Raw genomic sequence first — 57,671 nt, forward strand, 5'->3', positions numbered from 1 at the left:
ATCATCGAGCAACTCACCGGCATGAGCACGGCCGATGCGATGAATGCTCGCCTGTTCGCGCCGCTCGGCCTGAGCAATACGTTGCTCCCGCCACAGGCGAACACGGCGCTGCCGGCGCCCGCGCCGCACGGCTATCAATGGGGCACCAATGCGGAGACGACCGACAGCGACGCGCTGTCGCCCGAACGCCAGGCGGAAGCGAAGAACGGCACGTTGCAGCCAACCGACGTGACCGGTGTCAACACGTCGTGGGCGTGGACGGCCGGTTCCGGCATTTCGACGGTGACCGAACTGGCCGCCTACGTGCAGCGGATGGTCGGCGGCGGCTACCTGAGCGCCGACCTGCAGGCGCAGCGGCTCGCCAGCTGTACGCCGATCGATGCGTCCGACCCGATGTCGGCTAGCTACTGCATGGGTTTGGCGAAGTTCGGCACGTTCTACGGCCACACGGGCGAAATACCGGGCTTCAATACCTTCATGGGCTACGACCCGGCGACGAAAACGACGATCGTCACGTGGGCGACCACCGCTGCCGCACCCGACGGCCGGGCACCGGCCAACGTGATCGCGCAGATCGTCATGGGCGAGCTCAGCAAGACGGCGGAAGTGCCGAGCGAGGGGCGGCCGTGAGGCGGTGACGGCGGCGCGTTTCCCTGCCTGCGCCTGTGGCGTGAAGCGGCACGTCGGATCGCGCGTCGAACGAACGCGAAGCACTCGTCAGCGCGATGAACGATCTCGCCCATGATGGCCGCCGGCTTGATCCGGCGGCGGGCATTCGATCCCTTTCCATCGCTTCAGACCGCGCACGCGTCATGCCGGCAACGGCCTTCGGGTTAGCAGTAGGGGGCAGCCGGAAAGGCGGTGGACTACGGCTTGTTCCATGGCCGACCATGGGTCCAGGATGCATTGACGCCGCTATGGTCAACCTGTCTCGCGGCGCCGCCTGGGGAGGGAGCCTCCATGAAGCCTGTTGCCGTGCCGGCCGACGGATGGGTCAGGCCGGCACGCAAGTTCGTGATCGATGCAGGCGAAACCGTCGCGCCCCGCCGCTCACTGCGAGATGCCGACGAAGGTCGGCAGCAGCACGCGGTAGACGTGAATCATCGCCGGCCCGAGCAGCACCATCATCAGCGCGGGAAAGATGCAGAAGATCAACGGAAACAGCAGCTTCAACGCAATCTTCGCCGCGCGCTCCTCCGCGCGCATCCGGCGCCGCGTGCGCAGCATGTCCGACAGCACGCGCAGCGACTCGCTGATGCTCGTGCCGAAGCGATCGGCCTGGATCAGCATCGCGCAGAACGATTCGATGTCCTCCACGCCGGTGCGCAGCGCGAGATTGCGCAGCGCCGCTTCCTTCGTGAAGCCGGAGCGCATCTCGAGCAGCAGCAGGTCGAGTTCGCCCGCCACCACGTCGCTGCTGAAGCGTAACTCCTCGCTCACCTTCATCAGCGCCGCGTCGAGACCCAGCCCCGCTTCGACGCATACTGTCAGCAGGTCGAGCGCGTCGGGGAAATCCTCGAAGATCTTCTGCTGGCGCACCTTGACCCGCTGCGACAGGACGATGTTCGGAATGTAGTAGCCGATGCACGCGAGCAGCACGAGGATGATCGACAGCACCTCGCGCTGGTCGCCGAGCCGGGTGGTAATCAGCACCATCAGTGCCGCGCACGGCAGTGCGAGCGCGAGCATCGTCTTCGCGGCGAAATACAGCGCGCCCGCGCTGGGGTCGCGCCAGCCGGCATTCATGAGCCGGATGCGCAGCGGTGAATTCTCCCAGCCCTCTTTCGGCACCGACAGCCTCGAGATCGGCGTGGACAGTTCGACCAGCTTCGCGACCCAGCGCGACGCCATGTCGTCGTCGTCGCCCCCGGCGGCACCCACACTGCCCGCGCCGCCCGCCTGCTGAAGCCGGCGCTGGATGCTGCGCGGCGCGAACAGCAGCATGGCGGCAAGCACACCGCCCGCCACGAAGATAAACAAGCCGCCCAGCATCACGGCATGGACCACGCTCAGGTTTTGCATGACTGCCTCGCAATGGTTCGTTGGACGATTCGCGCGTCAGACGCGAATCCGGACAATTCGGCGGATCCAGAGCAGACCGAAGGCCATCGACACCAGCATCGTGCCGACCATCCGGATTCCGGCCGGATCCTCCCAGAGTACGGACAGGAACTCGCGGTTCAGCAGCGCCATCACGCCGGCGGTGCCGAACGGCAGCAGCCCGAGAATCCACGCGGACAGCCGCCCTTCCGCCGACAGCACGCGCACCTTGTCGAACAGCTTGAAACGCTCGCGAATCAGCCCGGAAATGCTGTCGAGCAGTTCGGCCAGGTTGCCGCCCGTGTCGCGCTGGATCAGCACCGCGATCACGAAGTAGCGCAGGTCCTGCACCGGCACGCGCGTCGCCAGGTTCATCAGCGCATCGTGCAGCGACACGCCGTAGTTGACTTCGTCGAACGTGACGCGGAACTCGCCGCCCATCGGCTCGGGAAACTCGTCGCCGACCATCCCGAGCGTGCTCGTGAACGAATGACCGGAGCGCAGTGCGCGCGCGATCATGTCGCAGATGTCCGGCAGTTGGCGCTCGAGCTTGAGCATCCGGCGCGCGCGGGCCCGCAGCACGTACATCATCGGCACGCAGCCGGCGAACAGCGCGAGCGGCAGCGTGGCGAGCTGCGGCAGCCTCGCGAAGCTCAGCGCGAGCCACGCGAGGGCCAGGAACGTCACGCTGAGCATGATCAGTTTCGGCAGCGTCCACGCGAGGCCCGATTGCTGGATCACGAGGTCGAGCGCCTGCACGCGCGGCACGCGCAACAGCATCCGGTCGAACGGCTTCGATTCATCGAGCATCCGCTTCTTCAGGATCGACAGCCGCTCCTCCTGCACATTGCCGCCGGCCGACATCGCGCGGATGCGCGACTCGATCCGGCGCGCGGCGCTGCCATGCCGCGCGTTCCACCATTGATAGGCACCCTCGATCGTCAGCACGACCGCGACGAAGGTGAGAATCACAAAAGCATAAAAGACCGTGTTCATGAAACCTCCCCTGCTGCAAACGGCGCCATGGCGTCACTTCGTCTCGTACCGCTGGGACGGGTCGTACAGCGAATCCGGCAGGTTGATACCGAACGCCTGCAGCCGCTCGGCGAACTTTGGCCGCACGCCGGTCGCGCAGAAGTGGCCGCGCACCGTGCCGTCGCGATCCATGCCCGTACGCTTGAACGTGAAGATCTCCTGCATGTTGATGATGTCGCCTTCCATCCCGGTCAACTCCTGGATGCTGACGATCTTGCGCTTGCCGTCGGTCAGCCGCGCGGCCTGCACGACCACCGAGATCGCCGACGCGATCTGCTGGCGCATCGTCTTCGGCGGCAGCGACAGGCCGGAGATGCTGATCATGTTCTCGAGCCGCGTCAACGCGTCGCGCGGCGTGTTCGCGTGGATCGTCGCGAGCGAGCCTTCGTGGCCGGTGTTCATCGCGTTGAGCATGTCGAGCGCTTCGGCACCGCGCACTTCGCCGAGGATGATCCGGTCGGGACGCATCCGCAGCGCGTTGCGCACCAGCGTGCGCTGCGTGATCTCGCCCTTGCCCTCGATGTTCGGCGGGCGCGTCTCGAGCCGCAGCACGTGCGGCTGCTGGAGCTGCAGCTCGGCCGCGTCCTCGATCGTCACGATCCGCTCGTTGCGCGGAATGTAGCCGGACAGGATGTTGAGCAGCGTCGTCTTGCCGCTGCCGGTGCCGCCCGACACCAGCACGTTCACCTTCGCGCGCGACAACGCGTCGAGCAGCTCGGCCATCGGCGGCGTCAGGCTGTGGTAGCGCACGAGGTCGTCCATCTTGAGCGGGTTGACCGCGAAACGCCGGATCGACATCAGCGGCCCATCGATCGCGGACGGCGGGATGATCGCGTTCACGCGCGAACCATCCGGCAACCGCGCGTCGACCATCGGGCTCGATTCATCGATGCGGCGCCCGACGCGCGACACGATCTTCTCGATCACCTTCATCAGGTGCGCGTCGTCGTAGAACGTCACTTCGGTCAGTTCGAGCTGGCCGCAGCGCTCGACATAGACCTGCCGGTACGTGTTCACGAGGATGTCGGAGATCCCGGGGTCGCGCAGCAGCGCTTCGAGCGGGCCGAAGCCGAACATCTCGTCGTACACGTCGACCGCGAGCTGGCGCCGCTCGATGTCGTTCGCGGGCAGCCGCTCCTCGTCGAGAATGCGCGCGATCAGCGCGCCGATCTCCATGCGCACCGTATCCTGCGGTAGCCGCGACAGGCGTTCGAGCTCGACGCGTTCGAGCACGGCCAGGTGAATGTCGCGGCGCAGCTTCTGGTACGCGTCGCGCACCGACGAATGGGCCGAGCCGGCCGGTTCGCAGCCTGTCGCCAGCGGCTGGGCCCGTTGCAAGGACATCTGTTCGCGCAATGACATGATGGTTCCCCGAAAGAATTACATGGACTTTAGCTTCGGCGTGGCCTTGCGGCCGAACAGCCGTGACATCAGCGGTTCGCTGAGCGCTGCGCCGTGCCCCGCGCGCACTTCGCCGTCGACGAGTTGTTTCGCACACCCCTGCAACGCCCGCGCGACCGCCGTGCTGCGCGCGAGCCGCGACACCGGATGGCCCTGGTTGATCGCTTCGAGCACGGTCTCGGCGTCGTCGGGAATCGTGCAGGCGGCCTGCAGGCCCAGCACTTCCTCGAGCGCGGTGCGGGTGCGGTCGCTCGCGCGCGTCGCGCGGTTCACGATCAGCCGCATCTGGTCGGTCGAGTAACCGAGCGACACGAGGATTTCCAGCAGCCGACGGCCGGCGCGCACGTGCGGCATCGCGGGCTGCAGCACGATCTGGATCTGGTCGCTGCGATCCAGCGCGACCATCGTCAGCGGGTTGATGCCGACGCCCACGTCGAAGATCACGAAGTCGTAGCGCGGCGCGGCGACGCCGAGAATCCACTCGAGCGCGTCGTCGCGCATCTCGGCGGCCTTGACCGGGTCCCCGGCGCCCGCGAGCACGTGGAAGTTCTCGGTCACGTGCGCGACACTCGCGTCGAGAAACGCGCTGTCGAGCCGCTCGATCTGCGTGCACAGCTGCGGCAGCGTCGACGGTGGGGTTTCGTCGCTGACGAGGAACGCCGCGTCGGCGAACTGCTGGTTCAGGTCGATCAGCAGCACGCGGCGCTTGAAGCCCTCAGCGATCTCGAACGCGATGTTGCTGGCCGCGAAGCTTGTACCTGTGCCGCCCTTGCACGACATGAACGACACGATCCGCGTATCGTCGGTGTCGCGTCGCGTGCTTTGCGCGGCGGCCCGTTCAAGCGCGCGACCGAGGGCCTGCGGATCGAGCGGCCACTGCAGGACGTCGCGCGCGCCTGCGCGCATCGCTTCCAGCAGCACGTGCGGCGACGCATCCGCGGCCACGAGAATGCAGGTCAGGCCCGCGTGAGCGCGGCAGATTCGCTCGATCGCCGACAGCTCCGACGGGTCGAGCGATGTGCCGTCGACCAGCAGGATGTCGAACGCGTCGAGCCCGTCGGTGCGATGCTCGATCTGCGACGGGCGGCCCGTCGCGCGCGTCGCGCGATACCGTCCGCTGTCGGCCACGAGCCGCGCGATCTGCGTGAGCCGCGCGGTATCGTCGGAAGCTACGAGGATGTTGATCATGTCGTGTGCCTCGTCTGTTCGATTAGTTGCAGGCGCTGCCGCCGGTCGCGGAAGTCAGACTTTCGCGCGGCAGCGTGGTCGTGAACGGCGGCATCGTCAGCGTGACGTTCACGAACGGGATCATCGTCCTGACGGTCACGTTGGTGACGCTCACCGTCACGAACGAGCAGCTGTTCACATCGCAGTTCGCCGGCGAGTAGTTCACCGACACGTTCGCGTTCGACAGCAGCGGCAGCAGCGCCGTCACGCGCTTCGCGACGCCGGCGGCGTTCACGTCGCACACCACCGCCGTGCGTGCGCCGAGCCGCACGGCCTCGCTCGCGGTGTTCCAGTAGAACAGCACGCGGCCGAATTCGAAGATGCCGACCAGCAGCATCACCAGGACCATCGCGATGAGCCCGAACTCGACCATCGCCGCGCCACGTTGGGCGCGCCGGCGCGACAGCGGAAAATGGCGTGCGTTCATGACACTTGCCTCATCACGGTGATGATGTTGCTGAAGGTGATCGACGGCAGCGCCGGGTACGCCGGAATCGGCTGGTACCGGTAACCCTTGATCTTCACCTCGACGATGTTGATCGCACCCGATGCCGTGCCGCTCGCCGAGTTGTTGTTCGCGTCGTAAGTCGGCAGGTTCGCGAACTGCGACGGGTCGGACGCATCGCTGCAGCCGGTCGTGTGCTGCGCGTCGCAGATGGTCACCATCGACGTCTTGAGCCCCGGCACCAGCTCGGTGCCGGACGCGCCGCAGGTCGTGCTGCCGTAGACGACGAGACACTGGGCCTGCGACACCGGGTACGCGCTGTCGGTCGGCAGCCAGACCGACAGGTAGCGCGCCGCGTCGCGCGTCGCCTTGGTCAGCGTCTCGTACTGGTAGATCGCACGGCCGAACTCGGCCACGCCGGTCGCGAGCAGGATCATCGGCATCAGCACGAGCGCGAACTCGACGGCGACGGCGCCGCGCGTGCGCGAACGGCGAATCGGTAGCTTTTTCATGATCGCCTCTCCGCTATTGAACGAGCATCGGCACCTGGGTCCCCGACGCGCTGCCGCTGCCGGGCAAGCCGTGCGTCGCGCACGGGTTGTTGCCGGACACCGACGAGCCGAGGTACTCGAGATGCGCGACGATGTTGCCGCTGCCCGGGCTGAACGGCAGCGGATCGAGCATCAGCACGCAATCCCATTGCGTGACGTGCACCTTGCCGCTGTTGCCCTGAAGCGCCGAACAGTCGCCTTCCGGCGCGAGCGCGACGCGGCGGTCGCCGCCGTAAGTCTGGTAGTTGCTCGCGGTCACCGTGCCGTTGGTGGCGATCCCGCTGCCCGAGGGCGGCGTGCCGTCGCCCTGGTACGGCTTGAAGGTCGTGCGGTCGGTCACGAACTGCGTGTATGCGTCGCCCGTGATGCCGGCCGTTCCGGGCGGCCCGTAGTTCGGGCCGACATACGCATAGCCGGTGAAGTCGGGCTGCCCGCTCGAGCCGTTCGCGCCGTTCGTGTAGATGCCGAAGCGCGTATTCCAGGCACGCAGCGACGCCGACTTCAGGCCCGTCGTGCTCAGGTCGGGCGGGCTCGTGATGTTGCAGGTGTTGCCCGACAGCTCGCTCGCGAGCGTCGACTCGCTCGTCGAGCCGTCGAGCGCAGCCCAGCCGAAGTTGCCGGGCCCGTAGGTCGTCGACGAGCCGGACGGCGATGCAATCCAGTCACCGACCTTGTAGGAAGGCGAACCCGTCGTGCGGCACACGAACACCGGAATCGCGCAGGTCGTCTGCCCGCCGCCGACCGTCGCGATCGCGCTCGCCGACACGGACGCCGCATTCGCGACCTGCGTGCCCGGCATCACGTTCAGCACCTCGAGGAACCAGTGCGCGATGTTGCTCAACGACGCGGTGCACTGCACGTACTTGATGTTCGCCGGGGTGGTGACCGAATTCTTCGTCAGGAACGGATTGGACAGCGAATCGCTGAACGTGACGTTCGCATTCGTCAGCATCTGCACCGACTTGTTCTGGAAAAACACGTAATTCAGATGGCCGGCGGCGATGCCGTCTGCCTCGGCCACCGACAGGCTGATGGCCGAGGTCAGGTCACGCGCAGCTGACAGCGCGCACGCATCGGCGCTGTTCTGCAATTCGCTGCGCGTGACGTACAGCTTGCCGAGATCCAGCGCGAGGCCGACGAACCCGATCATCACCGCCAGTGCGAGACCGACGATGATCGCGACGGCACCGCGCTGGCGATGCAGGCCGCGACGCGTGACTTTCGGATGGCGAGCTGCGCGGTTCATGGCGTTCTCCCTGAGCGTGCCGTCGTTACTGGGTCGACTTGCCGATGCCGATCACGAATGCATTCGCGGGCGGCTGGGTCTGCTTGAACGACTTATCGTAGTTGTCGAGCGCGGACGTCGCGGCGGCGCCGTCGACCCCCGATGCCACGGCCGGGTGTTCGCCGGCGTGCGGATCGATGATCTGGGCTTGCGTCACGGCGCGGACCGACTCGCCGAAGCGGGTATCCCATACCGGCGTCGACGACATGCAGCCGGCAAGCGCGAACGCGAGCGGGACGGCGAGCGCCGCGCGGCGCACGAATACGAGGTAGGCGGTTTTCATGAGTGTCCCCTTGACTGGTTTCAACGATCGGTGGACTCGGGGGCCGCGCTCACGCGCGCAACCTGCGCCCGCGCCGCTGCCGGGATCCGGTGCTTGAGTCGCGCCGCCGGCTGGGCCGGCGTGTCGGGGCCGGCCGCCGCGAGACGCGCGGCGGCGGCCTCGATGTGCGCGATGCGGGCCGCATTCGACGCGTCGGACAGCGGTGCGGTGGCGACCACCGGCGCGGGCACCTTCTGCGGCTCGGCCAGCACCGGCGGCTGCGCGTCGGCGCCTTGCAGTGGGCGCGGCGCGGGCAGCGCGGCGGCGGGGCCGACGGGCGCTTCCGATTGCGGCGCCGGTGCGGGGGCCGGAGCCTGCGATGCGGGCGCTGCGCCGTTCGCCGGTTGCGCGCCTGCCTTGCGTACCCCGCCGCGGCCTTCCATGTTGCCGGTCGCGAACACGTCGGCTTCGTTCGGCTTCGAGAAGCTGTCGGTCGGCATTGGCACGTCGGCGGTCTGCAGCGGCCTCACCAGGTGCGGCGTGATCAGGAAGATCAGCTCGGTGCGGTCCTGCTGGAACGACGTGCTGCGGAACAGCGCACCCAGAACCGGCACTTCGCCGACGCCCGGGATCGCCTTCAGCGCGCCGCTCGCGTTGTCCTTGATCAGCCCGCCGATCGCGAACGATTCGCCGTCGCCCATCTGCACCGTCGTCGATGCGCGCCGCGTCGTGATTAGCGGCAGGATCGACGTGCCGCCGATGTTGGACGCGCTCAGCGTGACGCCCGTCTGCGACAGCTCCGACACTTCCGGTGCGACCTTCAGGCTGATCCGGCCGTTCGCCAGCACGGTCGGGGTGAACTTCAGCGCGACGCCGAACTCCTCTTCCTGCAGCGTGATCGACGAGATGCCGTTGCCGCTGCTTTGCGGAATCGGGATGAAGATCTTGCCGCCCGCGAGGAACGTCGCCTCCTGCCCGCTGATCGTCACGAGATTCGGCTCCGCGAGGATCTTGACGAGGTTGTCGGTGTTCTGCGCGTCGGCCGCGATGCTGAACGGCTTGTTGTTCGCCTTGTTGAAGACGGCCCCGCTGGCGACGCCCGCGAGCAGGTTGCTGACCAGCGCGCCGCTCCACGAACCGAACCCGCCCTGGATGTTGAACGCGCTGCCCATCTGGTTGATCAGCGTCTTCGACACCTCGGCGACCTTCACCTCGAGCATCACCTGCTGCGGCGACGTGACGGTCAGCATGTTCAGCACGCCACCGCCCTTGCCGCCCGCGGCGGGATCGCCGGCGCTGTCGCCGTAGGCGCGCGCGATCTGCACGGCCTGCTGCGCGGCCTGCGAGCTCGACACCGAGCCGGCCAGCACGATCGTGCCGGCGGCCGTCGACACGTGGATGTCGCGCTCGCCGGGCATCAGTTGCATCAGCGACGCCTGCAGGCCGCCGGCATCCGCGCCGACCGCGACATCGATCACGCGGCAGGCGCCGCTCCTGCCTTGCACGATCATGTTGGTCGTGCCGACCGACAGCCCGAGGATGTACAGCGTCTGCGGCGACACCATCGTCGCCTGCGCGACGGCCGGATTGCCGATCGTCCGATTGCGGACCGGCTCCGGCATCGGCACCAGCAGCGACTTGCCGAGCGGCACGCTGACGCTGGTCGACTCGCGCACGGCGCCGATGCAGTTCGGCCCGCGCAGCGGCCCTGCCGACGCGGCGGGCGCGGCAGCCGGTGCCGGCGACATGCTGATCGTCATCTGCATCGGCCCCTTGCCGACGGCGGCCGGCGCGCTGGCGCCGCCCTTCGTCAGCGCGGCCGCCTCGATACCTTCCTGGGCGAGTGCGCCGTAGACGGTCAGCCATCCGGAACAGAGGATCGCGGCCATCATCGAGCCCCGTGCGACGCGTGTCCGCAGTGGGCCGGTACCTGTACGTTGCGGTTTGATCTTCATTTCGTCTGATCCCCCGAGAGACCGGCGCCGTGCCGGTTATCGACTTCCAAGGCCGCCGCGCGTTGCCGGCGGCCGGTTTGTTTGTCTGGCTGTATTGATCTGCTTCAGAAACATTCGACGCTGCCCTTCACACCGGTCAGCACACCGACACAGTCGTGACGGGCTTCCGGTGCCGCATGCGACGCGACGTGCACACGCACCGTCCGCACGCGGACCGGCGCCGGTGCCGCTTCGGGCACGGGTTCCTTGCCGAGCAGCGTCAGCTTGGTGGCGCCGTCGGTGGTCAGCGTCTTCTGGTCGACCTGGTTGCGCAGCACGAGCGACAGCGTGCCGACGCTACGTGCGAGATCGAGCCGTTCGGCCTGGTCGGGCGTGACTTCCAGCGTCACCGCGTTGACGACCTTCGGTGCGGTGTCATCGCGGCTGACCTGCTGTGCGACGGCCAGCACGAGGATGTGCTCGAGCACGATCTTGGAGATGCTCTGCCCGTCAGTCTTGCCTTGCTGTTCCTGCGTGTTGACGATCACGTCGACGTAGTTGCCCGGCAGCGCGAAGCCCGCGACGCCGACCACGTCGTTCACGCGCACCGTGATCGCGCGGCTGCCGTCGGCGATCACCGCGGACAGCCCGCCTTTCGTGCCGACCGGCGCGAGCTTCGACTCGATCACCGGCTCGCCGCGCGACAGACTGGTGCGCACGACGCGACCTTCAAGGGCCTTCGTATCGGTGAATGCGCCGGTCGGCACGCTGCCCGCCGGCCAGCTGACCATGTGGATCTGGTTCGGCCCGAGCGGTTCGCCCAGGTTCAGGTCGGTGGAGGCGACCGCGACCGGCGTGACCGAGCTCGTGGATGTCTGTACCAGCCAGTGGGACGCGAACACGACCGCGGCAAGACCCGCGATCATCGCGACGACCAGCATCATGAGCGCTCGACTGTTTTTCATGGCAATGCTCCTCGACGAATCGTGAAAGAAACGGCTCAACCGGTGATGAACGTGCGGCCACCGCGTTCGACAGGCGGCGGATGGCCGCCGTCACGTTCGGGCGCCGAACCGAAATAGCTCGCCCATGCGTCGTACAGCGCGTCGTGCGTCACTTCGGGCGGATCGCCGCGATACCGCGCACCGGCGGCCACCAGGCGCAGCAGATCCGCGGGGAAACAGGCAAGAAACGCCTTGCCGGTCGGGAAATGCAGCCGATGCAGCAGGAAGTCGAAGGCGTCGGCCGCCGACACGAGCCCGAGCGATGCGCAAGCCGCGTCGTACACGGCACGGTAGTCGTCGATCGACATCGCGCCGACGTGCAGCTTCGAGCCGAGGCGGCGCAGGAACGCGTCGTCGCAGAACTGCTCCGGCGCGAGGTTGCTCGAGAACACCGGCCACACGTCGAACGGCAGGACGAAGCGGTTGCCGGATTCCAGCGTCAGGTAGTCGACGCCGCGATCGAGCGGGCGCAGCCAGCGATTGAGCAGGTCGCGCGGCTCGACGCGCTGACGGCCGAGGTCGTCGATGATGTACATGCCCATGTTCGCCTTCATGTGCGGCGGCGCCTGGTAGAAGCCGGCGGCTTCGTCGCGGCGGAGATCGAGCTCGCCGAGTGTCAGTTCGCCGCCGGACATCACGACCGGCCGTTCGCACAGGCGCCAGCGGCGGTCGACCGACTGGCCGCTGGCCCGTTCCCCGGCTTCGACATGCACGAGCGGGTCGTAGATCTGGATCACTTCGCCGGCCGCGCAGATCGCGTACGGGATCGGCACGCGGCCGCGCATCAGCGTGCCGAGCCGTTCGGCGAGGAAGGTCTTGCCGCTGCCGGCCGGGCCGTAGATCAGCAGCGGACGGCCCGCGTTCAACGCGGCAGCGGCCGAGTCGAGGATCGACGTGTCGATCACGATCCCTTCGAACGCGGCCCACACGTCGCTCTGACGGATGAGCAGCTTGCGCACCGAATGCGTGTTCAAGCTTTCGAGGTACGCATCGAGCGTGACCGGCGCGGGCCCGCTGTAACCGCTGCGTTCGCGCTCCTCGAACGCAAGCACGCGGCCCGCGTCGGTCAAGCGGAACGTGACGTCGAGGTCGGTGGCGCCGCGATGCGTGAGCTCGACGAGATGCTCGCGCACCAGGAACGCGAAGACGTCGTCGAGCACCGCGAGCGGCAGGCAATGCCGCTCGACCAGGTCGCCGTACGACGGGCGGCCGAGCATCAGCGTCGACTTCAGCACGAGCCCGGCGACGAACGTCGTGCTCAAGCCGGTTTCCGCGAGCGTACGCGGTGCCGCCGGCAATTGCGCGCCCGGCTTCGTATGGGCCTCACGCGACGGCAGCGGATCGGGCAGGTGCGCCACCTGCGCGTCGCGTCTCGGTTCGGTGTGTTTCGTGTACATGGTCGCTCCGTCCTCGTTGCGGATGCATCGCGCTATGCGCACGACGCGAACAGCATGCCCAGCGTGCCGGCCGCAATCGCCACGCCGTACGGCAGCGTGCCGACCGACGCGAATGCCGCGGGGCCGCCGGCGGCCTCTGCGTGCGCGTCCCGCGAACGGCGCGCGAGCAGCGCGCGGACGTTCGCCCACATTTGCCGCATGCGCCCGCGCAACAGCACGACCGCGACGGCACCGATCCCGCCGACCACGAAGGTGGCCAGCACGATGTAGAAGGCCATGTGCGCGCCGACCCATGCGCCGATCGCGAGCATCAGCTTCACGTCGCCGGCTGCCATCCCGCGCAGCAGGTAGAACGGCAGCAGCAGGCCCAATCCCGTCGCCGCGCCCCCGAGCCAGCCGAGTGCGCCGGCCAGGACGCCGTGCAACATGCACTGGACCACCAGCGCGCCGGCGAGCCCGACCGCGACGAGGCGGTTCGGAATGCGGCGGCTCGCGATGTCCGTGCTGGCTGCTGCGACGACCAGCAGCGTCACGCACAGCGGAACCGGGTAAGGCGGCGCAACGGGTAACATGGCGTACCTCGCGGGTCGAATGAGTGGATCAGGAAACCATTGCCAGCGCGGTCGCCACGGCGGCCGTCACGGCCGTCGCGATCACGACGTGCGGATTGGCAAGCAAGCCTTTCAGCGTGGCGATGCCGCCCAGCACCGCAACGGCGAACATCGCCGCGAACGATGCGGATTCGATCGACGTCCTCCCCTGCTCGCCGCCGATCCGGCGACAGACGACGCACGCGTTGGCTTGCATGATGGTCTCCGGCTCCAGGTTGCCCAGGGGATCGGAGGAAGGCTCGATCACTGCACCGGCCGAGCCACCCTCGCGGTCCGTTTGCAGCATCAGACGACCGAGTTCAGATCGTCGGCGATCGTGTTGAACACGGTGGCCAGATCCTTGCCGATGGTCGACAGCGCGGTGATGATGCCGACGGCGATCAGTGCGGCGATGAGGCCGTATTCGATGGCGGTCACGCCGTCTTCGTCGCGAACGAAACGGGCGGCTTGTTGAATGAGCTTGGACATGGTGATCTCCTTTCGTGGTGACTTTCAAAACCCTCGCGTACCGGCTGGATCGATCGATCTGGCATCGAGACGTCGAGGAGAATGGTTAATGCCCGGTGGTGTCGACGATCGATCCGGATGCACCGTTCGCCGTACCGTCCATCACATGCTTGCTACTGCTGAATCCAGATCCGCGGCGACCATGCTGTACACAGACTGCAGATCCGTACCCATCGTCGTCAACGCAACGACGATGGCGACCGCGATCAGTGCAGCGATCAGGCCGTATTCGATGGCCGTCACGCCGCGCTGATCCTGAATGAACCACGCGATCTTTTCGATGACTCTGAACATGAGCACTCTCCTTTCGGACTGCTATGAATTACCCTTCGTCCGTCAGGACGTTGGGGACGGGCACCACCGGCACTACGCGAAAATTCGAAGCGCGACGTTCAGCTGCGGGAACGGGGATGCATATCCCTGTCCGTGCGAACGGGTATCAGTGAAACGGAGCGCGAGAGACGCGTGTACGGCGCGGCCAGCCGGATGAACCGGGCCTGCCGACCGACCTGAACGGCACGACGGCCGTTCGACGCATGGAATCCTGTTGAACGGGAGACGAACTCCCGACAAAGCCGCAATGTGTCTTTAACGCGGTTTGCGATCCGCGATGTGCAGTGGTCTTTCATTTTTATTCCCCATGTACTGCCATGCCGAATTCTTATTGCCCTGAAGATTCCGGGTCTGATTGGTCAATCGACGAGGCTTGCGCGGTTCGTCGACCTGGCGCTGCGTGTTCCCCGTCGCGCTCCGGTCATTTTTTCCGCTGGCTCCGAAGCCAGTTCCAAGTGTCTGTCTTCGGAACCGGCCGGTCCTTACATCGTCGACTGCCGTGCCAACGCTTACGCAAAGAGCAGGCCATCCCGGGTGAAATCGCGGCGTATCAAGGGTTCCGGCGATTCCCCCCTTCCCCGGACAACGGTGCGATGCCCGAAATGTTTCAAATCTGAACGGCCCGCGGCGGCCGGCGCCACCGGTCAGAACGCCCGCCGCCGCGCTGCACAAAGGGCGGAAAAAATTTCGTCGGGACTTTCCCGGACGCGGCACGCCGGTCTCGCGCCGTGCGTTCGGCGGGATGCAACGCCGGTGAAAATCGCGAAATGTTTCAAGCCAGAAACACGAAACCCGATCGCACGGATTTCTCATACCTGAAAACGGGGATTTCAAGCCAGTTACTCGGCAATCTCAATACCGGCTTTCAGTGCCTGGTTTGCATCACGCGATTTTTTCTTCAACAATGAATTCACCGGACAACGCAGATTCAGCGCGATTCGATCCGCAGGCACGACAACATCAAACGGCTGTGACAGACCACGCAGCCACTACGACAAACGGGGCATCATGTACACAGCCAATCGTGGTGAAACGCGCATTCGCGCCATCCGATGTGCTCAATGGCTGACAGCCGACCGCATCATTCCGTACAGCTGCATCATGCTGATGCTCTGTGTCGCACTACTGATCACCTGGGGCGTCGTGACGCACGGCTTCACGTCGAAAGCCACCGCCCGACCGGGTACCGATTTCGCGGTCTTCTGGACCGCAGCACACCTGGTGTTGCAAGGCCATGCCGCAACGGCCTACGACCCCGCGGCATTCATGCAGGCCGAACTCGCGCAGTTCGGCGCGTATCTGCAGCACCAGTCGCTTCCCTGGCTCTATCCGCCGACGATGTTGCTGTTCATCGCGCCGGCTGCCCTCGTGCCTTTCCTGCCCGCTTACCTCCTTTTTTCCGCGGGCAGTCTTTTATGCTACGCGTTCGCCGTCTCGCGATTGTCGGGATTGCGCGCGCATCTTCCGCACCCACGCGCGGCGCTGCTCGTCATGGTCGCGTATTCGGCGGTGTTCCTGAGCGCTCTGTTCGGTCAGAACAGCATCCTGACCGCCGGCGTCGCCGCACTCGCGCTGCACCTGCTCGGCAAGCGTCCGATCGTGGCCGGCATGCTGATCGGGCTGCTCGCGATCAAGCCGCAACTCGCCGTGGTGTTCCCGTTCGTGCTGATCGCGGCACGGGCGTGGCGCGCGTTCGCGGCGGCCGCCGTCAGCGCGACGCTGTTCGCCGCGGCCGGGGTCGCGCTGACCGGCCCCGCCGTGCTGAGCGGGCTGGCGCACACCATGTCGACCGTACGCGACCAGCATTTCATGCTGCCGTCGTACTGGCTCGCGTCGCCGACACCGTTCGCCGCGTTGCGTCTCGCGGGCATGCCGGTCCCGGTCGCGCTGGCCGCGCAAGCGGCCATCGCCTTGCTCGCCATCGTCGCGGCCGTCGACGTCTGGCGCCGCACGCGCGACATGCGGCTGCGCGGTGCGGCACTGGCCGTCGCCACGCTGCTGACGACACCATATCTGTGGGGCTACGAGCTGACGTGGCTCGGCGTCGCGATCTTCTGCCTGATCGCCTACTGTCTCGATGAAGGCTGGCTGCCCGGCGAACAGGGCACCATCGTGCTCGCGTGGCTGCTGCCGCTCTTCGAGATGTTCAATCGGCTGATGCGGTTTCCGCAGGTCGGGCCGATCGTGCTGCTCGCGGTGCTGTTCATCGTCGTACACCGCGCGACGCTCGCGTCCCGGAGCACACGATGAAATCGCCGCTGTTCGCCCGTCACGCGCATCCGGCTGTCGACATGCATCCGGAACTCCCGATCGCGGGCCCGCGCCGCTACCCACACTGGCTCAATCGCCATCGCGTACGCGTCTACGCGGGCGCCGTGCTGGTGGCCGAACTGCTGTTCGTCGTCATCTACCTGACCCGCATGTTCCTGTCGCGCCACGGTGCGCTGGGCCCGCTGTCGCAAGACTTCTCGCCGATCTGGAGCGCCGCGTGGCTCGCCGCGCACGGGCATGCGGCCGACGCGTGGCATTTCCCCGCGCTGTTCGCGGTCGAGAAGATCGCGATCCCGACGATGAATCTCGCGGACGGCACGCTGCCGTGGCTCTATCCGCCGACGATGCTGCTGCTGGTGCTGCCGCTCGGCTGGCTGCCCTACACGCTCGCGCTGGTGCTGTGGCTCGGGCTCACGTATGCACTGTTCGCCGCGACGATCCGCGCGACCGTGCAGCGCGATGCCGCCTGGCTGTGCGCGCTCGCGTTCCCCGGCGCATTCCTTACAGTGATCGTCGGGCAAACGAGCCTCTTCACCGCGATGCTCGCCGGCGTCGGCCTGCTCGCGCTGAACCGCCGCCCCGTCGTCGCGGGCATCTGCTTCGGCTTGCTGACGACAAAACCGCAGCTCGCGGTGCTGTTTCCGCTCGCGCTGCTGTGCGCAGGCCAGTGGCGCGCGCTGGCCGCGTGGGCCGCGACGATCGCCGGCAGCGCCGCGCTCGCCGCGCTCGCGTTCGGCATCGGTTCGTGGGTCTCATTCGTGCACGTGATCGGCAGCGTCTACACCGTGATCGGCACCGGTCAGGCCAAGCTCTCGCGCATGCCGTCCGTATTCGCGCTGGCCACGATGGCCGGCTGGCCCGTGCTCGTCGCGCGCGGCCTGCAACTCCTGTCGGCAGCAGCAGCCGCGATCGCCGTCGTCTACGCATGGCGCGGCGCATGTTCCTACGCACTGCGCGCCGCGACCCTCGTATGCGCATGCCTGCTCGTCAGTCCTTACCTGTACGACTACGACCTGACCTGGTACGGCCTCGTGATCGCGTGGTACGCCCGCTATGCGTGGACCCACGGCTGGCGCCGCTTCGATCGCGAATGGCTGATGCTGCTGTGGCTGATGCCGCTCGCCGGCCTCGCGGTCATGCCGCATCTGCCGTTCCAGTTCATGCCGCTCGTCACGCTGGCGTCGCTCGCGCTGCTCGTCGGCCGGGTCGCCCAGGAAAGACACGACGTGCCGTCGATGCCCGACGCGCGCGACCACTCGACCGAGACCGGGTTTGCTCATCCGCTCCGGCCGCACCACCGCCCGGCGTACGGAATGCGCCGCACCGGCCGCCCGACCATCGGCGCCGACCGGTGACGCGACATTACAAGGGGAGTCATCATGCGGGAACCACTCTATTCACCGCTCGTTTCGCTGGTCGTGCCGTTCTATAACGAAGGCGAGGCCGTCGAGCGCTTCTTCGACGTCGTGATTCCGTTGCTGACAGCCATCGACGCGATCCGCTTCGAGATCGTCTGCGTGAACGACGGCAGCCGCGACGACACGCTCGAGCGCCTGGTGCGGATCAGCGCCACCGAGCGGCGCGTGCGCGTGATCGACCTCACCCGCAACTTCGGCAAGGAAGCGGCGTTGACGGCCGGCCTCGACGAAGCCAGCGGCGACGCGGTGATTCCGCTCGACGCCGACCTGCAGGATCCGCCGAGCCTGATCCCCGTGATGATCGAGCACTGGCGCGACGGCGCGGAAGTCGTGGCCGCGAAACGCAGCAACCGCGCGTGCGATTCGTTCGCGAAGCGTACCGCCGCAGCGATCTACTACCGCGTGCACAACATGTTGTCGGACGTGAAGCTGCCGGAGAACGTCGGCGATTTCCGGTTGATGGACCGCAAGGTTGTGAATGCACTGCGCAGCCTGCCCGAGCGGCACCGCTTCATGAAGGGGCTGTTCGCGTGGGTCGGCTACAAGACCGTGATCGTCGAATACCAGCGTGACCCGCGCAGCGCCGGGCATTCGAAGTTCTCCGGCTGGAAGCTGTGGAATTTCGCGCTGGAAGGCATCACCAGCTTCAGCACCGTGCCGCTGCGCAGCTGGACCTACATCGGCGTCGGCATCGCCGCGCTCGCGTTCCTGTACGGCAGCTTCATCATCTTCCGCACGGTGCTGTTCGGCAATCCGGTGCTCGGCTACGCATCGCTGATCTCGGTCACGCTGTTCATCGGCGGCATCGAGTTGATCGGGATCGGTGTCGTCGGCGAATACGTCGGGCGGATCTACGACGAGTCGAAGCAACGGCCCGTCTACCTGATCCGCCGCCGCTACCAGGCGCACGGCAAGGTGATCGAGCTCCCGGTCGCGCGCGATGCGCGCCGCCTGGCCGCCCGCCGTCGCATGCAGCCGACCCGCGCACGGATCGGCACCCGCTGACGCAAGCGAGCCGCCATGATCGACCTGCTTTACGCCGAACGCACGCGGCTCGTGCGCTTCGGCGTGTCCGGACTCTGCTCGACCGCGATCCACACGCTGGTCGCCGCTGCCATGTTCGCGCTGTTCGATGCAACGCTGGTGACCGCGAACGCGGTCGCCTTCCTCTGCGCCACGGCGTTCTCGTATCTCGCGAATACGCTGTGGAGCTTCTCGTCGACGGTGCGCACGCGCAATATGGTGCGCTTTCTCGCGGTCACGCTGGCCGGCTTCGTCGAGACCATGCTGCTCGCGCGCGGCGCCGAAGCGCTCGACCTGTCGCGCGGGATGAGCATCGTCGCGATCGCGCTGCTGATCCCGCCGACGACGTTCGTGCTGCACCGGCTGTGGACGTACCGGTAAGCGGCGTCCCCGCCTTTTCTCCTCCCGCAGATAATCGACCAATCGATTAACAGATTCAATGTCGCGTTATTTATGTGGTGTATCGAATCGATTGATTCCGATTTTAAAATTACCGCTTTAAATATTATTTACGACCTGTTTACCTTTACAGCTTCCATAATTAATCGAACGGGATAATCTGCATTCGCCGTCGCTTCGACACCTGCCGCTTTCGGCCAAGAGCCTTGCGGCACAAGGCGATGGCGGCCGCACGAAGCAATTCGCGCAACGATAAGTCCCATTACTTCAAACGGGAGCTTCCATGTCACGCGTTACCGATGTGCTCGTTTCGTTCGATACCGAAACCATTCTCAAAAAATATCCGAATCCCAGCAAAAACCCGGCCGCGCCGACGCTGATCGACTGGCGCTATGTTTATATGGTGACCAACCAGGACAACGTCATCTCCGGGCAGGCGGGCGGCGAGCTCGATCTGAAAGCGCAGGTCGGGGACCTGATCCGCTGGCGCGAAACGAGCCTGTCGCTGGGCTTCGAGAACCAGGTGGTGTTCTACAAGTTCATCGGCAACGTCGGCAACGACCTGATCTCGACGCCCACGCCGCGGGTCGCGGAAGCGTCGATCCCGGTGCCGAACACCAGCAAGCCGGAAGTGCCGACGTGCCAGAAGGTCGCGAACTACTACTGGTCGTCGGAATGCCTGAAGGTCGGCCGCGTGACCTACCACTTCCAGTTCCAGATCATCGATCGCAACTGCCAGAGCCAGGGCTGCTTCTCGTGGGATCCGTTCATCTCGATCCATAACTGATCGCGGCCGGCGGGCGGCCGTGCGACGGCCGCCCGTGCCGCTCCCTTGTTGCGGAGGAGATGCTCATGTCTGGTCTTCGTTGCGATGTGCTCGCAGTCGTCGACGCCGTCACGCTGCTGTCGACCTACCCCGATGCCAGCCGGAACGCCGACGCGCCGACCGTGATCGACGGCCGGCACATCTATGTGCTGAGCCCCGGCGACGCCGGGCAGGTCGGCCACAACGACAACCGGCTGTTTGCCGGCCTGTCTCCGGGCGTCCAGCTTCATCTGCGCGAAACCGCGCTGGCGCTGCGCGCCGAGGTGAGCGTGCTGTTCGTCCGGTTCGCATTGAAAGACGCCGGCATCGTCGCGCCGATCGAAGCGGAAATCCGCGATGCCGCCACGCCGGTGCCCGATGGCGACGACCTGCTTCAACCGTCGTGCCGGCCGATGAAAGACCATTTCTGGCGCAGCGAGGTGCTGGCCGCCGGCACCACCACCTGCACGGCCGATTTCGCGGTGCTCGACCGCGATGGCGCCGTGTCGGGCTACTTTCGCTGGGAAACGGCGATCGAGATCGCCGGCGGCCAGCCGGACACGAAACAGCCTGGCTTCAAGCCGTCGTCCGACCGCAACGGCAACTTCACGCTGCCGCCGAATACCGATTTCAAGGCGACCTTCTACGCGAATGCCGCCGACCGGCAGGACCTGAAGCTGTTCATCGACGACGCGTCGGAACCGGCCGCGTCGTTCACCGGCAACGGCAACGACGGCGTCAGGCAGTTCACGCTGAACTCGCGGGGCGGCAAGATCCGGATCGACGCGTCGGCCAACGGCAGGCACTCCGCGACCGATGCACGGCTCGCGCCGCTGTCCGCCGGCGATACGGTCTGGCTCGGCTGGCTCGGTGCGGAAGACGGCGCCGATCGCGACTACAACGACGGCATCGTGATCCTGCAGTGGCCAATCACGTGAGCGGCGCCGCGCGCGGCGCTCAGGTGCGCGGCAGCCCCGGCGGATTGGTCTGCGACTGGTCGATCGCTTCGGCATCGAGGCTCCAGCGTCCGAGCACCTTCCGGTAGCTGCCGTTCGCGATCAGCGCATTGATCGCGAGCGTCAGCGGCTCGGCGAGGCCGCTGCCCTTGCGCGTCGTGATCGCGATGTCCGCGCTGCGCGGCCAGCCGCCGCTCACCGTGCCGATCAGCTTCGCATCGCCGCGCAGCGACGCCTGGTACGCGAGCATCGAATTCACGCTGAAGATCGTGTCGACGCGACCCGACTGCAGCGCGACCCAGCGCTCCGCCGCATCCGGGTAGTACTGGATTTCGACCGGCGCGAGACCGCGTGCGACGTTCTGCCGGTTCCATTCGAGCAGGATCTTTTCCTGGTTCGTGCCCGAATCGGTCACGACGCGCAGCCCGGCGACATCCTTCGGCTCGCGGATCGCGGCAAGCTTGCTGCCGTTCTTCACGTAGAAGCCGACCTGATCCTTCCGGTAGGTCGAGAAGTCGAACTTCTCCTTGCGCTGCTCGGTGACCGTGACGTTCGAGATCACCGCATCGACCTTGCCGGACTGCAGCGCGAGCGGCCAGTCAGCCCACGCGAGCGGTACGATCTTCAGCTTGCGGCCGACGCTGTCGGCGATCAGCTGTGCGAGATCGGGATCGAAGCCGACGACGGTCCGTGCATCCGTCGCATACGTGCTGAGCGGCGGCAGGTTCGGCGCGATGCCGATCGTCAGCGTGTTCGCTTCGGCAAACTTGAAGCCGCCCGGCACCGCCTGTTCGACCGCCGGATTCACGGTGCCGCGCTGCCGGCCCGGTTGCTCGGGGCTCAGGTCGAACGTCGCGGCCTGCGCGGCGACGCTGCCGCTGATCACAATTGCAGCCAGCGCGCGAGCGATGCGCGCAACGGGGAAAGTCGTTCTTCTCATGTCTTGTGCAATCCTTTGTTATTCGATGATGCGTCGGGCAACCGCGAGTGGGGCCGTCGATGTGTCGCGCACGTCGCCGCCCCGCCCGGTCTCTCACGCGGGCGTTGCCTCGAGTTCGGCCGCGGCCGCGCGCTGCGGCGCCGGTTGCGCGACGCGCGACGGCTGCCTCGCCTGCGCCGACTCGCCCGCGTACAGCGCCTTCGGATCGAACACGCGCGCCTGCAGCGGCGTGAACGAACGGAAATTCCACAGGCTGCGCGCGACGAACACGCGCTGCACCCAGCGGAACGCGCGATCGTTCTCGTCGTATTGCGGATCGAAGCGGTCGCGCGAATGCAGCGTGAAGTGGTTGTTGATCAGCACCAGCTTGCCCGGCGACACCTGGACGCCGAACGACACCTCGCGCACCGCGCGGTACAGGTTGGCCAGCGCCTCCTGGGCGCGCGTGTTGACGGCCAGCACCATGTCCGGATAGAACGCGACCGTCACGCGCGGCGCGTCGAGCGGCCCCGACAGCACGGCGCTCAGGTCGGTGTTGTCGCGCGGCGTCGGCGCGGCGCCGCGCCACCGGTACGGCACGCGGATGATGTAGTGCTCGCCGTACAACTGCGCGATGTCGTCCGGCGACAGCCGCTCCAGCGCGCGGCGCGCATCGGCGAGCCGCGTGTACGGTCCGCCGCCGGCTTCGCTGCGCACGCCGAGCAGCAGCAACGCGAACGGCGATGTATCGCCCTCCGGCATGTGCGCCTGCGCGGCGTTCTCGATATGGAAATCGAGTTCGACCTCGGAGCCGAGGCCCGTGTACTCGCGCGCGGTCGTCTTGTGCGGCGTCAGGTTGTTCACGAGTTCGCGGCCTTCGTGCGCGATCGAATACGGCTCGCCGGCCAGCGTGCTCAGCGCGACCAGCACGTTCTCGCTCAGCACGCCGGCCTTGAACGAGCGGCCGGTTTCCTCGAACCGCGGGCTGCCCTTCACGTCGTCGTCGATCGGCAGGTTGTCGATCTCGATCGAACCGTGCGCGTCCGCGGTCGGCGCCTTCGCGCGGTCGAACGCGTCGACGATGCGGTCGGGAAACGCGTTGTACGCGAGCTTGCGCACCGCACTGATGTAGCCGGCGCCGCCGGCCGGATCGTAGGCCAGCGCGCCGAGCGTCTTGCGGATATGAGCGGACTCCACTGCCGTCAATGCGATGCGTTCATCTGCGAGATAGGTCATAGGTCTCTCGTATAAAGATTCTGGGTCGAAGAGCGGTAGGGCATCACCGCCGCGCTCGGCCGTCCTCGGTGCGAAGCGCTCGACAAGACTAGGAGACCGTCATTGCATTGCGAAATGATATTAATTCGATTGCAAACAAAAATTATCGATATAAGTTCAGCAACGCGGCCGCGGCCGCGGCCGGCCGCATCGATCGCACCGACCTTTAACACGAATACTTGTTAAAAAATCGCTGGTTATTATTTGTATTCGTTAGCGAGTCGATGCTAGTTTGCTGACGGATCCGACGATGCGGCCGGCGCCCGACGCGCAACCGCCTCCCTTCATCCGCCATACGGGAACCCGCCAGATGAATCGATGCCGCCTGCCGCGCTGCTGCTTCTTCGAGGACGCCGGAAACGACGTGCCGTTGCCGGTGTGCCGCCCCGCCAGTCATCCTGCCCGGGAGCCGCAATGAGCGACCGTGCTCCGGCGCTCGACAGCGCACTGGCCGCCGCCGCGCCGGCACCCCGCACGTCGCTGCGCGCAATCTTCCCGACCGTCGCGGCTGCAAGCCTCGGCTTCGCGATCGTCCAGCTCGACGTAACCGTCGTGAATGTCGCGATTCCGAGCCTCGGCCATTCCTTCGGATCGAGCGTTCACGGGCTGCAGTGGATCGTCGATGCGTACACGCTGTCGTTCGCCGCGCTGCTGCTGACGTCCGGCACGCTGGCCGACCGCTTCGGCAGCCGCCGGCTGTTCGCGTACGGCCTCGTGCTGTTCTTGCTCGCGTCGCTCGGCTGCGCACTCGCGCCTTCGCTCGCCGCGCTGATCGCCGCACGGGTTGCACAGGGCATCGGCGCCGCGATGATCCTGCCCACCTCTCTCGCGCTCATCACGCATGCGTGTGCGAACGACTCCGCCGCGCGCGTGAAAGCCGTCGCGTGGTGGAGCGCGACCGGCGGCGCAATCAGCGCGGCCGGGCCGACGCTCGGCGGCCTGCTGATCGATTCGCTCGGCTGGCGCGCGATCTTTTTCATCAACCTGCCGATCTGCGCGATCGGGCTGTGGCTCACGCTGCGCCACGTGCGCGATTCGGCCGCCGCGCGCACGCGGCTGTTCGATCCGGCCGGCCAGATCGTCGCGGTGCTGGTACTCGGCCTCCTGACGGGCGGGATCATCCGGGCCGGCGCGCAGGGTATCGGCGATCCGTATGCTGCCGGCGCGCTGATCGCATCGGCCGTGCTCGGCGTAGTGTTCGTCGCGATCGAACGGCGCGTGGCCGCACCGATGCTGCAGCTGGCGTTCTTCCGGATTCCGCGTGTGCCGGGTGTGCTGGCGATCGGCGCGATTACGAACGCCGCGTTCTACGGGCTGATCTTCTCGCTCAGCCTCTACTTCCAGAACGCGCGCGGCTTCACGGCGACCGAATCGGGGCTCGCGCTCGCGCCGCTCACGATCATCATGCTCGCCAACATCGCGAGTGCGCGGCTCGCCGTCAGGTACGGGTTCCGCGCGACCGTCATCATCGGCCTCGCCGTGTCGCTCGCGGGCTACGCGTGGCTATGGCACACGCTCGCCGCGCACACGCCGTATGTGCTGCTGGCGCCGGGGCTCGCGGCGATGGCGATCGGCGGCGGCATCGCAATTCCCGCGCTGACTTCGACGATGCTCGGCAGCGTCGAGGCCGGCCGCTCGGCGACGGCTTCCGCGATCCTCAATACCGCGCGCCAGGTAGGCGCCGCGATCGGCGTCGCAGCACTCGGCGCGCTGGTCGCGGGCCAGGGCGCGGCGATCGTGGCCGGCGCGTCGCACGCGTTCGCCGTCGCGGCCGTGCTCGTCGCCGTCTGCATCGTGGTGGCCGTGCGCTGGCCCCGCGACGCACCCGATACCGGCGCGCGGGCCTGAGCCGCTTCCGGCCGACACCCTTCAACCGATCCCACAGCCGAGCGAGGAATCCATGCAGCATCGCTTTATCGATACCGTCCTGATCGTCGACGGCGCGTCGACAGCCGCCTACCTGGCGCCCGCGTTTCGCGCGTATGGCATCCGGTGCGCACACGTCATCAGCGATCCCGATCTGCCGGAAATCTACCGAAACCAGTTCGTGCCGTCCGACTACATCCGCCAGGTCCAGCATCGCGGCGACATCGACGCGACGCTCGCGCAATTGGGCGACCTGCGGATCGGCGCGGTGTTGCACGGCCTCGACGCGGCGCTGGAGCTGGCCGACACGCTGGCCGAGCGGCTCGACGTGCCTTATCGCAACCCGCTCGCAACCTCAGCCGCGCGGCGCGACAAGTTCGCGATGAACGAGCGCATCCGCCAGGCCGGCCTGCGCGCACCGGTGCACTTCCACAGCACGTCGGTCGATGAAGCGCTCGAATGGGCACGCGCGCAAGGCACCCTGCCGCTCGTCGTGAAGCCGGCGCGCAGCGCGGGTGTCGCCGGCGTGAAGATCTGCCGGACGCTCGCGCAGGTCGAGGACGCCGCGCACGACGTGCTGGCCACCCGTTCGCTGTACAACCAGCCGAACGACGACATCGTGATCCAGAGCTATTCCGAAGGACAGGAATACATCGTCGACTCGGTGTCGTTCGAGGGCCGCCACCGCGTGGTCAGCCTGTGGGAAGTGCATCGCGACCGCACGCACGCGCCGCGGCTCGACAAGATGCTGGTGCTGAATCACGCGGACCCGCGCTACGCACCGCTGCTCGACTACGCGGCCGACGTGCTCGACGCGCTCGACGTGCGCTTCGGGCCAACTCATCTCGAACTGTTCGATACGGCCGACGGCCCGACCATCGTCGAGCTGAACGCACGGCTGCACGGCAGTCTCGACCCGCGGCTGACGAGCGCGGTCAGCGGCGAGAATCACGTGTCGGCCGCCGTCGAAGCCGTGCTGCATCCGGAGCGGCTGTTCGGCGAAACCATCGCACCGACGGATTTCCGCGGCTACTGCGGGCATGTGCTGCTGCTGTCGTCGCGTAACGGCGTGTTGCGGCAGGACTTCACGTGGCAGGCGATCCAGGCGCTGCCGTCGTTCGTCGGCCTCAAGCAATGGATCAAGGTGGGCGACACGCTGCGCGTGACCACCGACCTGCAGACGGCACTCGGCACGGTCGGCCTCTACAGCCCGACGTTCGAGCGGCTGCTCGAGGATTGCCGACGCATCCGTGAGATCGAGGCCGATTTCTTCGCGGACGAACGCGCGGTCGCGCCGGCCTAGCGCGCGAGCAGCGCGCCCGCCTGCCGGCCGAGCACGGCGCGCAACGCATCGAGTTCGGGCAGCGCGGGCGCTTCATCGGGCGTGACGAGGTAGGTCGTCACGCTGTCGAGATCGTCGAATGCATGCGCGCGCAACTCCTTGCGCGCGACGTGCTCGGTCGTGATCCGCTTCGGCAGGATCGCGACACCCATTCCGGCCGCCACGCAGCCGAGGATCGCGCCGAACGTGCCGAACGACGACACCGATTCGATCGCGACGCCGCGTGCCTTCAGCCAGTGCTCCGCGACCGCGCGGTACGGGCAGCCGTCGTGAAACGCGAGCAGCCGCACCGTGTTGTCGGCCAGCAGTTGCCGGCGCGTGACCGTGGCCGCGCTGACCAGCACCATGTCCTCGGCGAACGCGGGCTCGTAACGCAACCCGGGCCGCACCACCGCGCGCGCGGTAAGCGCGGCATCGATCCGGCCGCGCAGCAGCGCGTCGGCCAGGTCCGGCTCGCTGCCGATCTGCACGGCGAGACCGAGCGCCGGCTCGCGCTCCTTCAACGCGGCGGCCAGCGCCGGCAGCCGCGTGGCCGCCGTGCTTTCCATCGAACCGAGCCGGAAGCTGCGCGCGACCGGCGTCTCGCGCACCACCTGCGTCGCTTCGTCGACGAGGCGCAGGATGCGGTCGCAATACGGAATCAGCCGGCGCCCCGCATCGTTCAGCACCAGCCGCTTGCCGTGCCGGTCGAACAGCGGCGCGTCGAGCGACTCTTCGAGCTGGCGCAGCCGCGCGGTGACGTTCGATTGCGTGCAGCCGAGCCGATCGGCCGCGCGCAACGCGCTGCCTTCCTGCACGACGGCACGAAAGGTTTCGAGCAGAGGAATGTTCATATCACTTTCTCTTGTTACCGATCCAGTTTATATCATTTTACTTCGCTCACCATCCGGATTAGCCTAGCGGATATTCGGTGCTGGCCGCCCCCTTCCCAGGAATCCGCATGCCATCCGCTGTCTGCTCCGGCTTCACCTCCGTTCGCCGCCGGCCCGAGGTTCGCCCGTGCGCGCGCTGATCGCCGCGACCGTTCGGCGTGGGCCGACCGTGCTCGCGTGCGGCGTCGTCCTCGGGCTGCTGGTGCCGCCGCTCGCGGACCTCGCGCGGCCGCTGATGCCCGTCACCGTGTTCCTGTTCGTGCTCGGTACGCTGTTGCGCGTCGAACCCAGCGCCGTGCGCGCGGTCGCGCGCCGGCCGGCCGTGTCATTGCTGCTGCCCGCCGTGACGATGATCGCGTGCCCGGTCGCGCTCGGCATCGCCGCGCGGCTCGCCGGCATGCCGTACGACTGGGTCGTCGCACTGGTGATCGCGTACTGCGCGCCGCCGTCGAGCGGCACGTCGACGATCGCGCGAATGCTGTCGCTCGACGCCAGTGTCGCGCTCGTCGCAACGCTCGCCTCGATGGTGTTCGTGCCGCTTACCGCACCGCTGCTGACGGCCTGGTTCAGCCACGATGCCGCCGTGTCGATCTCGCCGTTGAGTCTCGCGTTGCGGCTGGCGCTGCTGATCGGCAGCGCGGAAGGCGTCGCACTGCTCGTTCGGCGGTTTGCCGGTTCGCGGCTCGACCGCTATGCGACGCCGATCGACGCGATCGTCGTCGTCGCGCTGCTGGTGTTCGCGCTCGGCACGATGGCCGGCATGCAGCAATCGATCATCGACGCGCCGCACCGTGCATTGACCGCGATCGCGCTCGCGTTCGCCGTGAACGCCGGCTTCCAGATCCTCGCTTACGGACTGACGCCCGGCGACGTCCGTACGCGGCTCAATGTGGCGCTGATCGTCGCCAATCGCAACGTCGGCCTGATGTGGGCCGCGCTCGGGCTGGCCGCGACGCCGACCATGGCGCTCGTGTTCACGTGCGCGCAGTTGCCGATCTATACGCTGCCGCGCGTCATCCAGCACCTGCTGCCGCGCCTCGAAGCGCAACACCTGCGCCGGCGCACGCGCTAACCCCCTCCTCCGTTCCCGATCAAGGATCCGACATGAAGCGACTCATCGTGATCGGCGCGCGCGCCACCGGCAGCAGCGTCGCGCTGGTTCGCGCCGCGCTGACACGCCAGTTGGCCGTGACCGTCATCACCGCGCCCGGCCATCGTCTCGACGGCGTGTTTCCCGACGCCGTCGAGACGGTGAACCTCGAGCCCGACGCCGGCCAGCTCGCCGGCTGGCTGCGCACGCGTTTTGCGAATGAACTCGACACACTGCGCGTGACGACCGCGCACGACACTTATGCGCGCACCGCCGCGTGGGTCGCCGACGCGCTCGGCCTGCCCGGCCCCGATGCGCGGCACGTCGCGCACGCCGTGTCGAAATCGAACCAGAAAGCGCTGCTCGCCGCGCACGGCATCCCGGCCGCGCAGTTCGTCACGGGCACGCTGGCCGCGCCGACGGCGCTCGCGGCCGCGGCTGCCCCGCTGCGCTTTCCGGTCGTCGTCAAGCCGTCGGAAGGATCGGCGAGCGACGGCGTGCGGCGCTGCGAGGACATCGCCGGCGTGCGCGCGCAGCTCGATGCGCTCGCCGCCGCGCAAACCGATGCGCAGTCGCTCGCGACCGAACGTATCGTCATCGAGGAATTCCTGAGCGGAAGCGAATACTGCGTCGAGTATTTCGACGGCCGCTATGTCGGCGCGCTGCGCAAGCTGAAGCGGCATGGCGCCGGTTTTCTCGAACGCGGCTATACGTCCGAACTCGATCTCGATGCCGACACGCTGCGCGCGCTGATCGAGGTCGGCGCGCGCGCGACCGCGGCAGCCGGGCTCACGTGGGGGCCCGTGCACCTCGACTGCATCGTGCACGACGGCGTGCCGCACGTCATCGAACTGAATCCGCGCATCGCGGGCAGCTTCATCTGCGATATCGTGCGCGACGGGTATGGCTTCAACGTCGTCGATGCGTTGCTCGACAAGCTCGACGGGCGTGCGGTGGCGATCCCCGAGCTGTTCGAGCCGCACGCGTATGCCCGCGCCGAATTCCTGCTCGACAGCGATCCGCGCGCGTGGCGCTTCGCGCAGGCCGGCGAGATCGACGATGGCGCGGTCACGCTCAGTTACGGGCCGCAAGTGCTGCCCGATCGCGAACGGCGCGCGTTTCTGTATGTGCGGGTCGCGTTGCCGGCGGGGCGAGGGTCGGCGGAACACGCGGGATTGTCGGCCGGACACAGCGGTGTCGTGCGGTCGACGCTAGGTGCGGCACCTTCTCCTTTTCCGGAGCCTTCAACCGGAAAGGTGTCCTGACACATTCGCCGGGTTTTCCGGAGTGGTTGCTGCGTTGCCTGGGCGCATCCGTGAGGTACTTCACGCGAAATCACGCGCCTCGTTCGTCGATGTGGGCGCGGATACGGCGGGCGCCCTCGTCCGGGCTGCATGTCGATGTGTCGATGCGCATCGAGTACGACCGTGAATAGGCAGGATGTCCGAACTGGGATCTGGCCATTCCCTCGCTCCGATCCGGCCTCGCACGTTCGCGCTGCTCAAGTATGGCCAACGGACACGAAACGCCAACGACGACTGTTTGGCGAGGTGACAGTGCAGCAATGCACGCGTCCAGTGCCGGAGTATCACGAAGGACGAGGTCGACAACGATGTCGAAATGACTGCCCGCAACGCAGCGGAGCGGAGCGTCGACTGCAGGTTCAGATGATGAAGTCTGATCGCCTGGTTGAGTTCGTCGTCCGACCGCATGTCACGCCTGCGCGACATTTCGACAAACGCGTCCAGTGAAATGTGAAACATGGGCACGTCCGAGCTGTCCTGGAGTGCCCTCGCCAAGCTGCTCTTGCCCGCACTGGTCGGGCCGTGCAACACGATCGCGATTGGTTTCATTTCGAATGGCGGTGAGTGTGGCTGGGGTGTTTCAGTGTTAGCACGAAGAATCTATGGCAGGACCTATGCGCGCGCTGTTCACGATCGATAGATCTCGCCCCATATCGGCCCGGTCAGCCCTTCGCAAACCGATCGGCCCGCTCTGAAGTAAAACAGTCACTCTGGAAGGGCATCGTCGCTGACCGTTCGCTGGTCTGTGAGGAATTCGGAATGGGGACGAAGAAACGACGGCTATCAAATTCTGACTGGCCGTTCAATGGAGGCCTGATTGAGCTGCGGCTATTCTCGCTAACGAATGCGTATTGTATGCCTGCATACTTATAGGTTATGGCACGAAACCACAACGCGCGCATATCTGTCTGAAGGCGCGGCGGGTGGAAACTAAATTGGCAAGACCAAGCCGTTTCTTGTGGCACCGGAAAAACCGGAATCTGTCACTACCCGGACGGCGAACCGGATGGCGTCGTAGACGGCTGTTGTCGTTTTATCTCGCAGCGGCGACGTTCAAGGCCACAAAGAAGGTTTCCGGAAACACTGATCGTTCCCGCTGTCCGTCCGCGGACAGCGGGAACGATCGCGACAAATGAACCGAATGCCTTTTGAAAGCCTGACTTCTGGGCTGGGCTCCCCCGAGTCCCAGAAAGGTTGCGCGTTATCTTGAGCGATCTGTTGGCATCGACGACGGATCGTCATTTGAGAGCCCTGGAACAAAGATTTCGACTCCCGATGATGCTTGAGTGGCTGGAGAACTCTCCACCCATAGCCAGTCCACAAGCGCTGGCGGCATTCCAACGAAGACGTTCGTATTCCAATATTTCTCCCAATGGTTAAATCGTTCGTTGAAAGGTCTCGCTAAGCTTTTTTTCGGATCCGTGCATTTGTTCCTAGCTGCGAGTTGTGTCGAAATGCATTCCTTTAATTCCCTGATACCCGGAGCTGTGGGTTCAACGATGCGACTCATGATTTGCGAGGGGACCAAATAAGCTAGTCTATCGTGCAAATTGGACCTGAATTTCAGTGACTCATTTCTATCAACTTCTACAATAGGCAAGTAAGCAACTAACTGAAGTGGATTAGCTAGTGCCTGTGGTCTCGGTTTGCCTTCATGCATAAATAGCGGATCAACGTCGGCGATAACCATTGCCTGCTCACTATTGCCAAGAGCGTCGGATCGGCCATTGTAATAAATACCCTTTGACCACCCAGCATAAGGAGTTATGTTTGTGTCGCTGTGGACGTTGTACTCACCCCCATTCCAACTATTTCGCCCGATGAAGCAACTTCCTCCGACCGAATGGCTATCGACGGCATTGCAAAAGACGGTCGTCGCCCCGCCGGCGAGCAAGGCGGCTTGGCCGAAGATCCAATAGTCAGCCGATCTAGTTGTCATCGCTGGCACAAGAAGAATTGAACGTCTCTTCATCGCCCCTGTTTTATCAGAGATACCCAGAAATTTCGCAACGCCCTCTATGTCGGCTTGTACTTGCTTCATCGCGAGCTCTTCGTCAATTCTTGACCCGAATCGACGAGCTAATTTGTGCAGCTCTACAGCGAGTGTTTGATGGTTGGCAAGGCTCATTGGTAAAAATAGCTCTGAGCATACAAACTCTGCGAAACATTCCAAATGTCTCAGTTTTTCGACGTAATGGAGTATTTCGGCGGCCGACACCACCTCTGAGGTGACAGAACGAAGCCCGCCTTTCGAACGACGCTCCAGCTCGTGCAACAGCCCTGAACTGGAAAAGAGTGGGGCCAATGGTTCCAGCGGAGGGTTAAAGACTTCAGAAGCGGCGAGAGATGGATACTTCTTCCTCCGCGAGAAGGTACAGACGATTCGCTCACCACTTTTCAACTCCAAGGGCGATAGCATGGTTAGCACTGCACTATGTTCACCAGAAATGTAATCTCCGCTGCTTCCCTTCGTAACGACAGACGACGACTCAAACGTCTTCTGATATTCTGGTAAACCGAGAATCTCCCGATATACTTTTTCGAAGTTCAAATCTGTCGATTTGCCGTGCAACTTGTACGTGCCGGCCAATATTGAGGGGGCCCCTGTCCTTAGCTGCAGCTGATTTTTCAGCCAACCGACCGTATCAGGTCTGACTGAGTACTCCGGGAGTACCAGAAGATCCACCTTGAAGCTTTCGCACGCGGCCAGGGCTTCAGTGAGGAACTGTCGGCGACGGTATTCAATTTCACTCGCTTCAAACGGTAAAAGGGGATTAGATATTCCCGCGACAGGTTCTCTTCTTGGCGGCCATTTCTTGTCCCATTTGTCCGCATCAATTGCAGGATGATGATAAGTCTCATGGAGTTCCCACTGCATCAGGGCGATGCGTACGTGTCCAAGAGACTTCGCCTGCCTCAACTGCCAAGTGTTCTGCTGCAGTGCTCGCCAATTTGCCCGCTCCCCCAATGACGATGAACCGGAAGGAGTGGAGGTTTCCTTGGATCTCCACAACGCATCATTGGTCTCGCGTAGCTCATTGATCGACGAATGCGATTCTTGCGTTTCGCCAGATTGGTTACCTATTTCAGACGTCTTGTCGGTCGTATGAATACCAGTCTCGAATACGCTACGGCCAGCCGTTTCGGAAACGTTATCTAGCATGTTCGACGAAACATCACCCTGTGAGTCGTGATGAGCGAAAGTCTCTTCGTTTACCAATCTGCCAAGCCGCGCATCGCGCGCGGCGACGAGTAAAAGGTTTCCTTCAGCGTCTCGTGTTTCATCCCAGACGCTGAGAATTCGCCTGCCTATCGTAACCCGCTCTGGCTTTGATCCTCCGCCTAAGAGAATCTGCCAAGGTGCGACGCTCCACTTACCTCCGAATGAATCAGTGAAGCTACGATCCGTAGGATCAAGTCTCCACGGCCCGACTATCCGAGAAGTATGGTTGAGGCCGATATTCGCCTCGAACTCGCCGACTATGAGTGCGCTCGAGGCAAACGAAGGTGTCGCCCATTGTGTAAGCACAGCTGCGCGGTCACATTCAAACGGCCAGTCGGGATGGACACCGTCTCCATCTTCAACAGTCGAAGACCCAATCGCCGCAAGGCTTTTTGCCAAGGCTTTTGTGCGATCAACTTGACTAGTGCTCCATTCGCCTATCAACGGTCTTCTTATTAATCCGTTTATCAGGCCAATTCTTCCCGCCAATAAAACCAGCCAACCGAGCGGGCTAATTCCTGAGAATGCCCGCTCCGAAGTTCCTTCGGCAATTTTTTTTTGGAAGAACTCTGTAAGAGCGCTAACGGATCCATCAGGCCGATCAAAAAGAAAACCTCTCTCTTCAATTTGCCAGATTTCGGCGACTTCACCATCGAGGGGTAGCGGCCACTCTTCCTTTCCTGGAAGGGCCTCCACTGAAAACGTCAACTCACGTAACCACGCGGATATAGCGGCAAGCCGCAATCCTGAGACCAGTACTGTGAAGCTTCGATCTTGCTCTTCGATACGCTCAGTGGCCAAACGTAACGACGACAACCTATTGGCTAAAGTCCAGTATGTCCGCGGAAGTGTGCGATCCGTCGACAGTGTGTTTACAGTATCCGGCTCAGAGGGTTGACTCAGCCAGCCCAGTTGTATCCGGCTGACGACGCGCATGGCAACTTGCTCGAAAAAAGCTCCCGTGATGCCAGGATAGTCGAGCGGTACATCAGTCGCGAGGCGTGAGCGCATTCCCGCCGTCTCGGCTTCGCTAGAAAGCACGTAGGCCATCGCGCTGTGGTATTCCCCGTCAACTGGGAATTTTCGCAACAGGTCAAGTGATCGGGCAACGGATGCCGGAATGTAATCTCGTCCTGGCGGGGACTGGAGTACGCGTCCGTTTACGTATGCTCCCCGCAACTTACGAAGTACGTTACGAAGAAGATGCGCGGCTGGTTCGAGGCTGTCAGCAGCGTCGTGACGACCAAGAGCAAGCGGATTCAATGAAGCGTACTGATCGAGATCACTTCGAAACCCAAATAAATCGGACAGAAGAACTCCAGCTCGCCAATGCCGACCATATAGTTCGGGCACATCGTACGTCTGCAAGCCCCGTGCGCCGCTGCGCACGAATGCTAGGCCATCAAGCGACGATCGCGGGTACCGTGGCGAGAGTAGTGTTAGCTCCAGTGAAGCTTCGTCGGGACTCTCGGGACGCACGTTGACGACCAAATATGGCCAAGCCGGCGCAAATTCGGCACCGTCGATCCGCATATCCTGCTCGACAATATTATTTAGCTTTGCGATCGACTCGTAAGCATCCGCGATCCACGCCAAACTACGGGTAGTTATTGACAACGCGGGAGGTTGCAACAGCGCGTAAGCAGGCGAGTTGCCTCCAGTCCATGGGGCGCTAAACATTTGAAGGCCATCCACCCCTTGGACTTGCTGCCAATCGAGCGCGATTTCTTCAACTGTTCCGCTCGCGGACGCAAGGCGGAAGCTCGGAAGCAACACTTCCTCATCTTCTCGTTGGGGCGTAACCCACCATAGGGTCGAGATTTTTACCCAATTACCATCTCTCTCAGCATGCGAAATGAGCAGTAGCCCTCTCGCAGGCACGCCCGGCAAAGGTGGAAGAGGGAGCTTTTCTCCGCCTCCCTGTAGTAAATGCCCTCGTCTTGATAGCAACTTTGCCAGATGCTGCCTTGGCGCAATAGCAGCAAGCGTCTGGAGAGAAAGAAACGTAGTCTCTCCGTCGTGCTTTTGCTGCGTGCTGAATGGATCATCGTCATTCGGCAATAGACCACGTAGCAACGGCAGAAACCTATCATGCTCTACCGAAAAATGCGCTGCTTTGTCGTCCCTCAGCCATCGCTCCATCCTTTCGAGGTCGCTTTCAAACCCTGATAGCGGATCCACATCTGAAAAATCAGTTTCCGATGCTAGCGCCGCGATTGCACGATGGATCCATTGAAAGCCGTCGCTCAACACATTGAGCTCCAATTGACCGCTAGAGGTTACTGCGACCCCCGTTGTACCAGTCCTCCAAGTTTCCGCATCGGTAATAAGTGATCGCCGCAGCGAAGCACGAAGCGGGTCACCAAGATGACGGAGCAAAATCTGGACTGTTTCGTCGCGAGAATCAGCCATGGGGGCATCATCGGTCAAACACGCGGCCTTCCAACGCATGCAGATGACGCGCTGGAAAAACATTCGACGCAAGCGCGCTGTCCCATGTCCCCATCCTGAGGGCGCATCTTCGCGATCGGTTTGTTCAAACACGCGTACGAATTCCAGAGAGCGCGCTACGCACGCCAGTCCGGCAATACATCTTGTCCGTTCAATTGATTCTTCTGGCGTCAAACCAAATTCGACACGGTTTGCCCTTTCAAACAGATTTTCCAAGCCCTCGATCGCATGAAATGCCGGATCATCCCAAGGGATTCGTACATCTAGTGTGAAAGGTGCGTCGGAAGTTACGGCGCCCCAAAATTTCCAGTAGCGCGCGATGACATCTTTCGCATTATATTGTGCGTCCTTGAAGGAAAGCGCAGCTTGATACCACAACCAGCGCGAAGCTTTCCCGAGTTCCGCCGGTCGTAAATCATCAGCCCTCAGTGCCGTGTAAACTTGATCTAGAACCGTGTCGGCCGGCATCGCGTACAGTCGAGAATCCCGAAGAAGCTCCAACGACGTTTGCCGGCGCGGACCTTCCGTCAGCCACATACCCCAGCCGGCGTCGCCATCACCAGATTCAAGAAGCAGCGCCTCTTCTCGCGGACCATAGGCCGGTAGCGCACGGCCCGCGGTTAAATTCTGTGAAAATTCCGCAGATGACATTGGCGCGAAATTTTCTTTCGAGACCAATTCTAGTTGCAGAGTGCGAGTGACATCCTCCGCGGCTGCTCTCAGAACGTCGAGTATTCCTTGATTTTCGGCCAAAATTACTACGTCATCGACATATCTCGCGTAGCCGGCCCGAACTACTTGATCGGCATTTAGCTCTTGTAGCTTTGCACGCATTACGGCGTCAAGCTTGAAGAGAATAATATTCCCGATCCACGCAGACAGCACTGGCCCCTGTGGTATGCCTTTCTCCCAATCAGACGCTATCGGGTGCCCCGTATTCGGATGGTAGTAGTGAAATCCGAAGCTTTGATCCAGAAGAAAATCGATAGCGGCGTGTTGGCGCTCGGTTTGTAGTGCCTTAGGACTGAGGAGCGGTGCGAAAGCCCCTTGACTATCTCCCAGGCTTTTGTACGCCGATTCAATGCTGCTACTTAAAATGTCTTTAGCGACGATACGCGTTATACGATCGTAGTACCTCTTCAAATCTAGACGGACCATATGAACATGGTTCATCGCTCGCCCCTGCTTCAGCAGCGAAGAGATGAAACCACGCCAGCACTCAAAATATGGACGAAACATTCCGCCCTCGCTAGGAGGAGAGCGGCCTTCTAGCGCATCCATGTCGACTTGGTACGCAAAACTCAACGTCTCGCTATGTTCAGTTCTTCCTGATTCGCCCGTTGTCCGCACGTGATCAATTGAGCGATAGTAACGAACTGCCGGAATATGATTGCTAAATTTTGAATCGGAACCGTCATCTAGACGCTCCGTGAGGATTTCGTTCATTAAATACTGCTGTACGATCAAATCCTCAATACATGGCATTGCCTTAAGGCGCTCTTCATTCTTACCAAATCCTCTCGACACGAAAACGGCGTCGAAAGGCTCGATTGGTTGAAACTGAACCTGCTGGAGGCGCGTTATGAGACCTTCGTTAAACGCGGTGGCGGCAAGTGATACGCGCCTCCATGCCGCAATATCTGAAAGCACCTCGCCTTTGTTTGCACCCGCCTGAGCGAGCTCACGCGCGATATTCAGTTTCAGTGCGATTTCTTCCGCGGACTGAATCGGTAGTTCAACACGTGCAGGAGCCGGATTCTGAATAAATCGCCAGACATCTTGATGCCACTTTCCATATGAATCAGAATGTGCCGCTCCCGTTGTCAGGACGCGATCGACAAGGCCACCTGCCAAGCTCTCAAACAGTACCGCTAGGCGATACTTCGCTCCAAGGGGAATAGTCTCCCAGCGGTTATCTTCCAGGATGTCTATCGGGGGAACCCTGAGCCGCTCAGCCAGAAGTGCTACCGCGACCGGATGAGTGGAACGGTCAAGATACGCAATTGCTGGCTCTGGCGCATCGAACATTCTGAGTAAATCGTCCGGATCTTTAATTGAAAGCGATTGCGCATGGGTCGATTGACTGTCCAGTGGCCAAACGAACCCTAGCTCGAGGCGCACGTCTTTATCAAATTTGAGAACAGTTTGTATGGATGCTGCAGCCCCTTTCAACCCCGCCCCGTCTTGGTCCAGGAAGAATCGGACCTGCAAGGGAGCCATGTCGGGCAACGTACCAGCGAAGTCGATTAAAATTCGAGCTTGAGCGTCTGACATACGCGCGCCGAGAACTGCGACGGCGGACAAGCCAATGCTCTCGAGCCTCAAAGCATCAACCAGCCCTTCGCAAACGTACACGACCGGTTTGACGCCATCGGCTAAGTCGGCTTTGATTTTGGCAAGCGCGAAATTTGCTCGGTACAGCACCTGCGATTTAGGTAGGTTCGGTGAATAGAGATACTTCGGCGCTGGCGACTCATTCAGACTTCTCCCCGCAAAACCTAACATTCTCCCTGAAGCGTCTCTTATTGGGAAAATCACCCGGCCATCGTTAAAGAAATCTCTATATTGCCCTCCGAGATTTAAATAAGTCTCTGCGGTAGCAGCATCTGAATTCTTTCTTTCAGGTCGTATTAGACCTGCACTTTGCAATTGACCAAGTAGCTCCCTAAATGCACCAAAATCCGAGCGACCGCTTTCAACATAATTCACAAGCGTCGCCGGGGCAGCAAATCCCAACTCCGCCGTTACGGCGACTTCGTTGGGCAGAGCGCGAGCCTTTAACCACTCTTCAAGTACCTTCGTATCTTTCTGCCTGTATACTCCGATTACACGCTCGAGAACACCGGAATTTTCGGGCGCCAGTTCAACGGTTGCTCGACCTATTGTTGTCTGCGACTTCTTTGGTAATGCACCCCTAGCTAGTGCTGGCGACGCTAATCCATAGGACGACGCCAGCCAACGCACCGCCTCCACAAAGTCCAATCCTTTCGACTGCTTGACTAGTTCGAAGATATCGCCATGAGCGTTGCAGACAAAGCAGTGGTAGTGCGCCTTGTCTCGCGGTGTACCCGAATACAGCGCCATAGATGGATTCGTGTCGTTATGAAATATGCATTGCGCATATGAACGATCACCTACTCGCTTTACCGGAATTCCCAGCCGCTCGGCGAGATCATCAATTCGAATCGTGTCAGCCAGTTGTTCAATTAGACGACGGGTTTCGCTTCCGGGTTTTGTCGGTCTCATTTTTAATATTCGATACAGAGGGTTTTCGGCTTTGGGACTTCGATACAAAGGGTGTGCAACTCTAGCACTCTGCGCGAACCCAAGCCGACAGTCTATCAACAATTGGCAGCCCGGCGGCATTGTCATCCAAGCGGCTAGGGGTTGGTTTAGATTCGGCGGAAATCAAAAGACTAACCGTCATTGAAAGACTCGTTGGCTGAGCCATTTCTTTATGACCAAACTTGGTCGCTAGGCCGCGCTCCTATTGGCGTAGTATTTATAGGATCCATGGCTCCAGCCATGTGGCTCGCAGATGGTCGACCTAGCAGCAGTAAACCTTGCCTTTTCCGCTGCGACCGTGATGGTTGTCCCGCGTGGCTGAGCCAAGTTCTGCACCAGTTGAGAACGCACATCCGTTCGCAGCGAGAGCGGGCGCTCGTGTTCACGCAAGTGTAAGAATGGCTGAAGCTCGATCTGAAGCGGCCTTCCGGACGGTATCACATAAACTTTGGCAGGGAGGATGAGAGGGCGCTGGCTCGCGGTATTCGAGTGACAGCTTGCGAAGCGGAACCGCCCCCGAATGTCATTGCGTATCCGCGGACGAATGTCGCTTAACGGCCGATACTTGCTCCCGGCTCTACCCCAATCAGACCATCAAAAGTCGCCCCATACCGAACCAAACCTCCGCATCGATCATAGTCGTCATCGAACCGGAAATCCCTGACGCTCGAGAAACTCCGATACAACGGGCTCCCAGACGTCGATACCGCGCGCAAACAGCAAATGCCCATTTTTCTCGAACGGCGGAAGCAGCCGATAGTCGGCATAGCCCCCGGCACGAACAAATGCATCGTGCCAGGCGCTGCTGTACGTCGGTGCGAAGTACTGGTCATTTTCGGTATAAATCCACAGCATCGGGACGCGCGCCGTTTTTCCGAATCGCGAATACATGGCTTCCAGCCGTTCGCCCTGACAGGGGACGCCGGGGTGCTCGACCGGATCGCCGCCGGAACCGCCAGCGAAGTTGATCGCCCCGACCACGCCGTCCGGATTGTCGGCCGCCATGGCCGTCGTGACGAAGCCGCCGACCGATTGCCCGACAATGACGATGCGATGCGGGTCCACGTGGGGCTGCCGCCTCGAGTAGTCAAGTACGGCAAGCTCTTCCGTGCGCGCCGCCTCGATCATCGGCACATAGTCCTTCTGACGACATTTGCCGCTGTATTCCGGATCGAATTGCGTGCCGAACTGACCGTAGCCGATGCGCGTCGGCTCGAATACGGCGAAGCCCCGTTTCACGAAATAGGCGACTTGCCGGGTGAAGCGAAACCGCGGCGGCGTACCGCGATCCGATGCGCTGCGACCATGATTGAGAATCAGGATCGGAAATGGCCCATCGCCATCCGGAAAGAATTGCGTGATCGCAACCTTGCCCGTTCGCTCCGCCCCGTAAAAATCCTTCACGGTCACGTCGATTGTCGACACGGACTCGTGAAGGTCCGACCTGAGTTGCTCGGCGCGAACGCCGGGGATCACGAGCGCAACGCATATCCAAAGCAGGCGTCTGGCAATCGTCATAGCGACCTACCTGTCGAGAACGATGGATTCAGCATGGTCACAACGGAACCGTATCGCGCGCACCGGCTACGTCCCGCGCGGCAACGAACGCTGGTCGATTCCCGAGGGCTTCTTCTTGATCCTGCGTCACCCTGGTAGCCGGGACAAGCGCCGTCACAAACGACGCCCGAGCAATTGCCCCGGCCAACCCTCCACGTCGAAGGTTGAAATACGCTCATACCCGCAGGACTCGTAAAAACGCACCAGCGCCCCCGTCCCGCCGCCGTAGCAGTCCACGCGCAGGCGCGCCACCCCGGCAGCCCGGGCGCGCTCGTCCGCGAAGGCCATCAGGCGCCGGCCGACACCGCGCGCCTGGGCATCACGCCCCGCCACCAGCACTCTCACGTAGATTTCCGGCTCGGTGGCGGCAGGCACGTAGGGCATGGACTCGCCCAGGATCAACGCGCCCAGAATGCGGCCGTCCGCCCCTTCCGCCACCCACGCCTCGGGCAGCGCACAGGCTTCGGTCACGAGCGCAATCCGCTTCGGCGACGTCGACCAGGGCTCGCGGCCCCATTGCCCCTCGTTGCCAATGGCGACGAACCAGTCGATCACCTCGTCGAAGATCCCCAGCACCGCCGGCACATCAAGCGCGCTGGCGCGGCGTATCACCCGTTCGTCGACTCCTGTCACCGTCACGTTCCACACTCCTTCGCCGGCTTCAACGACCGGCGCACGATTGATGGCAATGCCGGGCCGCACGGGGACGTGCGATGGAAGCCAGGCGATCAAGCCTGCTACGTTACTGAAATTCCGCCCGGTTGATCAAGGCATGGCGAGGTACCGAGCAGTCATGCTGCGGCGCACGACCCGTGGCGTCAGCCGCCTGCGCCACACTGCATCGCGGCAGGACGCTGCCCCCGCCCATGTCGCCCGACGCAGCAAAACTATACAATCGACGCGATGCATCGAAGACATGAAGCGCCGGCCGCCCAATCTCGTCTGCCACCATGATCGCACCCGCTGCCCCCTCCTCCTCCGCCCCGTCGGTACTCGGCGTCTATCGGCAACTGGCCGACCCGTCCGCCGGACAATGGGTCGTCAGCCGTTCCGAACGTGCGCACATGTACCGGATCCAGCATCACCGGCCCGACGGCAGCACGTCGGTCGACACGGTCGTCGATGCGGACAATCTCGACGCAAAGCTGCACAAGTGGATTCAGGAAGGCTTCGTCCAGCGCGAAACCGGCGACCGCGCGGCTCCTGCTCATCGCGCCGGGTTCATGCATGACCTGCGCCGAGCGCAGGCGTTGCGACCGGCGGCAGCGAGCGAAGTAGCCGATCAGGTGCGGGTGGGCGGCGTGCCGATGCCGCGCGGCCCGGGCGGGCCGCTCGTGCCGCCGCCGAACCCGGCCTACCTGTTCACCGCACGCACGACGAACGTGCTCGAAGACATCCTCGAGAACCGCCGCATCCTGCTGATCGGCCATACCGGCACCGGCAAGACGAGCCTCATCGAACAGGCCGCCGCGCAAGCCGGCCACGGCGTGCTGCGCTCGAACATGAACGGGCAGACGACGGTCGGCGACTTCGTCGGCTTCTGGACCGTCAAGGGCGGCGAGACGATCTGGGTCGATGGCGTGCTGCCGACCGCGATGCGCGAAGGGCTGTGGCTGATCGTCGACGAAATCGACTTCGCGGAACCGGCGATCCTCGCGGTGCTGACCGCCGTGCTCGAACCTGGCGGCCGCCTGCTGCTGAAGGAGAAAGGCAACGAGATCGTCGTCCCGCATCCGTCGTTCCGGCTGTTCGCGACCGCCAACGCAGTGGGCGCGATGGGCCAGTTCCGCCACCTGTACCAGGGCGCCAACGTGATGAACGAGGCGTTCCTCGATCGCTGGCGCGTGTACCACCTCGACTACCTGCCGCCGGCCGACGAGGCGCATGTGCTGCAGCGGACCTTCGGCGCGGCCATGTCGGCGGCGATGGCCGGCACGCTCGCGTCGATCGCCGCCGACTGCCGCGCCGCGTTCGTCCGCGAGGATCTGGCCAGCGCGTTCTCGACGCGCCGCCTGCTCGACTGGGCCGAGCTGATGCTGCGCACCGGCGACCCCGAATCGGCCGCCGGCCCGACCATCTACGCGAAGGTCAGCACGGAAGACGCCGACCTGATCCGCAGCATCATCCGCCACTACATCGACGTCGGGGCCTGATGCGATGGACCGGGACGACGACGCGAGGTCGCAGCATCTGACGCGGCTGGCCCGGACGCTTACGCAACGGCACGGCATCGAGGTGCGGTTCGCGCGCCACGGGCCGGTCGTGCGGCGCGACCTACTGCTGTTGCCCGACACGCTGCTCGCCGGCGAGATCGACGACGATGCGATCACCGGCCTTGTCGATCTCCATGCGGCACGGGTGCGCTTTGGCGCGCTCGACGACGTCGCCGCGCTGGTGTCGCCTGCCGTACGGGCCATTGCGCAAGCGATCGACGACCGCCGCGTCGCCGGTTGTCTCGTCGCGATCTATCCCGGCGCGAACGCATTCCTGGGCCGGATGCGGGCGGTGTCGGCCGCCGACACGCTGCGCCGCTGGCCGCGCATGGCGTGGCGCGACAGGCTGATGTGGCGCATCGAGCGCGCGCTGTGGGGCGAACCGCCTTCGTCCACCGAACACGTTCCGTCGCTCGACGCCACACTGGCCGCGTCCGACGATCTCGTCGACGAAGCGCGCGTGTCGGCGTCGACGGCCGACAGCATCCGCGCCGCGCAGCGGATCGTCGAACGGGTGCGCGCGCTGGCATCGGCCGGGGCGAACAACATGATGTTCACGGCCGATCCGGGCAGCACGATCGACAGCACGACCATCGCCGCCGAATTCGAATCGGACGGACAGGGCACGTCGGACGACGCGCGTGCGCCGGTGGCGGCCGAATCCGGCACCGGTGCGATCGCGGACACCGCGTCGTCCACCGAATCGCCCACGCCGGGCGATACCGCGCCCGGCACGATCCGCCTGTCCGCGGACAACCGGCCGCTGCTCTCCGTCCCGCTGACGACCGCGTTCGACACCGTGACGGACTTCACCGGCAAGGGTGAACCGGCCGGCTGGCATCGTCTGCGCGCGGCGGCCCGCGCGCAGACCGAACCGCTCAAGCTCCGGCTCGAACGCGCGTTGAAAGTGGACGAGCAGACGCGCTGGAAGCGCGAACAAGAACGCGGCGCGCTCGACCGGACGTCACTCGCCCGTCTGGCGACCACCCCCGGCTATCGCACGCCGTTCCGCACCGAACGCGCAGCACCGGGACGCGACGCGGCCGTCAGCCTGCTGATCGACTGCAGCGGCTCGATGGACGGCAAGAAAATCGAACTCGCCGGACTCTGCGCAACTGCGCTGTGCGACGCGCTGATGCAGCTCGGCTTCGCCTGCGAAGTGCTCGGCTACAGCTCGGTCGAGGATGCCGCGATGCGTGCGCATTACCAGCGCTGGATCGACGACGGCCGCAGCACGTTCGGCTACAACCGGTTCGTCGAGCGGCTCGATCTGCGCGTCTACAAGCGGTTCGATTCCGACAATCCGAGCGGCCTCGCGTGCATCGAATGCGGCCACGAGAATCCCGACGGCGAGGCGTTGAGCTGGGCAGCCGAACGATTGCTGTCGAAACGTGCGCGCCGGCGGATCCTGATGGTGCTGTCGGACGGCTATCCGGCCACCGGCGACGGCAACCCGGCGATCCTGCGCACCGACCTGCGCGCACGCGTCGATGCGTTGCGCGAACAACGCGTCGAGCTGATCGGCGTCGGGATTCTCGACGATTCGGTCGAGTCGTTCTATCCGGTCAGCAGCGTGGTCGAACACCTGAACGAACTGCCCGGCGCGGCGTTCCGCGTGTTGAGCGATACGCTGCTGGATCGGCGATAGCCGCGTCGTCATGCGCGTTGCGTGAGCGCGGCCGCGTTCGCGTGGTCGCCTGCGCGCCGGACCGGCAGCCGCACGCGGAAGGTCGTGCCGCGCCCGGGCTCGCTGGTCACGTCGATCGCGCCGCGATGGCGCTCGACGATGCCGTGCGATACCGACAGCCCGAGCCCCGTGCCCTGCCCGACCGGCTTCGTCGTGAAGAACGGATCGAAGATCCGCCGCACGATATCGGGCGCCATGCCCGTGCCGGTATCGCTGATCGCGATCGACACCTGGTCGCCGTCGCTCGACGTGCGAATCGTGATCACGCCATGTTCGGGAATTGCCTGCGCCGCGTTGACCAGCAGGTTCATGAATACCTGGTTCAGTTGCGACGGCAGGCATTCGACATGCGGGACATCGCCGTAGTCGCGCACGACGTCGGCCTTGTACTTGAGTTCGTTGTGGACGACGTTGAGCGTGCTCTCGAGGCCGGCATGCAGATCGACGACGCGCCATTCGTCGCTGGCCGGACGCGAGAAATCGCGCAGGTCCTGCACGATGCGCCGCACGCGCAGCGCACCGTCGATCGATTCGTCGATCAGCGTCACGATCTCGTCGCGGACGTAGTCGAGATCCGCCGCGCGGCGCACCGCGGTCAACGCATCGCGCGCGGCCGGGTCGTGCCGCGGCAGTGCGGCTTCATGTGCGGCGACCACGTCGAGCAGGCTGCGCACCCACGTCTTCAACGTATTGAGGTTCGCGCTGACGAAGCCGATCGGATTGTTGATCTCGTGCGCGACGCCGGCCGCGAGCTGGCCGATCGACGCGAGCTTTTCCGACTGCAGCAACTGCTCGTGCGTTTCCTCGAGCACATGCAGCAGGCGCCGCTGTTCGTCCTTTTCCTGTTCGAGTTGCGCGTGCGCGGCCTTGCGTTCATCGATCTCGGCCGCCATGTTCTCGCGCGTGCGTTGCAGCATCTGCGTCGTCTGCTCGTAGCGGCGCAGTGCGCGTTCGAGTTCGTCGGTGCGCAAGCGCACGAGCCGTTCGAGCGTGTCGGTCATGCCGCGCAGGAAGGTGGTGCGCGCATCGAAACGGCACAGCATCAGCGTGACGACCAGCGTCGCCATCGTGAACAGCGCGACAGTCGTCGCGAGCCACGGTGTGTCGACGCCTTGCGCGGCGCCGCACCGTGCATCCGGCGCGAAATGCGCGGCCGCCATCGCCGTATAGTGCATGCCGGTAATGGCCATGCCCATGATGACGGCCGCACCGACGCGTTGCGCGGCCGCATGGCGTGCCTGCTGCACGCGCAATGCCTGCGCAATCCACAGCGCGGCCGTCGATGCGATCACCGCGATGCCGATCGATGCGGCAAACAGCGCGGCATCGTAACGAATGCCCGGCTGCATGTGCATCGCGGCCATGCCCGTGTAATGCATGCCGGCAATGCCGCCGCCCATCAGCACGCCGCCCGCGCACAGCCGCCGCCAGCCCAGCCGCGCGCGCGTAACGACGTTCAGCGCGAAATACGACACCAGCACGGCGATTGCCAGCGATATGCCTGTGCCCTGCCACGCATAGCCGAGCGGGATCGGCAGCGAGAACGCGAGCATCCCGACGAAATGCATCGACCAGATTCCGGTGCCCATTGCCGCCGCGCCGCCGCCCAGCCACGCCCGCTTCAGCTTCGGGTTGTCGAGCAGCGAAATGAACGCCGCTAGGTCGAGCGTCGTATAGGACGCCAGCGTCGCGATCGCGAGCGACAGCAGAACGAGCGGGACGTTGTAGGTGCCATGCATGATCGGGCGCCCGAAGCAGGAGGAAGGCAGCGTCGCGGTGCACGGTCGATCGCGCACCGCGACCGTCAGGCCGGCGGTGCGCCCGCGTCGGGCGCCTGCACCGGCGCCGACGCCGCCGGGCCGGCCAGCACGAGGATGTCGAAGGCGGTCCCTTCCCGCGTCTCGAAGCGCCGCACGAGTTCGATCTGGTGCGCCGACATCACGCTGCCCTTCGTCATCAGCAGCACGCCGCGATGCGTGCGCAGATCGTCGGCGAGCCGCATCCCTTCGCGCAGTTGCGCCGACCGGATCTCGGCGACGGACGCCGCGATGCCGAGACTCGCGGGATCCCGCATCAGCTCGGTGAAGCGCCCGACGAGCTGCGGGTCGTAACGCACGCCGGCCTGCGAGCGCAGCACGTCGATCGCCTGTTCGATCGAATGCGGCGCACCGATCTCGCCGTGTCGCAGCCCTTCGAAATCGCGTGCGATCGCAACGATCCGCGAGCCAAGCGGGATCGCGTCGCCGATCAGGCCGTCCGGCGTGCCGCGCCCGTTGAAACGCTCGTACTGATGCAGCACGATCGACGCGACCTTGTGCAATTGCGCGACAGGCGTCAGCACCATCTGCGCACGCAGCGGATGTTCGTGGAACAGCCGGTGCTCGTCCGTCGTCATCCGCGTGAGCGGCTTGTGCAGCAATTCGTCCGGCAGCGACAGCTTGCCGATGCCGTGCAGCAGCCCCGCGAAATAGACGTCCTGCGCATGCAGCTCGCTCATTTCCGCCGCCAGCGCGAGCCGGCGCGCGATCTCGCCAACCCGCATCGCATGGCCGCTGGCCGCTCCGCATCGAAGCTCGATCATGCTCGCGCAGACCTGCACCATCGCCGTAAAACTGCGCTTCAGGTCGCGTTGCGCGGCCTCCAGGAACATCACGGTCTGGCCGAGCTCGTCGGTGCGCGCACGCACCTGCGTTTCGAGTTCCGTGTTGAACAGGCGCAGCGCTTCGTTCTGCGCTTCCGTCAGCGCGGCCAGCCGGGCCGCTTCGCGGCGCAAACGGCGCTGCTCCAGCGCCTGCTCGATGGTCAGCAGCAGGTCGTGATCGTCCCACGGCTTGTTCAGATAGCGATACACGCCGCCTTCGTTGACCGCCTGCACGACCGACGCGATCTCCGCATAACCGGTCAGCAGGATGCGCATCGTGTCCGGGTACAGCGCCCGTGCGCGCGCCAGGAATTCCGCGCCGCTCAGGTGCGGCATCCGCATGTCGGACACGATCAGGTCGATCTCCGTCGACGCCAGGATCCCGAGCGCGGCCTCGCCGCTGTCGGCGGTCAGGATCTCGTAGCCGGTGGGCCGCAATACGCGCCTGAGCGCCGACAGCACATTCGGCTCGTCGTCGACCAGCAGGATCGACGGTGCGCGGTCCGCATCGCCGGATGCCGCTGTCGCGTCGGGAATTTCGGATGACATGGCATTCACGCCGTTTGTTGCAGATGTCGTCACAATTGGCCTCGGATCAATTATTCACATCCTCTCTGCAACATCGGCCGGCCTCGCGTTTTCCATATTGGTGAAAACGCTAATACGTGCGTACGATTTTAACCGGCGTACATCCGGCGGGCGCTACACGGTTGCCGAACCCGGCTCGCGCACGTAGTAGATGTCCCATTCCGCTTCGTCGCTCCGCACGAAGCCGTGCCGTTCGTAGAAGCGGTTCGACGCGCTGCCGCGCAACGCGCCGACGCGGACGATCATGCGTTGCGCATCGGCCCGCGCGAAGATCTCGCGCAGCACGGCCGCGCCGATCCCCTTTCCCTGATGCGCGGGCACGATATAGAGGTGGTCGAGCAGCCAATGATCGTCGTTCGGCCGGATCACGTAAAAGCCCGCGCGGGCGCCATCGGCTTCGATGAAACGGCATAACGCCGGGTCGAACGACGCGAGAAACCGGTCGCGCGCACGCTGCGGATCGAAACGACCGATGCGTTCGAGGCTGTCACGCATCGCGGCGATGCGGATCGCGACCAGGGTTTCGGCGTCGGATTGCGTCGTTGGGGCGAAGGTCAGGTTCATGGGCGGGGACTCGCGTCGTGCGGAGAAAACGCCTGCGCGTCAGGGCGCCTGGATCCCGTCCGCCCGCGTGGCCAGGAATCGCAGGTACTTGTCGTCCTCGTCCTCGAAAAGCTCCGGCCCGCCGCCCATGTAGGCGCGCATCAGTTCGTCCGCCGCGCGGTCGAGATCGCCGAGTTCGAACTGGCACTGACCGAGCCGCAGGTGCAGGAACGGGTTGCCGATCGCGTTGGGGAAATGCATTGCGTGGCCGAGATTGTCGCTGCCGGCCGCGTAGTCTTCCTGAAAGAAATTCGCGTCGCCGATCGCGGCCATGAGCCAGGTGCCGGCTTCCCAGTTGGTCCTGGGTTCGGGAAGCAGGTCGAACGCCTCCCAGTATTTCGCGAGCGCGCCTTCGTAGTCCTCGTCTTCCGCCAACGCGTCGCCCGCCTCGCTCAGCGCGCCGATCTGCTCGTAAAGTGCGTTGTCCAGTTCTGCCATGGGGAGTCCTTTTTTCCGGAAATGGAGGTGGCGTCGTGCGGCGAACGGCGCGATGCAAGCGCGGTATCGACCGCGCTTGCATCGTCGTATTTGATGTGTTCGCCAGGCTGACAAACTGTGACGCAGCATACCCGAGCGCCGTGACGCGTGCGCGTCGATTTCCGGTGGACCGGCCCGGCACGTGCCGGCGTGTGTCCGGCACGTGCCTCGTTTCGCATCCCCCGACTCAGTGCCCCGCTTGCTGTTGCGCGAGATATGTGTCGAGTGCGTCCATCGTGCCGCCCCAACCTTGAGACATGCTGGCGTGCGACGCGTCGAAGATGGCTTCCTCGGCTTCGCTGGCGTCCAGCGCGCGCCACTCCAGGCGCATCGACGTGCCACCCTCGATTTCCGCAAGCGTGGTTGTCGACAGCGTATAGAGCGGCCATTGCTCCGCCATCGGATGCCGCGTCACGCCGCCGTCCGCATCACTGAACTGCACGACGACCACAATACGTTCCGGCGGCGTCAACTCGCGAAACGTCCATTTGCCCCACATCGCCTGCGCGTCGGGCGCGCCCTGCGGCTTCATCGCGTAGTGAAAGACGCCGCCGACACGCGCGTCCACCGTGCAATGGGATATTTCCATGCCAGGCGGGCTCATCCACTTGCTCAAATGCTCAGCCTCCGTCAGCGCGGCATAGACGAGTTCGCGCGGTGCAGCAAAGCGGCGCTCGATGACAAAGGGAGCGGACAGTTTGTCAGTCATGGTGACGAGTCTTCCTGGTTCGGGTTGAGGAATCTTTGGACGCGGTTTTCGGCTCGGCCTTTTCGCCGGCGTCCTTGTCAGGCTTCTGTTGCAATTGCTGCAGGTAGCTGTCGAGCTGGTCGAGACGCTGCTCCCACAGAGCGCGGTACTGCAGCACCCAGTCGGCAGCCTCCTTGAGCGGCTCGGGCGCGATTCGACACGGACGAAACTGCCGGTCGCGCCCTTGCGTGATGAGGCCCGCCTTTGCGAGAACACGCAGGTGCTTGCTGATGGCCGGCGCACTCATGTCAAAAGGACCGGAGAGATCACCGACCGTGGCCTCGCCTTGCGCCAGCCGCGCGAGGATCGCGCGCCGAGTCGGATCGGCAAGCGCGGCAAATGTGACGCTGAGGTGGTCCGCTTCCAATTACTTTTCCAATTGGTTAATTAGCCGATTGGTTAATCATGCTGCCGATCCAGTCAGCTTGTCAAGCTAACCGTACGGTTGGTCGTCAGGCAGCATCTTCGCTGTTGAAGCCATCCACCCGACGCGCCGGCGATCCAGCACTGGCCATCATTGCCTCAAGCGGCGCGAGCCATGACCGGCGCATCGTACGCCGACGCTCTCCTTGAGTTTTCGCATCCGGATGCAATACTCCCATCACCATTCGATGCGAGATTACCTATTGTCCGTCCTGACGGATTCCGTCATTGGTATGACCCATCCGATCGTCCAGGTCGATCCTGGCCTGCCGTTCGTTGCCGGCGACCCCGACCGGGTGGGGACATCGCGACCAGACTTGCGGCGGATGTCATTCTGAAGAAGTTCGACGTGACCGCAACTGCATCCGAGCAGTTGCTCATTGCAATCGAAAGCAGACAGGAGGCGTTTCATGAACATCCGGATGCTGGTTCCCTGCGCCCTGGCCGTCGTGGCCATCACCGCTCACGCTGCCGACATCACCGGGGCCGGTAGCACATTCGCGGCGCCGGTTTACACGAAGTGGGCGGATGCCTACCGGAAGTCGGGCGGCGGCAAGGTCAACTACCAGGGCATCGGCTCGTCGGGCGGCCTGAAGCAGATCGTCGCGAAGACGGTCGATTTTGCCGGGTCGGACGCTCCGCTGAAGGACGACGAACTCGCGAAGGAAGACCTGTTCCAGTTCCCGACGGTGGTCGGCGGCGTGGTGCCGGTCGTCAACGTGCCGGGCGTGAAGGCCGGTGAACTGACGCTGTCGGGCCCGGTGCTCGGCGACATCTACCTCGGCAAGATCAAGAAGTGGAACGACCCCGCGATCGCCGCGCTGAACCCGAAGGTCAAACTGCAGGATACCGACATCGCCGTGGTTCGCCGCGCTGACGGCTCAGGCACGAGTTTCATCTGGACGAACTACCTGTCGAAGGTCAACGGCGAATGGAAATCGAAGGTCGGCGAAGGTACGACGGTCAACTGGCCGACAGGCACGGGCGGCAAGGGCAACGACGGCGTCGCAGCCTTCGTGCAACGCCTGCCGGGCGCGATCGGCTACGTCGAATGGGCGTACGCGAAGCGGAACAACATGGTCTACACGGCCCTGAAGAACTCGACGGGCACCGTGGTCGAGCCGAAGACGGAAACGTTCAAGGCCGCTGCTGCCGGCGCGAACTGGTCGAAGTCGTTCTACCAGATCCTGACGAACCAGCCGGGCAAGGACGCATGGCCGGTCGTCGGCGCGACGTTCGTGCTGCTGCACGCGAAGCAGGAGAAACCGGCACAAGGCGCTGAAACGCTGAAGTTCTTCGATTGGGCATTCCGCGCAGGCAGCCAGACTGCCGCGGACCTCGACTACATCACACTTCCCGATTCGGTCGTGACTGAAATCCGCACGCAGTGGAAGACGAAAATCAAGGATGCCTCCGGTAAAGCGCTCGCGTATTGAGTGCACCACGAACGCTGGTGTCCGCATCGCCACTGTCGGACCGCGGACACTCTCCCCGCCCATGTTCACCCATTCAGGATAGCGACATGACCGAATGCGCTCTAACGTTTTCCAGTCAGTCCGAGTGGGAAAGCTGGTTAGGCGAGAACGGCAGCACGTCGACCGGCGCATGGCTGCGTCTGGCGAAAAAAGGCACCGGGCAGCGAAGCGTCACTTACGAACAAGCGCTGGAAAGCGCGCTCTGCTTTGGATGGATCGACGGTCAAAAGCAGGCCGAGAGCGAGACATACTGGTTGCAACGCTTCACCCCACGCACTGCAAAAAGCATCTGGTCCAAACTCAACAAAGACAGGGCTGAAGCGCTGATCGCCGCGGGCAGGATGCGCCCGTCCGGCATGGGGGAAATCGAGAAGGCCAGGACGGACGGCCGCTGGAAGGCTGCGTATACGTCGTCCAGCAACTCGACCGTGCCGGACGACCTGCAGGCTGCGCTGGATGCCAATCCGGGAGCCAGGAAGTTCTTTGCAACACTGAACAGCCGTAACCGCTACGCCATTCTGTTTCGGATACAGAATGCCAAAAAGCCGGAAACAAGGGTGCGTAAAATCGGCGAATTCATCGACATGCTGAACCGGGGCGAAACCTTCCATCCATAGGCATTGCGCTTCTGACGGCGAGTTTTGCAGACGGGGGCATATAACCGTCATGGCTGCTTCGTCTCGGTAGGCAGCCGTCGCGCTGCCCTTTTCGGGAGTCGGCCGTTATCGCCCCGCAAAGGGCGGTCGGAGATGTCGACAACAATTCCTCGCCAATCGCAATTCAGGCACGAGACTTACGGCCCCGGGCTCACACGCGTGATGGCAAGGAAGCCTCAACCTCGAACTGCCACGGTCGCCACGACGAGTGCCGAGAAGATCAGCGCCGGAGCGAGATGCCCGAACGGCTCCCGATTTCGTATCAGCGTGAAGAGCGCGCCGATCATGATCGCACCGACCAGCGTCAGGCCCAAGACTCTCGTTTGTTGTCCAGGAAGAAGGGCCGCACTGAACAGTTCGAGCGCGCCACAAAGCCACTGAAACCATGCCGGATAACCCCAGCGCGCAAAGTCGCGCTTCGTCGCGCCGAGTCTTGCCAGATTGACCACCCCGGCGATCGCGAACAGCACCGCTACGATCGTCGCGAGAATCGATTCGAAAGATGCACCGTTCCAGGCCATCGTCATGCTCCGTTGCGTTGCTGAAAGTGCGTTGGTGCGGAGAGATCCGCAATCAGGCCGGGGCCATGAGGTTGCCACGCAAAAACTCGCCGGGCCTCCTGACCGCTGACAGCCTGATCGAGAGCCAGTGCGTCGGCGAACGGCCCGAGCGCGTTGCGAGCATCGTCCAGCGGCCAGAGTTCGACGCGATCGGCGCCGACCGAGGCCCGAATCGCGTCACCCATTTCCGCAACGGCGACGGCATCTTCCGCGACCACGTTGAAGATCCGTCCCGCGACGCGATCATCACCGCTTGCCGCCTGCTCGACCGCGCTCAGGTAAGCCGTGGCGAGATCATCGACATGAACGGCAGGCCAGTGATTGCGACCATCGCCGACGGTCCTCACGCAGCCGGCCTGGGCGACCATGCCGGCGAGCATGCCGAAGATGCCGCCACCGTAGCCGTGCACCATCGCGGGCCTGAGAATCACCGCGGCAACCGAGCGGCTCGCTGCCAGCGCCAGCACCTGTTGCTCCACCGCTGGCCGCCAGGCGACGAGCGGGGTCGGGTTCAGCGCCGACGCCTCAGTCGCGGGCCGTTCCTCCGTATTGCCATAGACCCAGGTGCCCGACGTGTAGACGAACGCCGCGCCCGGCTGCAAATGCTCAAGCATCGCGACAACCGCGGCCTCGTCGGCAACAGCGGCGGAAGCATCCTGGGTTGACGCGGTGTGCACGACGCCATCGGCGGCCCCGGCAATCCCGGCGAAGGATCGTGGCTCGCGCAGGTCGCCGCAATGCAGTTCCACACCGAGACGGGCCAGCGCAATGGCCGCCGCCGACTTGTCCTGGCGCACCAGCGCCGTCACTTGATGACCGAGGCCGATTGCCTTGCGTACGACCGCTTGCCCGATGTAGCCGGTACCACCCGTAATGAACAGTTTCAAAGCGTTCTCCTGAACAATTGGCCTGCGAAGCGGGATATCCACCCAAAACGAGACCGATAAGTCTCGTTTCCGCACAAGGTAAACGAGACTACCCAGTCTTGTCAACCGTTCGATGGTCTGTTATTTATCGGGTATGAACGCCACCTCTCTCTCTGACCTGAGCCCGCTGCAACGCCGCAAGCGGTCTGCCATTCTCGACGGCGCGAAAACCGTCTTTTTAAGCCAGGGATTCAGTCTGGCAACGATGGACGACGTAGCCGCCGCCGCTGGCGTCGGCAAACAGACCGTTTATCGCCACTTCAAATCGAAGGAAGCGCTCTTCGTTGGTCTGGTGAGTTCGATGTGCGCGCAGGTAGGCGGACTGCTTGCCGGCGCCCTGGACGAGCAGTCCGATCGAGCCCCCGAAGTCGAACTGCACGCGTTGGGATGGCTGCTGGCACGCAGTTTGATTGCGCCGGATTACCTGCGGCTTTACCGGGCCATCGTTGCCGAGGCCGAGCGTCTTCCGGAACTCGGCCTGGTGTTCTACGAAAACGGCGCCAAGGTCGTGCGCGCCTTCGCCGCCAACGTGCTGCGAAAGCGATTCGACGAATCGACTGCCGTGTTGCGGGCAGCGACATTCGTTCAACTGGTGCTGGGTGACGCGTATCTGGAACTGTCGATCGGCTTCGCGGTGCCCGATGTCGAAGCGCGCTTTGCACAGCAGATCGGCGAGGCCGTGGCGGTGGCGCTTCGCTAGCGCGTGCGGCGGCGGATGAACGGCTGGCGCGGCGATACCGGGCGCATGGCGCTGGACGCGCCGGTTTCAGTCGCGCTCGGTATTACGCGCATCGGCAGCCGTCACATATGGTTGTCAGCGCAACCTTCCCCGGTCACAAGAGCACGCAAGCCACAGCAGCACCGGCAACCGTCACCCCAATGATGCAACAGTACCTGCACGCCATCGGGTGCCGCTCTGCGCGCAAACCTGCGCCACGACCTACGTTTGCCCTTACGTAGCGCGCAGGCAGGGCACCTTGATCGAGGGGTGCCTGACCGCACGATCGGCGTAACGCTCGAAGCAACTCTTGCGACTACGTCGGTCGTTGACGCTTACGCAAGCACCGCCTTGTCGCCGGGGTACGCCAAATGCGGATGCGGTGCTTGGCCATATCCGAACCTTGGTCAGCCTTCCGAACGCTCCACCACCACCTCACTGATCTGGAGCACGGGTTGTATATCCGTGTACTTGGCTATGTCGGCCATGATCTCCTGCGTGTGCGGATCGCGGGCTGCCTGGAAAGCTTCGACGGACGTGCAGACGAAGTCGCACCTGGCAACGTAAACAGGATCAGTGCCCGGCGCGCCGCCTGCGATGCCCTTGTCCACCGTGTAGTACAGACAAGCAGCACCGAGCCGCTGTTTCACCATTGGCATATGCCGCTCACGGTAGTAAGCATGATCGAATCGCGCGCCTGCGGCGTACGGGTACATGACACTGACTTTGATCATCGAGTTCTCCTGTTTGCTGCACGGTAATCGAGGCATCGCCGCCCGCGAGACGATATCGAGGTCGGCGATATAGGGCGATCGGCCAAGGTTTCTTCCAGAATCGGCATACTGATTCTTCTGATTGCAAGCACCGTCTTGCCAGCTGAGTGGCGCTGGGTGTCCAACGATGCGGGAGCAATTCAGCAATGTCGAACGCCGCGCATGACCGGACAAGGCACAGCGCAAACCTACGCCGCCCTCCCTTCGACATCAGCCGTTACGGCCCCGTATCAGCCACCGCTGGCAAACATTGCCCACCATGAGATTCGCGGCATTCAAGCCGGACGCTAAACTTTGGCAATCTTGTTCCGGCCGGTCGCCTTCGCGCGATAGAGCGCTTCGTCCGCGGCCTTGATCGCCCCACCTGCGTCGCCGTCCTGTTCCGACGTCCAGCTCGCCAGCCCGATGCTCGCAGTCACATGGCCAAATTCACTGCATGCATGCTCGATGGCCAGGTCGCTGATTGCCATGCGGATTTTTTCCGCGATCAGCTCCGCACCTGCAGCCGGCGTATCGGGCAACAACACGACAAACTCCTCTCCACCGTATCGCGCGGCGACGTCGCCGGGGCGGCGGATATTCTCGCCAATGCACCGTGCGACCGCGGTAAGCGCGTCGTCGCCTGCCTGATGGCCGTAAGTGTCGTTGTACGCCTTGAATCGGTCGACATCGAGGAACAGCAGCGAGAAAACACTACGTGACCTGCACGCCCGGCGCCACTCTTGATCGAGGATTTCACCGAACGTGCGCCGGTTGTTGAGACCGGTCAACCCGTCGGTGCGCGCCAGCAGAACAAGCTCCGATTCCGCGCGCATCCGTCGACGCAGTTGCGCACTGAGCACGACCGCCAGCGCAACAAACCCGACGCCGAACGCAGCCACCAGCGTCCCGATGGTGATCGCACGATGCCGCCACGCGGCGTAGATATCCTGTTCGGCTTCCGCGACCATGAGGATCAGCGGAAGATTCGGCAGATTCCTGAAATAGTAGAGCCGGCGCACCCCGTCAATCGTTGCGGTTTCCGAGAACGAACCCTCCGGTGCCGTAAGGAATCGTTGGAAAGTGCTGGCCTTGCCGATGTTGCGACCGACGATGTGCGGGTCGAACGGCTGTCGCATGAACATGATGCCGTCTTGGCCGATCAGCGACATCGAGCCATTTGGCCCGAGCGCAAGGCCGGCGAACAGCTTGTGGAAGTATTCAAGGTTGATCGCAATCAACGCAACCCCGGCGAATGAGCCGTCCGGTTGGGAAATCCGGCGCGTCAGCGCAATGCTGGGCATTCCGCCGCGCAATCGCGACTCGAACGGATCGCTGACGTACAGCCCGATATTCGGATTGTCGCGGTGGATCGTAAAGTATTTGCGATCCGCAAAATTGCCTTTGCGTGGTACATCGTTGGCCGAGTCCAGCTGGATGTTGCCGTCACGATCCAGCACCAGCATCGAGCCGAGAAACTCGGCAGTCATCGCATGATCGAACAACACCCCGTTGCGCAGCGAGGGGGCGGCCGCCATCACGTCCGGGCGCTGCAATCCTTGAATCACGGCCTGCAACGACAGGTCGTAGAGTTCGAAATTGCGCTTGATGTCGCGCTCCGCCATCAAGCCGAGGTTACGCGACGTCTCCCGCGCGCGATCGAGCGCGTCGTCACGGCTTTGTAGCAGCTGGAGTGTGCACAAGCCCATCAATACGCATGCAATGGCGACGCCCACCAGCACGACGTAAAGAGGAGCCGCTGACCGCTGTTGCATGTCCGTCCTCGTGGATTTAGACCGAGCTTGAACCGCCGAAAAGGGCCGGGTTGAGCATTCTGCATACTAAAAAAGTCGGCGCCCGGAAGCAAGCGAGATTCACCCGGATGAAAAACGGGCGCCGCGGCTTTCGGCGCCATTGAATCCGGGCCATGCAGGCTGAACGGAGCGTGGCAAGACGCCCCGATGTGTCGAGGGTTGGAGGTCGGGCACCCGCTCCTCCCGAGGAGCGGGTAACGGCTTTGCGGAAAGTACGCCGGCTTAGCGACTCAAGAGCGGCATCACGATTCGCTCGAAGCGTTCAGCGGTCCATGCCGGCTTCCGGTCATCCCAGCCGTTGTCGACGAGAATCCCGTTTCGGTCGATCGTGAAATTGACCGGAATACGCCAGATCCGGCCGTAGTCACCGGCGTACGCACTTCCCAGAAGACCCACCGGAAAACTCAGGCCGGCCGCCACATGCTGGACATCCGGGATATTTTCCGCCCCGTCCAGACTGAAACCGAGCACGTGCAATCCCTGCGGCGCGTAGCGCGCGGCATAAGCGGACAGCAACGGCAACTCGGTCCGGCACGGTTCGCACCACGTCGCCCAGAACGTCAGGATCACGACGCTCCCGCGCAAGTCGTCGCTGGCGATACTTTTCCCGTCGAGCGTATGCAGCACGATGCCGGGTGCGGGATGACCAACGGCCAGACTGCTGGCCCGTGCGGGCTGCAGCCATCCGCCGATACCGGCGCCGAGCGCCAATCCCGCAGTCGTTCGCAGCCAGTCGCGCCGCGATCTTGCCGGTCTCGCGCCACGCGAAGCATCGTCGTCAGAACGCATAGCTCGCCCCCACCGTGCCCGACCAGCGCGGAAACAGCTGGTAGCCGCTGAGCCGGCTGTATAGCGATTTCTGTACAAACGCGTACACGTTCAAGTTCTTCACGACGTTGACCGTCACACCGGGCGACAGGTAGACGACCGTGCCCGCGGTATTGGCGGTGTCGGCAAGCGCCCCCTGATCCGAGCTTTTGCGCGTCACGTTGATTTGCAGTTGCGGGACGATTCTCGGATTCGCTTCGTAACGCAGGCCAACGCTGATCGTCGCCACATTGCCCGGTCGGTAGTCCTCGCCGATGCCACGGAGGTTCTCGATCACGGCCGACTGGAATTGACCGTTGATGAACGCATCGAAGTCCTGGCTGACTGGCTGGTAGTAATAAGCGCCGACGATCAGATCCGTGCTGCCGGTGCCGGGCTGCAGGCTGGTATCGAGCGTCTGGCCGTTGGCGCTGTTCGGGCCCGACGAAAAGAACACCGGGCTGCGACCGACGGTGGCGCCCGTCAGCACGTTCT

The 57,671-nt window shown here is 63.9% G+C and carries 50 protein-coding genes (2 of these 50 running past the window's edge); 16 read left to right on the top strand and 34 right to left on the bottom strand.

Annotated features, from left to right (window positions below; all coding sequences use genetic code 11):
- Window positions 1-630: the end of a serine hydrolase domain-containing protein gene (locus tag KEC55_RS33420; RefSeq protein ID WP_282511643.1), read on the top strand. 633 nt of this gene lie to the left of the window's left edge; 630 of the gene's 1,263 nt are visible here — the last part of the coding sequence; its start codon lies off the left edge, out of view; its stop codon occupies window positions 628-630.
- Window positions 631-1,050: 420 nt separating this feature from the next.
- On the opposite strand, the gene KEC55_RS33425 is transcribed toward KEC55_RS33420, so the two are convergent.
- The 15 genes from KEC55_RS33425 to KEC55_RS33495 form a co-directional block, all read right to left on the bottom strand.
- Window positions 1,051-2,022: a type II secretion system F family protein gene (locus KEC55_RS33425; RefSeq protein WP_282511645.1), complete on the bottom strand. Its 972-nt coding sequence runs from the start codon at window positions 2,020-2,022 to the stop codon at window positions 1,051-1,053.
- A 36-nt stretch (window positions 2,023-2,058) separates the two neighbouring features.
- The gene (locus KEC55_RS33430) at window positions 2,059-3,036 is read right to left on the bottom strand and encodes a type II secretion system F family protein (RefSeq protein WP_282511647.1); all 978 of its coding nucleotides are present in this window, start codon (window positions 3,034-3,036) and stop codon (window positions 2,059-2,061) included.
- 33 nt (window positions 3,037-3,069) lie between these two features.
- The gene (locus KEC55_RS33435; RefSeq protein WP_282511649.1) at window positions 3,070-4,437 is read right to left on the bottom strand and encodes a CpaF family protein; all 1,368 of its coding nucleotides are present in this window, start codon (window positions 4,435-4,437) and stop codon (window positions 3,070-3,072) included.
- Between the two features lie 18 nt (window positions 4,438-4,455).
- Window positions 4,456-5,664 carry an AAA family ATPase gene (locus KEC55_RS33440; protein ID WP_282511651.1) on the bottom strand — a complete coding sequence of 403 codons (1,209 nt, stop codon included), beginning with the start codon at window positions 5,662-5,664 and terminating at the stop codon, window positions 4,456-4,458.
- A gap of 22 nt (window positions 5,665-5,686) precedes the next feature.
- On the bottom strand, window positions 5,687-6,130 hold the full coding sequence (locus tag KEC55_RS33445) for a TadE/TadG family type IV pilus assembly protein (protein WP_282511653.1): 444 nt from the start codon (window positions 6,128-6,130) through the stop codon (window positions 5,687-5,689).
- Entirely contained in the window at window positions 6,127-6,660 is a 534-nt protein-coding gene (locus KEC55_RS33450; RefSeq protein WP_282511655.1) for a TadE/TadG family type IV pilus assembly protein, read from the bottom strand. The genes KEC55_RS33445 and KEC55_RS33450 overlap by 4 nt, the downstream gene beginning before the upstream one ends.
- 13 nt (window positions 6,661-6,673) lie before the next feature.
- Entirely contained in the window at window positions 6,674-7,945 is a 1,272-nt protein-coding gene (locus KEC55_RS33455) for a pilus assembly protein TadG-related protein (RefSeq protein ID WP_282511657.1), read from the bottom strand.
- A 25-nt stretch (window positions 7,946-7,970) separates the two neighbouring features.
- Entirely contained in the window at window positions 7,971-8,267 is a 297-nt protein-coding gene (locus KEC55_RS33460; protein WP_282511659.1) for a hypothetical protein, read from the bottom strand.
- 20 nt (window positions 8,268-8,287) lie between these two features.
- A complete protein-coding gene (locus tag KEC55_RS33465; RefSeq protein ID WP_282511661.1) occupies window positions 8,288-10,201 on the bottom strand; it encodes a type II and III secretion system protein family protein in 1,914 nt (637 codons plus the stop codon).
- Between the two features lie 104 nt (window positions 10,202-10,305).
- Window positions 10,306-11,145: a Flp pilus assembly protein CpaB gene (gene cpaB / locus KEC55_RS33470; protein ID WP_282511664.1), complete on the bottom strand. Its 840-nt coding sequence runs from the start codon at window positions 11,143-11,145 to the stop codon at window positions 10,306-10,308.
- A gap of 35 nt (window positions 11,146-11,180) precedes the next feature.
- Entirely contained in the window at window positions 11,181-12,581 is a 1,401-nt protein-coding gene (locus KEC55_RS33475; protein ID WP_282511666.1) for an ATP-binding protein, read from the bottom strand.
- A 32-nt stretch (window positions 12,582-12,613) separates the two neighbouring features.
- Complete coding sequence (locus KEC55_RS33480; RefSeq protein WP_282511668.1) at window positions 12,614-13,153, bottom strand: A24 family peptidase; 540 nt, start codon at window positions 13,151-13,153, stop codon at window positions 12,614-12,616.
- Window positions 13,154-13,181: 28 nt separating this feature from the next.
- On the bottom strand, window positions 13,182-13,478 hold the full coding sequence (locus tag KEC55_RS33485) for a hypothetical protein (RefSeq protein ID WP_282511669.1): 297 nt from the start codon (window positions 13,476-13,478) through the stop codon (window positions 13,182-13,184).
- Window positions 13,478-13,660, bottom strand: coding sequence for a Flp family type IVb pilin (locus KEC55_RS33490; protein ID WP_175875716.1), 183 nt, complete (start codon window positions 13,658-13,660; stop codon window positions 13,478-13,480). Before KEC55_RS33490 ends, KEC55_RS33485 begins: the two co-directional genes overlap by 1 nt.
- 141 nt (window positions 13,661-13,801) lie before the next feature.
- Complete coding sequence (locus tag KEC55_RS33495) at window positions 13,802-13,993, bottom strand: Flp family type IVb pilin (RefSeq protein WP_282511674.1); 192 nt, start codon at window positions 13,991-13,993, stop codon at window positions 13,802-13,804.
- Window positions 13,994-15,040: 1,047 nt separating this feature from the next.
- Between KEC55_RS33495 and KEC55_RS33500 the strand changes: the two genes are divergently transcribed.
- The 6 genes from KEC55_RS33500 to KEC55_RS33525 all read left to right on the top strand — a co-directional run bounded on the left by KEC55_RS33500 (window position 15,041) and on the right by KEC55_RS33525 (window position 20,886).
- Window positions 15,041-16,282 carry a glycosyltransferase family 87 protein gene (locus KEC55_RS33500; protein WP_282511675.1) on the top strand — a complete coding sequence of 414 codons (1,242 nt, stop codon included), beginning with the start codon at window positions 15,041-15,043 and terminating at the stop codon, window positions 16,280-16,282.
- Window positions 16,279-17,658 carry a glycosyltransferase family 87 protein gene (locus KEC55_RS33505; RefSeq protein ID WP_282511677.1) on the top strand — a complete coding sequence of 460 codons (1,380 nt, stop codon included), beginning with the start codon at window positions 16,279-16,281 and terminating at the stop codon, window positions 17,656-17,658. Before KEC55_RS33500 ends, KEC55_RS33505 begins: the two co-directional genes overlap by 4 nt.
- Window positions 17,659-17,682: 24 nt before the next feature.
- The gene (locus KEC55_RS33510) at window positions 17,683-18,726 is read left to right on the top strand and encodes a glycosyltransferase family 2 protein (protein WP_282511679.1); all 1,044 of its coding nucleotides are present in this window, start codon (window positions 17,683-17,685) and stop codon (window positions 18,724-18,726) included.
- Between the two features lie 15 nt (window positions 18,727-18,741).
- Window positions 18,742-19,125: a GtrA family protein gene (locus tag KEC55_RS33515; protein WP_282511681.1), complete on the top strand. Its 384-nt coding sequence runs from the start codon at window positions 18,742-18,744 to the stop codon at window positions 19,123-19,125.
- A gap of 301 nt (window positions 19,126-19,426) precedes the next feature.
- Window positions 19,427-19,930, top strand: a complete 504-nt coding sequence (locus KEC55_RS33520) for an inclusion body family protein (protein ID WP_006483191.1) — start codon at window positions 19,427-19,429, stop codon at window positions 19,928-19,930.
- A 65-nt stretch (window positions 19,931-19,995) separates the two neighbouring features.
- Window positions 19,996-20,886: an AidA/PixA family protein gene (locus tag KEC55_RS33525; RefSeq protein WP_282511716.1), complete on the top strand. Its 891-nt coding sequence runs from the start codon at window positions 19,996-19,998 to the stop codon at window positions 20,884-20,886.
- Window positions 20,887-20,905: 19 nt separating this feature from the next.
- Here KEC55_RS33525 and KEC55_RS33530 read toward each other — a convergent pair whose 3' ends face one another.
- Window positions 20,906-21,844: an ABC transporter substrate-binding protein gene (locus KEC55_RS33530; RefSeq protein WP_282511718.1), complete on the bottom strand. Its 939-nt coding sequence runs from the start codon at window positions 21,842-21,844 to the stop codon at window positions 20,906-20,908.
- 93 nt (window positions 21,845-21,937) lie between these two features.
- The gene (locus KEC55_RS33535) at window positions 21,938-23,059 is read right to left on the bottom strand and encodes a TauD/TfdA family dioxygenase (RefSeq protein ID WP_282511720.1); all 1,122 of its coding nucleotides are present in this window, start codon (window positions 23,057-23,059) and stop codon (window positions 21,938-21,940) included.
- Window positions 23,060-23,512: 453 nt separating this feature from the next.
- Between KEC55_RS33535 and KEC55_RS33540 the strand changes: the two genes are divergently transcribed.
- Both KEC55_RS33540 and KEC55_RS33545 read left to right on the top strand, forming a co-directional pair.
- Window positions 23,513-24,946: an MFS transporter gene (locus KEC55_RS33540; protein WP_282511722.1), complete on the top strand. Its 1,434-nt coding sequence runs from the start codon at window positions 23,513-23,515 to the stop codon at window positions 24,944-24,946.
- A gap of 52 nt (window positions 24,947-24,998) precedes the next feature.
- Complete coding sequence (locus KEC55_RS33545; protein ID WP_282511724.1) at window positions 24,999-26,267, top strand: ATP-grasp domain-containing protein; 1,269 nt, start codon at window positions 24,999-25,001, stop codon at window positions 26,265-26,267.
- Here the strand turns inward: KEC55_RS33545 and KEC55_RS33550 are convergent.
- A complete protein-coding gene (locus KEC55_RS33550; RefSeq protein WP_176046455.1) occupies window positions 26,264-27,139 on the bottom strand; it encodes a LysR family transcriptional regulator in 876 nt (291 codons plus the stop codon). The two genes, KEC55_RS33545 and KEC55_RS33550, sit on opposite strands and share 4 nt — an antisense overlap.
- Window positions 27,140-27,305: 166 nt before the next feature.
- On the opposite strand from KEC55_RS33550, the gene KEC55_RS33555 reads away from it, so the two are divergent.
- Window positions 27,306-28,250 (top strand): hypothetical protein, encoded by a 945-nt coding sequence (locus KEC55_RS33555; RefSeq protein WP_282511728.1) that lies wholly within the window; start codon window positions 27,306-27,308, stop codon window positions 28,248-28,250.
- Window positions 28,251-28,282: 32 nt separating this feature from the next.
- Window positions 28,283-29,533 (top strand): ATP-grasp domain-containing protein, encoded by a 1,251-nt coding sequence (locus tag KEC55_RS33560; protein WP_282511730.1) that lies wholly within the window; start codon window positions 28,283-28,285, stop codon window positions 29,531-29,533.
- 60 nt (window positions 29,534-29,593) lie between these two features.
- On the opposite strand, the gene KEC55_RS35185 is transcribed toward KEC55_RS33560, so the two are convergent.
- The 4 genes from KEC55_RS35185 to KEC55_RS33575 all read right to left on the bottom strand — a co-directional run bounded on the left by KEC55_RS35185 (window position 29,594) and on the right by KEC55_RS33575 (window position 40,820).
- Window positions 29,594-30,121 carry a phosphotransferase-like protein gene (locus KEC55_RS35185; protein ID WP_432626324.1) on the bottom strand — a complete coding sequence of 176 codons (528 nt, stop codon included), beginning with the start codon at window positions 30,119-30,121 and terminating at the stop codon, window positions 29,594-29,596.
- 652 nt (window positions 30,122-30,773) lie between these two features.
- Window positions 30,774-38,492 (bottom strand): CHC2 zinc finger domain-containing protein, encoded by a 7,719-nt coding sequence (locus KEC55_RS33565; protein ID WP_282511732.1) that lies wholly within the window; start codon window positions 38,490-38,492, stop codon window positions 30,774-30,776.
- A 681-nt stretch (window positions 38,493-39,173) separates the two neighbouring features.
- Window positions 39,174-40,049, bottom strand: coding sequence for an alpha/beta hydrolase family protein (locus KEC55_RS33570; RefSeq protein WP_282511734.1), 876 nt, complete (start codon window positions 40,047-40,049; stop codon window positions 39,174-39,176).
- A gap of 153 nt (window positions 40,050-40,202) precedes the next feature.
- Window positions 40,203-40,820, bottom strand: coding sequence for a GNAT family N-acetyltransferase (locus KEC55_RS33575; protein WP_282511736.1), 618 nt, complete (start codon window positions 40,818-40,820; stop codon window positions 40,203-40,205).
- Window positions 40,821-41,038: 218 nt separating this feature from the next.
- On the opposite strand from KEC55_RS33575, the gene KEC55_RS33580 reads away from it, so the two are divergent.
- Window positions 41,039-42,241, top strand: coding sequence for an AAA family ATPase (locus tag KEC55_RS33580; protein ID WP_282511738.1), 1,203 nt, complete (start codon window positions 41,039-41,041; stop codon window positions 42,239-42,241).
- A 4-nt stretch (window positions 42,242-42,245) separates the two neighbouring features.
- Complete coding sequence (locus KEC55_RS33585) at window positions 42,246-43,949, top strand: cobaltochelatase CobT-related protein (protein ID WP_282511740.1); 1,704 nt, start codon at window positions 42,246-42,248, stop codon at window positions 43,947-43,949.
- A gap of 8 nt (window positions 43,950-43,957) precedes the next feature.
- Here the strand turns inward: KEC55_RS33585 and KEC55_RS33590 are convergent, their stop codons facing one another.
- From KEC55_RS33590 to KEC55_RS33615, 6 genes are all read right to left on the bottom strand, one after another.
- On the bottom strand, window positions 43,958-45,727 hold the full coding sequence (locus KEC55_RS33590; protein ID WP_282511742.1) for a histidine kinase: 1,770 nt from the start codon (window positions 45,725-45,727) through the stop codon (window positions 43,958-43,960).
- 65 nt (window positions 45,728-45,792) lie between these two features.
- Complete coding sequence (locus tag KEC55_RS33595; protein WP_282511744.1) at window positions 45,793-47,211, bottom strand: HD domain-containing phosphohydrolase; 1,419 nt, start codon at window positions 47,209-47,211, stop codon at window positions 45,793-45,795.
- Between the two features lie 120 nt (window positions 47,212-47,331).
- Window positions 47,332-47,781 (bottom strand): GNAT family N-acetyltransferase, encoded by a 450-nt coding sequence (locus KEC55_RS33600; protein ID WP_282511746.1) that lies wholly within the window; start codon window positions 47,779-47,781, stop codon window positions 47,332-47,334.
- Between the two features lie 39 nt (window positions 47,782-47,820).
- On the bottom strand, window positions 47,821-48,258 hold the full coding sequence (locus KEC55_RS33605) for a tetratricopeptide repeat protein (protein ID WP_282511748.1): 438 nt from the start codon (window positions 48,256-48,258) through the stop codon (window positions 47,821-47,823).
- A gap of 226 nt (window positions 48,259-48,484) precedes the next feature.
- Window positions 48,485-49,006 carry an SRPBCC family protein gene (locus KEC55_RS33610; protein WP_282511750.1) on the bottom strand — a complete coding sequence of 174 codons (522 nt, stop codon included), beginning with the start codon at window positions 49,004-49,006 and terminating at the stop codon, window positions 48,485-48,487.
- Entirely contained in the window at window positions 48,999-49,412 is a 414-nt protein-coding gene (locus KEC55_RS33615) for an ArsR/SmtB family transcription factor (RefSeq protein WP_282511752.1), read from the bottom strand. The genes KEC55_RS33610 and KEC55_RS33615 overlap by 8 nt, the downstream gene beginning before the upstream one ends.
- A 466-nt stretch (window positions 49,413-49,878) precedes the next feature.
- On the opposite strand from KEC55_RS33615, the gene pstS reads away from it, so the two are divergent.
- Window positions 49,879-50,904, top strand: coding sequence for a phosphate ABC transporter substrate-binding protein PstS (gene pstS / locus KEC55_RS33620; RefSeq protein WP_282511754.1), 1,026 nt, complete (start codon window positions 49,879-49,881; stop codon window positions 50,902-50,904).
- 86 nt (window positions 50,905-50,990) lie between these two features.
- Entirely contained in the window at window positions 50,991-51,560 is a 570-nt protein-coding gene (locus KEC55_RS33625; RefSeq protein ID WP_282511756.1) for a YdeI/OmpD-associated family protein, read from the top strand.
- A 215-nt stretch (window positions 51,561-51,775) separates the two neighbouring features.
- On the opposite strand, the gene KEC55_RS33630 is transcribed toward KEC55_RS33625, so the two are convergent.
- Together KEC55_RS33630 and KEC55_RS33635 are read right to left on the bottom strand one after the other, a co-directional pair.
- A complete protein-coding gene (locus KEC55_RS33630; RefSeq protein ID WP_282511758.1) occupies window positions 51,776-52,126 on the bottom strand; it encodes a DoxX family protein in 351 nt (116 codons plus the stop codon).
- Window positions 52,123-53,046 carry an NAD-dependent epimerase/dehydratase family protein gene (locus KEC55_RS33635; protein ID WP_282511760.1) on the bottom strand — a complete coding sequence of 308 codons (924 nt, stop codon included), beginning with the start codon at window positions 53,044-53,046 and terminating at the stop codon, window positions 52,123-52,125. The genes KEC55_RS33630 and KEC55_RS33635 overlap by 4 nt, the downstream gene beginning before the upstream one ends.
- Window positions 53,047-53,179: 133 nt before the next feature.
- On the opposite strand from KEC55_RS33635, the gene KEC55_RS33640 reads away from it, so the two are divergent.
- Complete coding sequence (locus KEC55_RS33640) at window positions 53,180-53,785, top strand: TetR/AcrR family transcriptional regulator (RefSeq protein WP_282511762.1); 606 nt, start codon at window positions 53,180-53,182, stop codon at window positions 53,783-53,785.
- Window positions 53,786-54,210: 425 nt separating this feature from the next.
- On the opposite strand, the gene KEC55_RS33645 is transcribed toward KEC55_RS33640, so the two are convergent.
- From KEC55_RS33645 to KEC55_RS33660, 4 genes are all read right to left on the bottom strand, one after another.
- Window positions 54,211-54,537, bottom strand: coding sequence for an EthD family reductase (locus tag KEC55_RS33645; protein ID WP_282511764.1), 327 nt, complete (start codon window positions 54,535-54,537; stop codon window positions 54,211-54,213).
- Between the two features lie 326 nt (window positions 54,538-54,863).
- Window positions 54,864-56,330 (bottom strand): sensor domain-containing diguanylate cyclase, encoded by a 1,467-nt coding sequence (locus tag KEC55_RS33650; RefSeq protein WP_282511766.1) that lies wholly within the window; start codon window positions 56,328-56,330, stop codon window positions 54,864-54,866.
- A 261-nt stretch (window positions 56,331-56,591) separates the two neighbouring features.
- Window positions 56,592-57,158 carry a peroxiredoxin family protein gene (locus KEC55_RS33655; protein WP_282511768.1) on the bottom strand — a complete coding sequence of 189 codons (567 nt, stop codon included), beginning with the start codon at window positions 57,156-57,158 and terminating at the stop codon, window positions 56,592-56,594.
- A protein-coding gene (locus KEC55_RS33660; RefSeq protein ID WP_432626325.1) for a transporter crosses the window boundary here: on the bottom strand, window positions 57,148-57,671 show its end. The gene runs 544 nt beyond the window's last position; only the last 524 of its 1,068 coding nucleotides appear in the window; the start codon falls outside the window, past its right edge; the stop codon is at window positions 57,148-57,150. Before KEC55_RS33660 ends, KEC55_RS33655 begins: the two co-directional genes overlap by 11 nt.

Source organism: Burkholderia cepacia (genome assembly GCF_029962485.1).
Taxonomy (GTDB): domain Bacteria; phylum Pseudomonadota; class Gammaproteobacteria; order Burkholderiales; family Burkholderiaceae; genus Burkholderia.

Coding starts and splice junctions, on each gene's coding strand:
- KEC55_RS33525 (WP_282511716.1), top strand. CDS start 19,996: ATGTCTGGTCTTCGTTGCGATGTGCTCGCAGTCGTCGACGCCGTCACG.
- KEC55_RS33450 (WP_282511655.1), bottom strand. CDS start 6,660: ATGAAAAAGCTACCGATTCGCCGTTCGCGCACGCGCGGCGCCGTCGCC.
- KEC55_RS33480 (WP_282511668.1), bottom strand. CDS start 13,153: ATGTTACCCGTTGCGCCGCCTTACCCGGTTCCGCTGTGCGTGACGCTG.
- KEC55_RS33560 (WP_282511730.1), top strand. CDS start 28,283: ATGAAGCGACTCATCGTGATCGGCGCGCGCGCCACCGGCAGCAGCGTC.
- KEC55_RS33550 (WP_176046455.1), bottom strand. CDS start 27,139: ATGAACATTCCTCTGCTCGAAACCTTTCGTGCCGTCGTGCAGGAAGGC.
- KEC55_RS33530 (WP_282511718.1), bottom strand. CDS start 21,844: ATGAGAAGAACGACTTTCCCCGTTGCGCGCATCGCTCGCGCGCTGGCT.
- KEC55_RS33535 (WP_282511720.1), bottom strand. CDS start 23,059: ATGACCTATCTCGCAGATGAACGCATCGCATTGACGGCAGTGGAGTCC.
- KEC55_RS33585 (WP_282511740.1), top strand. CDS start 42,246: ATGGACCGGGACGACGACGCGAGGTCGCAGCATCTGACGCGGCTGGCC.
- KEC55_RS33580 (WP_282511738.1), top strand. CDS start 41,039: ATGATCGCACCCGCTGCCCCCTCCTCCTCCGCCCCGTCGGTACTCGGC.
- KEC55_RS33600 (WP_282511746.1), bottom strand. CDS start 47,781: ATGAACCTGACCTTCGCCCCAACGACGCAATCCGACGCCGAAACCCTG.
- KEC55_RS33465 (WP_282511661.1), bottom strand. CDS start 10,201: ATGAAGATCAAACCGCAACGTACAGGTACCGGCCCACTGCGGACACGC.
- KEC55_RS33570 (WP_282511734.1), bottom strand. CDS start 40,049: ATGACGATTGCCAGACGCCTGCTTTGGATATGCGTTGCGCTCGTGATC.
- KEC55_RS33645 (WP_282511764.1), bottom strand. CDS start 54,537: ATGATCAAAGTCAGTGTCATGTACCCGTACGCCGCAGGCGCGCGATTC.
- KEC55_RS33540 (WP_282511722.1), top strand. CDS start 23,513: ATGAGCGACCGTGCTCCGGCGCTCGACAGCGCACTGGCCGCCGCCGCG.
- KEC55_RS33510 (WP_282511679.1), top strand. CDS start 17,683: ATGCGGGAACCACTCTATTCACCGCTCGTTTCGCTGGTCGTGCCGTTC.
- KEC55_RS33475 (WP_282511666.1), bottom strand. CDS start 12,581: ATGTACACGAAACACACCGAACCGAGACGCGACGCGCAGGTGGCGCAC.
- KEC55_RS33655 (WP_282511768.1), bottom strand. CDS start 57,158: ATGCGTTCTGACGACGATGCTTCGCGTGGCGCGAGACCGGCAAGATCG.
- KEC55_RS33625 (WP_282511756.1), top strand. CDS start 50,991: ATGACCGAATGCGCTCTAACGTTTTCCAGTCAGTCCGAGTGGGAAAGC.
- KEC55_RS33640 (WP_282511762.1), top strand. CDS start 53,180: ATGAACGCCACCTCTCTCTCTGACCTGAGCCCGCTGCAACGCCGCAAG.
- KEC55_RS33500 (WP_282511675.1), top strand. CDS start 15,041: ATGTACACAGCCAATCGTGGTGAAACGCGCATTCGCGCCATCCGATGT.
- KEC55_RS33610 (WP_282511750.1), bottom strand. CDS start 49,006: ATGACTGACAAACTGTCCGCTCCCTTTGTCATCGAGCGCCGCTTTGCT.
- KEC55_RS33440 (WP_282511651.1), bottom strand. CDS start 5,664: ATGATCAACATCCTCGTAGCTTCCGACGATACCGCGCGGCTCACGCAG.
- KEC55_RS33590 (WP_282511742.1), bottom strand. CDS start 45,727: ATGCATGGCACCTACAACGTCCCGCTCGTTCTGCTGTCGCTCGCGATC.
- KEC55_RS33485 (WP_282511669.1), bottom strand. CDS start 13,478: ATGCTGCAAACGGACCGCGAGGGTGGCTCGGCCGGTGCAGTGATCGAG.
- cpaB (WP_282511664.1), bottom strand. CDS start 11,145: ATGAAAAACAGTCGAGCGCTCATGATGCTGGTCGTCGCGATGATCGCG.
- KEC55_RS35185 (WP_432626324.1), bottom strand. CDS start 30,121: ATGAAACCAATCGCGATCGTGTTGCACGGCCCGACCAGTGCGGGCAAG.
- KEC55_RS33520 (WP_006483191.1), top strand. CDS start 19,427: ATGTCACGCGTTACCGATGTGCTCGTTTCGTTCGATACCGAAACCATT.
- pstS (WP_282511754.1), top strand. CDS start 49,879: ATGAACATCCGGATGCTGGTTCCCTGCGCCCTGGCCGTCGTGGCCATC.
- KEC55_RS33435 (WP_282511649.1), bottom strand. CDS start 4,437: ATGTCATTGCGCGAACAGATGTCCTTGCAACGGGCCCAGCCGCTGGCG.
- KEC55_RS33605 (WP_282511748.1), bottom strand. CDS start 48,258: ATGGCAGAACTGGACAACGCACTTTACGAGCAGATCGGCGCGCTGAGC.
- KEC55_RS33460 (WP_282511659.1), bottom strand. CDS start 8,267: ATGAAAACCGCCTACCTCGTATTCGTGCGCCGCGCGGCGCTCGCCGTC.
- KEC55_RS33425 (WP_282511645.1), bottom strand. CDS start 2,022: ATGCAAAACCTGAGCGTGGTCCATGCCGTGATGCTGGGCGGCTTGTTT.
- KEC55_RS33565 (WP_282511732.1), bottom strand. CDS start 38,492: ATGAGACCGACAAAACCCGGAAGCGAAACCCGTCGTCTAATTGAACAA.
- KEC55_RS33650 (WP_282511766.1), bottom strand. CDS start 56,330: ATGCAACAGCGGTCAGCGGCTCCTCTTTACGTCGTGCTGGTGGGCGTC.
- KEC55_RS33515 (WP_282511681.1), top strand. CDS start 18,742: ATGATCGACCTGCTTTACGCCGAACGCACGCGGCTCGTGCGCTTCGGC.
- KEC55_RS33445 (WP_282511653.1), bottom strand. CDS start 6,130: ATGAACGCACGCCATTTTCCGCTGTCGCGCCGGCGCGCCCAACGTGGC.
- KEC55_RS33505 (WP_282511677.1), top strand. CDS start 16,279: ATGAAATCGCCGCTGTTCGCCCGTCACGCGCATCCGGCTGTCGACATG.
- KEC55_RS33490 (WP_175875716.1), bottom strand. CDS start 13,660: ATGTCCAAGCTCATTCAACAAGCCGCCCGTTTCGTTCGCGACGAAGAC.
- KEC55_RS33430 (WP_282511647.1), bottom strand. CDS start 3,036: ATGAACACGGTCTTTTATGCTTTTGTGATTCTCACCTTCGTCGCGGTC.
- KEC55_RS33545 (WP_282511724.1), top strand. CDS start 24,999: ATGCAGCATCGCTTTATCGATACCGTCCTGATCGTCGACGGCGCGTCG.
- KEC55_RS33630 (WP_282511758.1), bottom strand. CDS start 52,126: ATGACGATGGCCTGGAACGGTGCATCTTTCGAATCGATTCTCGCGACG.
- KEC55_RS33455 (WP_282511657.1), bottom strand. CDS start 7,945: ATGAACCGCGCAGCTCGCCATCCGAAAGTCACGCGTCGCGGCCTGCAT.
- KEC55_RS33495 (WP_282511674.1), bottom strand. CDS start 13,993: ATGTTCAGAGTCATCGAAAAGATCGCGTGGTTCATTCAGGATCAGCGC.